The organism is Nostoc sp. CALU 546, assembly GCF_048836525.1.
Window position 1 is genome coordinate 1 of sequence record NZ_JAWJTF010000036.1, and the last position, 57,671, is coordinate 57,671.

Sequence of the window (57,671 nt, forward strand, 5' to 3'; positions counted from 1 at the left end):
AAAGCGGATTCCTATATATATGATCACTTCATCCAAGGGTTTGCTTGCTACGATTGAATTTGTATAACTCTAATGGTAAAAGCGGATTGTGACTGTAAAACCAGACTGGTTGCGGGTGAAAGCACCTGGGCGTGAGCGCATCGGTAACGTTAAAGAAATTTTGCGGGATTTAGCCCTCAATACAGTTTGTGAGGAAGCGTCCTGTCCGAATATTGGTGAATGCTTTAACGCTGGGACTGCCACGTTTTTGATTATGGGCCCGGCTTGTACACGCGCTTGTCCCTACTGCGATATTGATTTTGAGAAAAAACCTAAACCACTAGACCCCACAGAACCTTCACGACTAGCGGAAGCTGTTCGCCGCATGAACCTTAATCATGTAGTAATCACTTCTGTAAACCGAGATGATTTGCTTGATGGTGGTGCGTCTCAGTTCATGGCGTGTATTGATGCAGTTCGCTCTGTTTCACCCAACACGACAATTGAGGTGCTAATTCCTGATTTGTGCGGTAATTGGAATGCTCTAGAGTTGATTCTACAAGCTGCGCCAGAAGTATTAAACCACAATACGGAAACTGTTCCACGCTTATATCGCCGGGTGCGTCCCCAAGGAAACTACGATCGCACATTAGAATTATTGCAACGCACTCGCAAACTTTCTCCCAGCACATACACTAAATCCGGGATCATGGTTGGACTCGGTGAAACTGATGCCGAAATTCGCCAAGTCATGCAAGACTTGCGAACTGTAGATTGCGACATTTTGACAATTGGGCAATATCTCCAACCCAGTCAAAAACACTTGCAAGTAAATGAATTTGTCAACCCAGAACAATTTGCTGCTTGGAAGGCATTCGGCGAAGAAATCGGATTTTTACAAGTTGTTTCTTCACCATTGACAAGAAGCTCATATCATGCCGAAGAAGTCAGGAAATTAATGGAACGTTACCCCCGCAGCCAATTTTAGATTTTAGATTTTAGATTGGTGAGCTAAGAGGATAGGGAGACTTTTGATTTAATGACTAATCCAAAAACTGTAGCAATTCTTGGTGCGGGTGCTTGGGGTGCATCTCTGGCAAATCTCGCCGCCACAAATGGTCATCAGGTGCGCGTGTGGTCGCGTCAAGGTTCCCAAACTCTGGAAGCAGTTTTAAAAGATGTCCAAATAATCCTGTCCGCTATCTCGATGATTGGTGTGAGGGATGTTGCTTCACAAGTCCAGTCTTTCCCCCTTTCTCCAGAGGCAATTTTTGTGACGGCGACGAAAGGCTTAGACCCCGAAACTACCTGCACGCCGTCACAAATTTGGCAAACAATATTCCCTAACCATGCAGTAGTTGTTTTGTCTGGGCCTAATTTATCGAAAGAAATTCAAATGGAGCTACCAGCAGCCACAGTGGTAGCCAGTAATATTCCCACGGCTGCGGAAGTAGTGCAATTAGTCTTTTCTTCTCATCGTTTCCGGGTATATACCAATCCCGACCCTTTGGGGGTGGAATTAGGGGGAACACTGAAAAATGTGATTGCGATCGCAGCTGGTGTGTGCGATGGTTTACAACTGGGAACAAATGCCAAAGCTGCTTTAGTCACCCGTGGACTTACAGAAATGGTTCGCATCGGCAACAATTGGGGTGCAAAGACAGAAACTTTTTATGGTTTATCAGGTCTAGGGGATCTGTTAGCAACGTGCAATAGTCCTTTAAGTCGCAATTACCAAGTCGGCTATCAGTTAGCTGGTGGTAAGTCACTTACAGAAACTCTCGCAAATTTACAAGGAACTGCTGAAGGAGTAAACACTTGCCGAGTTTTAATGCAACGAGCCAAGCAACAAAACATCGCAGTCCCAATTACCGAGCAAGTTTATCGGTTACTTCAAGGCGAAATCACACCCGGACAAGCACTTGATGAACTGATGTTGCGAGATATCAAGCCAGAGTACAACTACTAGTTAATAGTCTGTCAAGTTGAAATTAGCACTTTAAGACTGACATACAAGACGACGCAAGTACACGGAGAGGGTGTTTGACAGTTTACTTACATCTTTTATCTCCGTGTCAAGAGAATTTTTACCGTTAATACTAATAACTTCTCTGATATCTATTAGTTCTACTTATACCTGAATAATCCTTAGAAAAAATTAGTAAATCGTCAGGATATTACTTTAGTCACCATGTAAATGTGACTATGCCAATTATAAAGATGACATTCACTGAAGGATGTTTATACTGTGTTACAAAAGTTACTATTTAAACCCTTAGTGGTTAAAATATTAACTAAGTAGTTGAAATATTGAAAGCCTAGCTATGGATTTAAATAGCTATTGATTCAATCAAAAGTTTAACAGCCGATTAAGTTCAGTAATACTGTATCCAATAAAACCATTACAGTTAATTTCTAAAAAAAATTGTAATGGAACCTTCAACCATGTTAGTTCATCGTAAATCACGGGAACAATAGCAACAGTTGAATAGCTGACCGTAATCTAAGCTGACCGTAATCTATTGTTACCTGGAGCCATTGAGACGATCTTTATGCCAGCAACATCTTTTTATGCAGATGCCCCCTACAACACCAAAAAGTCCCGCCAGGCTTTGGACTCGGATCTCACGGTTGATGACAGTGAGTTATCGGTAGATGATTTACAGGAGCTAGAGATGGCTTCTGTTGACAACGCTAACTTTGCTGCTAACACTAACCGCCGGAGTACAGACCTAGTACGTCTGTATCTTCAAGAAATTGGTCGGGTTCGCTTGTTAGGGCGGGATGAAGAAGTTTCAGAAGCTCAAAAAGTCCAACGCTACTTGCGGATGCGGATAGTGCTTGCTAATGCCGCCAAGCAAGGAGATGAAGTGATTACGCCCTATCTCCGGTTAATTGAAGTTCAAGAACGTCTGACCTCTGAACTCGGACATCGCCCGTCTTTAGAAAGGTGGGCTGCTACTGCTGAAATAGTTTTAGCCGATCTCAGACCAACTTTGGCAGATGGCAAACGTCGCTGGGCTGAAATCGCCAAGTTGACAGTAGAAGAGTTGGAGCAAATTCAGTCCCAAGGACTCCAAGCAAAAGAACACATGATTAAGGCTAATCTTCGCCTAGTTGTGTCTGTTGCCAAGAAGTATCAAAATCGCGGTTTGGAATTGTTGGATTTAGTCCAAGAAGGCACACTTGGTTTGGAGCGGGCTGTAGAAAAATTTGACCCAACTAAAGGTTATCGCTTCAGTACTTATGCTTACTGGTGGATTCGTCAGGGAATTACACGGGCGATCGCTACTTCTAGTCGCACGATCCGCCTACCGGTTCACATTACCGAAAAGTTAAACAAAATCAAAAAGGCTCAACGCAAAATTGCTCAAGAAAAAGGTCGGACTCCGACTCTAGAGGATTTAGCAACTGAGTTAGAAATGACACCGACCCAAGTCCGAGAAGTTTTGTTGCGGGTTCCTCGCTCCGTTTCTTTGGAAACCAAAGTAGGGAAAGATAAAGACACTGAGTTAGGTGAATTACTCGAAACTGACAGTGTAACCCCTGAAGAGATGTTAATGCGAGAATCTTTACAAAGAGATTTGCATCATCTTCTGTCAGATTTGACTAGCCGGGAGCGCGATGTCATCTTGATGCGGTTTGGTTTGGCAGATGGTCATCCTTACTCTTTAGCAGAAATTGGCCGCGCTCTCGATTTATCCCGCGAACGAGTCCGACAAATTGAATCCAAGGCTTTGCAAAAGCTACGCCAACCCAAGCGCCGCAACCTGATCCGCGACTATTTGGAGTCTCTCAGTTAGTCAATGATCAAGAGTCATTTGTCATTAGTGAGCCAGTGCGGTCTTGGGGGTTTCCCCCATGAGCAACTGGCGTTAGCGTAGCGTTAGCGACGTAGGAGCGTCACCCGCAGGGTCATTTGTCATTAGAAAACTGCACTTGACAAATGACTATGGATAAAAGAGCGATTTGATCTCCAGCTTAAAAGCCTCTTAGAGACTTGTAGCAAATAATTTGCATTTAATTGCAGAAACTTACCCCCAGACCTTTGCTCAGATATTTTGAAGGTGGGGATCAAATCAGCAATTTAAAATTCACTCATTCAAAATTCAAAGTCAAGGGATGCAATCGTTACAAGTATCCTAACTATTAACTGTATGTAAATTAAATGCATTACAGCTTATTAGTTGAATTTTGATCAAGATTTGATGAATTGTTTTTAAATATTTAATATAAATTCTCAATAGGCAATGATTGTTGCAAATTGCTCCCAAGATTTGTTATATTCTCAATTAACGAGCTTTGTTGAGAAATATTAGTATGACTGTCTACACAACTACTTCACTCAAGGCGGAACTGAACGAACGAGGCTGGCGATTAACTCCCCAGCGCGAAACAATTTTACACATTTTTCAAGAACTTCCGCAAGGTGAACATCTGAGTGCGGAGGATCTTTATCATCGGCTAGAAACTGATGGTGAAGGGATCAGTCTGTCAACTATCTATCGGACTTTGAAGTTGATGGCAAGAATGGGAATTTTGCGGGAACTCGAACTGGGCGAGGGACATAAGCATTATGAAATCAACCAGCCCTATCCCCATCACCACCATCACTTAATTTGTGTTAGATGCAACTCGACTATTGAGTTTAAAAATGACTCAATCTTAAAAATTGGGTCGAAAACTGCTCAAAAAGAAGGTTTTCACCTACTTGACTGTCAAATGACCATCCATGCAGTGTGTCCCAAGTGCCAACGGGCGCTGATGCCGCTTTAGCACTTGGGTGGATAAAAAACGAAACTACTCAAATTAACCAAATAAATGGAATTTTGAGCAGTTTTTAATTTGCTGTTACTGGAGGTAGGCAACCAGTTGGTAAGTAATACTAACAACACCAAAGCGGATGTTAAAAGCGTCCGCTCTTAAGATCCTTGAGACTGATGCCGTAAAACTCCTGGGCTTGTTTAATCGCTTTTTTAGTGTCATCTGCCATCACACCGTTCAGCTTACCTTTATAAAAACCCCGCTCCCGTAGACGCGTTTGGATTTCTAGGGTATTAAACTCGCTTTTGCTAGCAGTATTAACTGAGCTATATAACTTAGCTCGTGTTGTTGGGCCAGCAACGCCACTTGCTGCCAAGTAATTAGCAGCTTGGAATCTCCTTACAGCATCGGCAGTGTAGGGGCCATAGTAGCCATTTGGCTCTCCCTCTAAATATCCTGCCTGGATCAATTGTTCTTGAACAATTCTAACTGGCTCACCGCGATCGCCTACACGAAGTTTATCTCGATTGACTACCTTTTTGGGAGCCTCTTCTCCACTACCAATGCCAACTCCGGGCAATTTACCTAATGTTGCTGGGCCAACAACACCGTCAACGCTCAATTTATAAGCATCTTGGAACCGCTTGACAGCTTCTTCAGTAATTGGGCCAAATATTCCTGTGGCGTTCCCGTAATAAAAGCCCGCGACTCTTAAGCGTTCTTGTAAAACCCTGACATTTTCACCTTCATCCCCTTTAGAAAGGTAGTTGGAATTACGGCGCTGGCTAGTTGCTGAACTAGTAGTGCTAGGCTTTTTGGCTTGTGTACTTACAACAGTAGCTTTTTTCGCTTGTGTAGTCGTAGTACTGGGCTTTTTAGCTTGCCAACTTTCTAATTTTCGCAGGGTGCTTGCTCCAACAATGCCGTCCACTGGTAAACCAGCAGCCTTTTGGAATCGCCGCACAGCTTCTTGTGTGGATACGTCATATACTTGGGTAACAGAAGCTTGGTAAAAACCTGCTGTTTTCAACTTTTGTTGTAGATTTCTGACAGAAGGACCTTGATCGCCTTTTTCCAAAGCTATGACACTGCTCACAGCGCCAAGAATAGATAAGGACAGAGCAAGGGGCAACATATACTTCCAAGCCCTACCAGAAAGCCGTTTCCAGTCTGGCGCAGCTGCTTTGTTAAACAAAGAACTGAGGGATACCAATTCACTGGGTGTGCTGTCTTCGTAGGCGAAAGCTAGGTGCAAATACGCAAGATTTTCCATATTTGTTTCCTACACCATTGATTTTTCTTCGATAACTGCTTCAGCTTGATGTACTAGGTTCCTCAAAGCTTCTAATGTTCCTATATTTACATCCTCCCACAAATTGCGCTTGTGTGCTTCTAATAATCTTTCAGCAATATCACGCAGTGCATAAGGGTTCTTTTGCTGAATAAATTCTACAACAACTGGATCGAGTAAGTAAGCTTCTACTATGCCTTGATACATATAATCTTCGACACATTTGGCTGTTGCATCATAGGCGAATAAAAAATCTACCGTCGCCGCCATTTCAAAGGCACCTTTGTATCCGTGGCGCATAACTCCTGCAATCCACTTGGGATTGACTACGCGAGAACGATACACCCGTGCAATTTCTTCTTTCAATTGACGAACGCGTGGTTGGGCGGGTATGGAATTATCACCAAAATAAGTTTGGGGGTTTTTTCCCTGTAGAGAACGCACCGCTGCGGTTAAGCCACCCTGAAATTGGTAATAATCATCAGAATCGAGTAGGTCGTGTTCACGGTTATCTTGATTGTGCAGCACAACTTGCATTTGTGCCAAGCGTTGCTTGAAGGCTTCGGGATTGGGGATTGGGGATTGGGGATTGGGGATTGGGGATTGGGGATTGGGGATTGGGGATTGGGGATTAGGAAGAATTTCTCCCCCTCTGCTCCCCTGCTCCCCTGCTCCCCTGCTCCCCTGCTCCCCTGCCAAGTTTTCCGAAGAATAAGCGTAAGAACTCCAGTTAATGTAGGCGCGGGCTAAATCTTCGTCATCTGTCCAGTTTTGCGATTCGATTAAACCTTGAAGTCCGGCGCCGTAAGCACCTGGGCGAGAACCAAAAATGCGATAGCGCGATCGCACCACGGCTTCTTCTAAAGTTAATCCTTGGCTTGTCCACAAATCAGTTTCTTGGCGAACTGCATCTGCTAAAGGATTTTGTTCTGGCGGTTCATCTAAGTTTGCTACTGCTGTCACTGCTTGATCGAATAAGTCAATTAAGTTGGGAAAAGCATCGCGGAAGAATCCCGAAATTCGCAAGGTGACATCTACACGGGGCCTTCCCAAAATCGCTAGGGGCAAAATTTCAAAATCTACTACTCGCCGCGCTGCACCATCCCATACAGGTTGGACTCCGAGTAAAGCCAAGGCTTCGGCTATATCATCACCGCCTGTTCTCATGGTGGCAGTTCCCCACAATGATAAACCTAGTGTTTTGGGATACTCACCATGTTCTTGAGTGTAATATTCTACGAGGGTTTCAGCGGCTTTTCTGCCGATATCCCAAGCTGTTTCTGTGGGAATGGCGCGAATATCGACAGAATAAAAGTTTCTCCCGGTTGGTAAAACTTCGGGGCGGCCGCGTGTGGGTGCGCCAGATGGAGCGCTGGGGACATATCCGCCATCTAGTCCGTGTAATAAGTGGGTGATTTCTTCGGGGGTTTTTTGTAAGGCTGGGAGGAGGCGATCGCGTATCCAGGTGGAGACGCGATTCATTGCGTCTCCACCTCCAGTACAGACGCGATGAATCGCGTCTCTACAAGAGTCCTGATTCCTGAATTCTGAATTCTGAGTTCTGAGTTCTGAGTTCTCAATGATGAGTTGTTCTACTAGAAGGGCGGCGTGTTCTTCTAGGACTTCGACGATATCACCGAGGGTACGGCATTGTGTGCCATTGACTATTGAGTATTCACCACTAGTCATTGACAAATCGGCTGTGAGAGGGTCGAAATCTAGTCCCCAATCTTGAGCGATCGCACGGGTAATACCTGGAGAATGGCGATTGGGGATGCGAGCGATCGCTACTATTAAGTCTCGCAGTTGTCTTCCTTGGGGACATTGCCCAAAAATGTGTAATCCGTCGCGGATTTGGGCTTCTTTTAATTCACACAGATAGCCACCGATGGAATTCAAAACCAGAGATTCAGACTTAAAAATTTCTGTTTCATTTTGGATTCCCAAATCTAGATGGAGATTTTCTTTGATTACCAGTTCGTGGATGCGATCGCGAATCACTGGCAAACGCGAAGGATCTAAACTGTCTGCTTCGTAATACTCATCAATTAAATTTTCTAACTGTTGTAAAGAACCGTAGAGTTCCGCGCGAGTCATCGGTGGCGTGAGGTGATCTATAATCACCGCTTGAGCGCGACGTTTGGCTTGGGAACCTTCACCAGGATCGTTGACAATAAAGGGGTACAGGTGGGGAAGTGCGCCGAAGGCTACTTCTGGATAACAATTACTCGATAAAGCCACACTTTTACCCGGTAGCCATTCTAGATTTCCGTGTTTTCCCACATGAACTACAGCATCAGCACCAAAAGTTTCTCTAACCCAATAGTAGAAAGCTAAATAAGCATGGGTTGGTTCTAAATCCGGTGCATGATAATTCAAACTGGGGTCATTATCATAACCTCTTGCTGGCTGAATTCCCACGAAGATGTTGCCGAGTTGAATTCCGGGAACGGGGATTGGGCATTGGGCATTGGGCATTGGGGATTTGTTATTCCCATGCCCCATGCCCCATGCCCCATTCCCCATTCCCCACCTTTCACTAATACCTTGCTGAACTGCTGGCGGTAATGAAGCGAAATATTTTTGATATTCTTCCCAAGAAACACTTTGGTTTACCGGAAGCGATTCTCTACCTTCTGGATCGTTGGTTACACCATCTGTCAGCCGTTGAATCAACTCGTCTCCTTCAGCAGGTGGATTTTCTACTTCATACCCAGCTTGATGTAAAGCTTGCAGGATTTCTACACAACTAGCTGGGGTATCGAGTCCCACACCATTGGCGAGGCGGCCATTGCGGTTGGGGTAGTTTGCCAGAATTAGGGCAATTCGCCGTTCTTGGGGTGGTTTGGAACCCAGACGCGCCCAATTTGCTGCTAATTTAGCAACGAACTCGATGCGATCGCTCACTGGTTCATAAATTACCACATCTGTCTCTAAATGAGGATTGCGAGTTTGCAATGCTTTAAAAGACACAGCACGAGTAATAATCCGCCCATCTACTTCTGGTAGCGCCACATTCATCCCAATATCACGGGGAGAAAGCCCTTGAAATTGTGACTCCCACTGCTCAATTGATCCGCCACTGAGGATTACCTGCAACACAGGCACATCTAATTTTCCCCATAGTTCAGTTTGGGGCGTTTCGCTTTCCAATCGTGCTAGAGAAAAACTGGTGGTATTTAGTAGTACAGCGATTGATTCGGCTTCTTTAGGTTGAAAAAATTCACTCAACTCAACTTGCACATCTGGTTCACGCAATGAAGAAACAAATACTGGCACTGGTTGTAAATTTTTCTGTACCAAAGCTTCGCATAAAGCATCAATTACTTTAGTATTCCCCGCTAAATAATGAGCGCGGTAGAAGAGGATGCCGATTTTGGGCATGGGGCATGGGGCATGGGGCATGGGGTATTGGAACCCCTGAGCTTCTGAGGTAGATGAACGGAGTTCCGAGGTGGATTCATCCGGTTCAAAGGTGGATGAACGGAGTTCCGAGGTGGATGAACGAAGTTCTAACTCTCCCTTACTCCTCTGCCCCTCTGCCCCCCTGCTCCCCTGCTCCCCACTCCCCACTCCCCACTCCCCACTCATACAATCCCACACGCGGAATCGGCTGAGGTGGTGCAGGATTATATGCAGTTAACAAGCAACTATCGGAGATAAATTGCAGAGCATTAACGAAATTTTCCACGCCGCCTTCGCTAAAATACTGCCATACCTGGTTAACAACACCCAAGGGCACGGTAGACTGGGAAATTAAATCGGGATCAAAAGCGTCATCCCCTGGCATTACAATGAGGGTTCTACCATTACGTTGCACAATTTCTTGCACTACTTCTAAGCCATAACCCCAGTAAGAACGTCCTCCTAATAGGCGCAAAATAATTACTTGGGCAAGTTCCAAAACTTGCTCACCGTAACTATCAATGCTTAACTGTTGCTGCAACTGCAACAGGTTGGCGACTCTTAATGCCGGAAAGCTTGGGGGTAACTTTGTCACCGCAGCTGCCAAGGTTTGAATGTCGGTATCAGCAGCCGTAATCAACACGAAAGGCGCGGGAGTTTGTTCTAAAAAAATTAAACTCTCTGACTGATTCCATCCACCCGATGTGCTACTTATACGATGCATAATCCTGTGTTACCGTTTTAAACTGTTGGTTAGTAGATAATCAAAACAAACTTTTTTCCCTGCATTCTGCCCCCTCTTACCAAAATGATTGAAAATGCTTAGTTCTCCTGATTTGAGCTTTTCTCGAACCTTACCTATTGTTGTATTTAATCAGCTTGGGGAGTTGTTAGAACAGATGGCTCAAACGGTGGGAAGTGCCGCCCTGATACTGACAGAAGCTATGTTGGTGCGAATTTGCATACCTGTAGAGTGGCAAAGGCAAAGGTTTACGCTAGTGGTTTCTGAGCAGTTTAGTGCGCTCTTGATAGGAAACTGTGAGGAGGAGCAGGGGAGCAGGGGAGCAGAGGAGCAAGAAATTTACTCGGCACTCAATGCTAAGTTGACGTTTAATTTAGAGGCGATCGCAACATTTGTCTATGAATTGAGAGACTTGTTTGAGTGCGATTCCTATACTCACCAAAATCTCGAACGTTATCGCCAAATTATTAAACCCAATGATGCCACGCTCCAAAGTCAATTTACGCTGTTGTTATTAGAATATCTCCTAACTCAGCCAAACCAAGAAATCATAGCATCTCCAAGCCCAGTTGGGCCAGCAGTTTATATCTGTCAGCAAGTGGAAGATGCTTTAAAAAAACAGATTTCCCAAGAGCGATTGTTAAATCAGGTAACAACACAGATCCGCAAGAGCCTAGATTTGCCAGTGATTATGGCAACGGCAATTACACAGGTGCGTGAGTTTCTGGAATTAGACAGATTAGTAATTTATAAATTTGAAGTTTCCAAAGTCAAGACTCAACAATACCAGTCTTCTACAGACGAGGTAAATGGAAAATGCTCAACTTCTATCTCAGTAAATAATCAACCCATACTAGAAGATTACCAACAGTATGGGGGTTATATTGTCTATGAAGCCCGTGCTACAGATGCTATTAGCTCGGTATTGAATTACACAGAAAAAAATTGCTTTATCCGAACCTCTCAATGTTGGGAGAAGTATCGCCAAGGTTTTACCTTAGCTGTGGATGATGTCGAAAAAACGTATGCTTTAGAAGAGTGTTTGTTGAATTTTTTAAGGGAATGCCAAGTTAGGGCTAAGTTTGCTGCACCGATTATCTTTGAAGACAAACTGTGGGGATTGCTGATTGCTCATCAGTGCAATGAGCCATACCAGTGGAATGATAGCGAAAAAAACTTGCTAATTGCGATCGCAGAACAATTAGCGATCGCTATTCACCAAGCTGAGTTAATGCAAACCCTCACCCAAGAAAAACAAAATCTCGAACAACGAGTTATTGAACGCACAATGGCTCTGCGTGATGCTCTCCTCGCCGCTGAAGCTGCTAGCCGGATCAGAAGTGAGTTTCTCGCTACTATCAGTCATGAATTGCTCACGCCTTTAACTTATGTGATTGGAATGTCTTCGACGTTATTACGCTGGCCTTTGGGTGAATTGAGTCAACGACAACGCGGTTATCTGCAAACCATCCACGATAGTGGAGAACATTTATTAGAAATGATTAACGACATCCTCGATTTATCACAAATCGAGGCTGGTAAAACAGCTTTAAATATTTCAGAATTTTCTTTGGTGAATGTTGCCGAAAGTGCTATGGAGTCACTGCGAAAAAAAGCAACAAGCGAACAAATTAATCTTATACTTGATTTGCAAATCGATCCCAGGCGCGATCGCTTTACCGCCGATGCCAAACGAGTAGAACAAATTATCTGGAATCTGTTAACTAATGCCATTAAATTTACCCCTGAAAATGGCAGCGTCACCTTACGTCTTTGGGTAGAAGATGATACTGCTATTTTTCAAGTCGAAGACACCGGAATCGGTATTCCTGATGAACAATTACCATTACTGTTTGAAAAATTTCAGCAACTAGATACACCCTATCGCCGCCGCTACGAAGGCACTGGACTTGGACTAGCTTTAACTAAACAACTGATAGAACTCCATCGCGGTCGAATTGAAGTAGAATCAACTGTTAGTATTGGCTCAATTTTTACTGTATGGATACCAACTCAGGCAATGAGAGTGGTGAGTTAGGAGGCAGAAGGTCTTACCTCAGTTGGATATTCAGGACGGGTCTGAATAAAAGCCACCAAATTAAAAATTTGGTGGGATCTTAAATCCCAATACAATTTAGATAAGACCAATTTTGTATGAAGCTGCATAGAATTAGATCCCCCCTAGCCCCCCTTTTTAAGGGGGGAACTGGAAAAACATCTATCAAAGTCCCCCTTTTTAAGGGGGATTTAGGGGGATCGAGATATGTGCAACTTCACATTAAATTTGTATAAGACCAAAACACTTGTAGAGACGGCGATTTATCGCGTCTCAAAAACCCACAATTTTGTACTATTAGTCCTTAACCCAAGCGTATTGATCTCAAACCCTTCTTCCCTAATGTCACGGTGGAAGCATTATTCCTCCTGCCCTCTGCCTTTCTTGATAAAAAAACGAGGAAGTGATACTTCCTCGTATTAGCAAAATCGCTACAGTTTAACTAATTTTGAATGTTGCAGTTTCGGCTAAACGACACTAGCAGAAAAAACGAAATCATTTGCTGTGAGGCTAGTTGAAGTAATTCCCAGCAATGAAGCTAACTCTGTATTTCCAGTTTTCACTAAGGTGTCACTACCCTGTTGCAATAGCGTTAGGGCACTAAACTGAGTAACGCCAATCCCACCCAGACCGATTTTATCAATGCCGATCGCAAAATCAGTCACGATGTTCTTGCTAGTTGGCAGACTGGCGTTAGCAATCCAGAACTGATCAGCACCAGCACCACCACTCAGGCGATTGCCGCCTCCTTGACCAGCAAATAAAATATCATCACCATCGCCACCAGATAGAGAGTCATCGACATTGGAGAAGAGTTTGTCATCTCCAGAACCACCATAGAGACGGTTATTACTGCCGTTACTGGTGAGGGTGTCTTTACCTGAGCCACCGAAGGATAATTGACGAGAACCTTCAATTACTGTCAGGGTATCAGCACCGGCTGCCCCAAATAGATTATTACTACCACTGGCTTCAATTACGACAACAAGATCATCGCCATTACCACCATTGGCACTGGTATTTTGAGCCGGGCCATTTTGACCAATAAATATCTGATCGTCACCGTTTCCCGTGGACACTGAAGAGTCATTACCCACAAGCACCGTGTCATCGCCGTTCCCGGTTTGGATTGTGTTACCTTGAGTAGCCTCGACAAAATCTGCTCCATCACCTGTAAATAAGGTTTGATTTGGTGCGGCTGTAATATCATCGCTGGTTGTGGAGCCAAACTTAATTTCTTCAGCTTTTGGTTGACCTACACCAGGAGCAAGGTTAAGGGGATTCTCCAGCTTTAAGAGAATAATTTCATTATTGTCTATGACTGGATTCTGAAGATCACCTCCAGGACGACCTGTTGAGAAAGGATAGTTGTTGTCATTAGCTACCAAAATAGTGTTTTTGTCAACAACTAAAACATTTTCAATGGTTACAAACGGGAAGTCAAAAGTGGTTTTACCATCTCCATTGAGGTCGTTGGGGTCTTGGATATTCAACAAGTCTGCAACTTCTTCTTTGACTACATAGCCATTAGAGTCTGTTTTAGACAGGTCTATTTTGAAAATCTTTTTGAATTGAGCAGAAGTTCCTTGACCACCATCCCGCTCAACGACTAAGTATTCATTGTCATTGATGACTGCTAGATCACCGATCGCATACGCGGGATTTTCCAGCTTGTAGTAAAGTTTATTATCGGTGTACTTGCGGCTGGCAATATCAAATTCGTTAATCCGCAAAGCACCGGGAGCATCACCTTGAACCGTACCCTCTAGCAGCATATAGAGCTTGGTTTTGCTGGCGTTGATTGCTCCACCTTCAAAACCTTTAGAGCCACCCAAGTTAGCAAAAGCGTCTCCTGAGAGAACATCGGGGTTTTGTGGCGATCGCACTAAGTTATTCTGAGGATCACTCAAGAAATCTCGAACTTTATCCCCTGTATCTGGGAAGTCTGTGAAGAGTGCATCTACCCCTAATTGAAAGAATTGCTGAAATTCTAGTTCTGGATTCCCTTGGTAATCTGCTGCTAAATACAGGTCTTCATCGCGGAAGGTGTAAGGATGAACCTGTAAACCTGCATTGTGAGCATCTTGAACTAAAGTAGTGGGAGGTAACAGTGTTCTGTCAGCTTCATTTACTGTGCCGTCGTTGTTGATATCATCTGCCAAACCATCATTATTAGCATCAGTACCTTTAACACTGACAATTAACCGCTTCCAAGGGCCAATACCATCAGCATAGGTAGCGATTTCAGCCAAACCTTCTGGAGTCCGTAAATCGCCATAAGTCCGAAGGTCGTTACTGACTTCAAAATCATAAGGCTGAGTCTCAATGATCTCACCGTTTAGCCTAATTCCAGCGGCATCGAAAAGTTGAACCAGGGGAATATCTACCCCTGCCTCTGGCATAATGCGATCGTGGAGATCCTTGAGATTACCCACTTCAAAGGATTGGATGAAGATGCGACTGGGATCGGTAAAATTCTCAGCCTTAAGTGTATCGATCAGGATTTTACTGATGTTTCTGTTAATTTTCTCCGTAGTGCCGACATAAGTAGCTTCTTCGGCAGAATAGGTGGGATGCTTAGTTTCAGGATAAATGCCAATCTTTTTACCCGTCTCGGCTTCTACTTCCTTAACCAAGTCGATAATTTCGGCGAGGGTGGGAATTTCAAATTGACCATTGAAGGATTGGTCGCGGAAAGGTACACGCTGTATCGCTTTTAAGGTCTTGATTTCTTCTAAAGTAAAGTCTTCAGCGAACCAACCTGTGATTTCAGTTCCATCTAGACTGACTGTTTTCTTGCGATCGGCAAACTGTGGATATTTGGTAATATCGTAAACGTCTGTGGTTGTATTGCTTAAATTAAGAGTGCCATCAGCATTCAAAATTGCCAAAGCAGGTTCATGACGAGCAATCAACACGCCATCTTTTGTTACTACTAAGTCAGGCTCAATAAAATCAGCACCGTCCGCAATTGCTTGTTTGTAAGCTTCTAGAGTATGTTCTGGAAGTTTTCCACTAGCACCTCTGTGACCAAGAATTTTAGGTGCTTCTCCATCTAGAGTTTTGAAGAAGTCAGGTGTAGCAATGGGAGCTTCTAACAGCTTACCAGCGGCATCAAAATGTAGTAGGTAGGGGCCAAACTCTTCTCCAATCCAAATTGTCCCGTCTTTATCAAAGACGAATGACTCTACATCCAAGTCTGCACCAGTTAGTAATCTATCGGTAGTTCCTTCATTAACTATTTGGAAAGGAATCTTGTTATTGGGATCAGATAGTTGAATGTAGTCTAAAACTTTAACAGTGCCATCTCCATTTTCTGTTCCCTTAAAACTTGGGTCTAGACGATGGATGCGTAACAGAAAGTCTTCACTATTATCTTTGCTGCCATAACCATTATCTGACAGAAAGTATAAAGAGTCATTATTAGCAAACTGTACACCACTGAAGCCTTGTATTGGCTGTCCTGGGAAAGGCCCCGTTCTGCCATTGGCTGAAATTCCCTCACCAGAAACAGGCCCATCACCATAGGTATCAGCAGGTAAAGAGGCAAAGCCTACTAATTCAATTGCCATAATTAGAATGTTGGTTGGGTATTTGGATTTAACTGGTTCGCAAACTAATCAAGTTCTCTCATTGCATCACTTGTGAGAAAAACAAATCATGTTCTCACGCTAAAAACCGGAATTACGGGTAAATTTCAGAATTACAATACTACAGTTTGGGCAAGTCCGTTAAGTCCGATTTTGTCATTAACACCGAGAATGCATTTATAAAAAGTGTATTCTCTCAGAGTTATTGAAAGCTTGAGAAATGAGAATGAGATGTCAACTGCTAATCAGTGTTAGTGAGTAATGAGTTTAGATACAGAATTGAAATCTGTTGATAGTAGTAGGGAGAACTTAGCTAGCAGTAAAGATATTTTCATGAGAAGATTAAGAAAACAATAAGCTAGCTGGAAGAAATGATTAAAATCCACTCAATCAAAAAATGGTAATAGTCTTAGAGGTTGTTTGAAAAGTATTTCTCTGTGACTTTAGGCACTTTTAGATCCCCCCTAACCCTCCTTAAAAAGGGGGGAACCGGAGTTAAAGTCCTCCTTTATAAGGGGGATTTAGGGGGATCTAGAACGTTTTGCTACCAAGAAGAGGACTTTTCAAATATCCTCTTAGGTTAGTACCAAAGTTTCAGTCTGCTGAGGTTGGTTTGATAAATGAAATCCACCAATTGACGTTTAATCTTGATAGTTTGGCTATTTAATTATTTCTTGATATATTTGAAAATATAAAACTTAATTTTTCAGTCTGAGTTGGCTAGCGATCGCATATTTTTATAAATTGTAAGGGCTTATAAATCAATACGCTTGGCTTAAGGTTTATTGGTGTAGGTAATTGGTATTTGAAGACGCGATAAATCACCGTCTCTACATGAGGGTTTTGTTGCTCATTCTGAACTGTATTGGCTTATAAATTCATGAAAATTTTTGCAATACATGAAATATTTAGATCCCCGACTTCTTTAAGAAGTCGGGGATCTCGTTGTTTAGAAATGATTTAGGATTGGGATAACGCTAGGCAACAAATTAAGCCACGACGCTAGGAGAGAAAACAAAGTCATTTGCAGTCACGCTAGTTGAGATAATTCCCAACAATGAAGCCAACTCAGTATTTCCTATTTTCACCAAAGTGTCATTACCCTGTTGCGACAGCGTTAGTCCACAAAATTGAGTTACGCCAACACCGCCAAGCCCAATTTTGTCAATCCCGACTGTGAAATCAGTCACGATGTTATTACTAATTGGCAGACTACCATTAGCAATCCAGAATTGGTCAGCACCAGCACCACCACTCAGGCGATTACTACCTCCTTGACCGGCAAATAGCACATCATCACCATCGCCACCAAATAGCGAATCATTGATATTTGAGAAAAGTTTGTCATCTCCAGAACCACCGGAGAGACGGTTATTGCTACCGCCACTGCTAAGGTTATCATTACCGGAACCACCGAATAATGATTGGCGAGAACCTTCAATTACTGTGAGAGTATCATCACCTGCCCCACCAAACAGATTATTACTACCACTAGCTTCTACGACGACAATCAAATCATCACCGTTGCCACCATCAGCATTGGTATTTTTAGCCGGGCCATTTTGGCCAATAAATATCTGATCATTACCCTCTCCCCCAAATACTGAAGAGTCACTCCCTGCAAGTACGGTGTCATAACCGTTCCCCGCCTCGATTGTGTTACCTTCAGTACCTTCTACAAAGTCTGCGCCATCACCTGCACTAAAGAATTGTCCTGGCTCAAGATTGACAGTATCACTGTTGCTAGAACCAAAACCGTTCGGGAAAGGAGGCTCTACAACTGTTAGGTTATTGGGTAATTCGAGAATGCCGAGTTTTTCAGCAGGCGTATTACCCGTAACGTTAAAGTCGTTGTCGTTAAGCAAAGCCAGAGTGTTGGGTGCTACCAGCGCCAAACCTTCTAATTTTTCTACTCCGGTGTAACCCAACTGAGCGGCATTAGCAATTAGACTTTTGGTGACAGGGGTAATATTGGCAGTAGCTAACTCGGCAGAGGTAAGTTGTTCAATGGTTTTATCAGCCGGTAAGGTAAAGTTAGCAGGGTTGTTGATGTTAGTCGCCCCGGCTAAATCAATTTGGTAAATTAGTTTATTGCCAGCAGACGTACCATTGTCATCTCGCTCAATTACCGCAAATTTGCCGTTACCCAAGGAAACTGCATCGCCAATCTTATCAGTTGCCGGTAGACCTTCTAAGCGATATAAATACTCTCCTGTTACCTGCTTGGTGACAATATCAAACTCTAGAATTCGCAGGTTGAGAGAACTTCTGGAAGTCGCATCATTGGCGACATCTGGATTATCAATTGGACTTTGGATAAAGGCGTATAATTTATCACCTTCCAGAGCGACAGCTTCAAATCCCCGGTTATTGCGGCGTTGGGCATAAACTTCTGGCAATACCTCAGTGCCAAATGTTCTGCCTGGTTGATCTGGGTCGGATGCTGTGGCGGTTCCTTGGGGAATAAAGCGGTCAATCAGTTTACCATCAACATCAAAGTGATAAATTGCCGGACGGTATTCATCTACCAGCCAGTAATCTCCATTTTCCGCAATTACAATTCCCTCTAAGTCAGCACCCAAAGGATCGTTAGCGAGAACATTGCTGTCTAAGTCAACGGCAATTTCATCTGTGTAGGCTAAACCGTTTCCTACAGCTTGCAAGTTAGGCAATCCAGTTAATGGCGTTGTCCCATCTTGACGGAATAGCCCCGTTCTCTTGGTAATATTGATTTCACCTGTGGTGCGGTTGAGTTCAAAGCTGACTATTTCTGGTTGGAAGTCGGGTAATAAAAATGGTCTGTTTACACCATCAGGTTCTCCATTGGGGCCCCTGTCTGTGTGAGTGACAAACTTCAGATTCCCATTTGCTGCAAACCCTTGGAAATACAATCCAGAGAAACCACCTAATAAAATATCTTGATTTTCAGAGGTTGTTCCTAACTTAGGTAGGTTTTCAAATTCATAGATAGTCAGTTTGGCTTGGGCAACAGGATTGCGTGGATCGTAACTAGTGGTGTCAATAGTTAGAGAATTAGGGAAGGCATTGGCAATATTTTCCCAAGGTACAAACTTGAAGTTAGAACTGATATTTTCTTCTTCACCTTCATCGCTGACTATTGTGGCAGGTTCATTAGAGCCATCTTGAGTCACAAATAAACCAAATGGAAAGTTAGGCCCCAGTGGCACGTTAATTACATCTGCGCCGTCTGACTCTTGTACGCTGTCAATTGGCCCATTGTTTCCAACGGCAAAGTTACCCACGTATTCGTTGTTACCTTCACGGGTGTAGGCCACAAAGGTATTGTCACCTTGGCTGGATGCTAATAAGTAGCCTGTGCCATTTTTGCCGTAATAAATGGTCAGTCCTTCTACGTCATCAGTAAGGTTAGTACCGCCCAAATCTCTGACTTGATCAATTAGCTTGCCAGTTGTCCCACCGTCTGGTTCTGCTTGGAACTTCCAGATACCGACATTTTCTTGGCCGATGTAGAGGAAACCAGTTTCCTGGTCTACTACCATACCCTCTGTTTGCGGATCGCGATCGCCAATTGTTGGTACAGTAAATTCTCGGACTCGTTCAATACCAATTTTGCCATTACCTTTATCAATCAGTTTAAACTGAGCGACATCTCCAGTTTCGCGGCGATTGGCAAAGACATAATAATCATTGGTGATTGGACTACGGTACAATGCTAGCCCGTAAGCACTCCGAGAAGATGAGGAATAAGGTTCTTCAAAAGGTAGCCCTTGGAAGAGAGTACCAAGACTGCTGTCGGTAATATCTTCCAGGTAATTGCCGTCAGCACCAGGGTTGGGGTTAATTTTGAAGATTGCTAGTTTATCATTGTTGCGATCGCTAGCTACGGCAATATCAATAGATTGATCGCCTAATTTAAAACCGTATTGTAGGTCAATGTTGTTGTAGCGAATACCACCGGGATTAATTGTCTCTAACAAATTACCAGACAAGTCATAAACCCGCAGTCCGCCATTTTTCACTGAGGTTAATACTAGGCTATCAGCAGAGTTTGTAGCATTAATATAGATGGCTGGATCATCAGCATCGGCACGTTGATCGACTGGGAGTGTTTCATCATCCAACAAATCGGGACGAGTTTCTACCGTGGGTGCAGCAGTTGGAACTAAGTCTGCATCCAGCGTGAGGATTTGGGTAAATTGGCTCTGGTTGAAGTTGTTATCACTTACCAACACAATCGACTGACGACCATCTGCTAGTTTGGGGCCAAAGGTGATGCCTTCGATGTTATCTGTACCGTTAGGCAAATCCAGATCATTTAAATTCAACAACAGACGTTTTTGAGCGGGTTGGATAGCTTCTAGTTGCTCAGTACTCAGATTATTGAGAGAATCGTAGAAGCTAATATCTGTTGATCCTTGCAGTGAAACTTCGTAGATTTTGATAGTGTTGCCTACACCTTGTGCAAAAGAACGCTCTAACGCCAGCAAGGTTCCTCGGTTATCGATCGCAAGTAAATCTACTAAACCATTGTCAGCAAAGCCTGTGCTAGGGTTGGGTACATCCGCGATCGCATCAGTAATGTAGAGGTATTCTTTTTCTGGTTGTCCACTAAGCAGATTGTATTGCAGAATTCGGGAACGGCTGCCGCTGGTGAGTGAAGCCCTTAATCCATCTTGAGAAAGTGCGTTTTCGGTAGCGGTGAATAGGGTTTTTTGGTCGGGTGTGATGGTGAGGCTTTCAAATCCCAAATTATTGTAAACACCCGATGTCTGCGTGTCACCTGCATCTACAAGACCGTTGCTGTTGGTATCCTGAACTACTGGCAGGAATTTGCTGGGGACAAATAGCGATCGCACTTCTTGGCCTGTTGTAAGCGAAAATTCTTTAATAAAGGGATTGCTAACTCGACCTGCACCAGGATTAACTTCACCTTCAGAAGAGATGAAAACAGTCTCATTGTTAGTTAAAGCAATGCCTTCTGGGTCAATACTAAATGTTGCAAATAAGTTGTTATCACTATCTTTCAGAGGTGTGACATTGGTAAAAGTCACCTCACTATCAGCAGTGAAAGTATAGAAGCGGGCGGGGCCAAATTGCGAGCGATCGTCTGAAATAGCGTAGTAGCGGTTATTCGCTGCATCGTAAGTGACGCCAGATAGTCCCCCCAGTGGAGTCTCTACCCCATTCACAGTTCCCGCCACACCAGCAGGAATAAAGCCAGTAACAAAGGTGGTTTCTTCTACAAATTCTGCACGAGGAATGGTTTTACCTGGTTCATTTGGCCCAGTTTGCACATCTGCAAACACCAAGCGATGGTCAGAACTGGGGAAGGGAAAAGTACCTATCAAGGGAAAAGTTGAATCAGTATTCAGAGGCCAAAATACTCCTGAGTCGGCAATTCTCAGGTCAGCGGAGGGCAACACATAGTCAGTCCGCAGATTTCCGGGAGCATTATCAGCAAAGTCTGCGGTATCAAATCTAGGATTACCCTTTTGGCTAGCGTTAGCACCACCCTGCAAATCTGCTTGTTGAGAGCCACCCAGACTGCTAGGGATGACATTAGTATTGATATTGGGATTTTGCAACAGTTGGCGAATAGCGTTGTCAAAACTATCACCATCTAACGGGTCTGCATTTTGATCACCCGCAATCACAAAGCTTGACCCAGCAGCAATACCGCCCATTTTGCCCTGATCATCATAAATGTAATTACCTTTACCAGGGGTGATATAGTCTGCCCAAAAGCGAATCTCGTCGTGGTTGCGCTTACCGTTGCGGTCTTCTGGCCCATCAAAGGTTGGGGGTGTGGGGTGGCTGGCGAGGATGTGAATTGTCTCGCCATTCACCTGAATGGGTACATCCCAATGACTCTTGGAGGAAAGACGCACAACTTCGAGTTCCTCGGCAGAATACCAATCATTTGCCTGTGGTGTTGCGGGGTCATCGGGAAGCAAGGCATTGGGCATATCCTTCCAAAGGAAGTTTTGAAAGGTGCGGATATTGGCGGTATCGATGGGATATTTGGACAGCAGCAACATCCCATATTGACCAGGGAAATTCCCGAATCCGAAAGCATCATCGCCATTTCCTACTGTACCGTCGTTGTTCAAGTCAAAGCCAGAAGCAATACCCGTATTGGAAGGAGCGATGTAGAAGTAGGGGTAGTCAACGGGAGTTGTACCGTTTTGGCTGATGGCTAGATAATTTTGCTGGAATAGTTGAACTGCTTCCGGGGAGTAGTCAAACTCGTTAATTAGTAGCACATCTGGGTTATTGCGCTGGATGATTTCTGCAACCGCCTTTGCCTGAGCATTATCGGGGGTAGATAAATCACTTAATAACTGACCTTCAGCGTTCCGATTCAAAGAAGCATTGAACTGGGAAAAGCGAATTGTGCTTGTAGTTACCATAGTTTAATTCTCAGGTAGATTCCAGACATGAGACTGCTTTTAAAATTGGGAGTGCGGAATGGGCGTTTCTTGCATTCCAACTCTTACTCACTGGGACTCTGCGCCGAATGGCACTAAGAAAAGATACAGCCCTTGTTCTGACTGGTTCCCAGCCTCCAGGCTGGGAATCCATTCTGGGAGGCTCCGCCTCCAGTAGATTGAATTGAGGCAGAGCCTCTTTTAAATACATTCCCAGCCTCCAGGCTGGGAACGAGACGACACAACCTTTTGGGCTTTTGTGCCATTCGACTCTGCGCCTCTGCATGAGCCAAGCGATCGCAGGAATCTGCGTTAAACAAAGACGAAACGAGTATCTGTTGCCAAATTGGTATTCCGGTTTAACCCGTTTTCCACAACAGCAATCAATTCCGCTCCATTGTTGGTGAAAATGCCCACGTCCGATCTAACTGACCCTAGTGAGTAATTGTTAGCAACTCCCTTAAGCTGAATCTGATCGTTTGCTTGGAAGTTGAGAATATAGGCGTAGTCACTGTTGCCGGAATTGGCATAGAAAACTGAAGTCACATCACCCAAGACGTAAGTATCTGCACCTTGCTCGCCGTTGAGGAGGTCGATTTCGTTTGTGCCGCCCCCCCAACCAATCAGGCGGTCATCACCATTACCCCCAGAAAGTGCGTCACTGCCAAGTCCACCTAAAATTGTGTCATTGCCATCGCCGCCAAGGAGTACATCTATGCTTCCCTTGCCATCCAGGTAATCATTACCTGCTCCACCATTGATTAACTCACTGCCATTAGTGCCGATAACGCGATCGCTTCCAGCTAGAGCATTGACTATGTATTTGTTCAAACCCGTAAGTTCGCTAACAAAGATGATATCGTTGCCAAATGTCGCCTTGTTATTGGCCACAGTCAGGTCAAAGGTATCGCTAACATTAGCGCCTTTGCCATCAGCAGCGGTAACTGTGACTGCAAAAATCCCAGTTTGGGAGATATTGCCAGATATTACACCTGTGTTTGCAACGATACTCGATCCAGCGGGTAAGCCTGTAGCACTGTAGCTGAGGGTATCGCCTTGATCGATGTCAGCAAATTTGTTACTGACATTGAAAGAGAAGGGTTTGTTTGTAGAGATGATTTGGTCGTCAATCGGTTGTACTACCGTGGGAGCATTGTTTTTAGGGAGATTAAACCGAGCCACGCTAGGGTCATGATCGCTATCCTGATCAGCAAACTCTGAGTTTATGTGAACGACATCATACCCATCTAGCTTGTTGAGCAAGTTGTTACTAACTAAAACGTGGTCAAGGGTTTGGGCATTACCTTGAAAGTTGTAGGTGTAACGCTCATTTTGCGGCAGAGTTTCAATTAAGGAAGTCAGTCCAGCGCTTTCTATGGTGTTGACGGGGTTGGAAAACTCAAAGTCATTTAAGTCACCCGCCACTACGACATTGGCATTGGGGTCGATCGCTAAAATACTGCTGACAAAGTTTTTCACCAGGGTAGCTTGTTGCTGACGCTGGGTTTCGCTAGTGAGAGTTGGTGGTTGATTCGGCCCAAATAATGGTTGGTCGCCACCTTTAGAGTTAAAGTGATTGCCAATTACATAAACAGTTTCACCGTTGAAAGTAAATTCACCTACTAACGGCTTACGACTGCTGGTAAAAGCGGAGTTGGTGGGGTCGATTAAACCAGGACTATTAGAAACTGTGGGAACACCAGAGACATTGGTAACTGTGGTACTGGCAGTAGAACTACCACCGGGGCGATCTACAAAGTTGACACGACTGGGATTAAATAAGAAGCCAACCCGGATATTTCCCCCAGGTTCACCGCCGTTCGTATCGTCTACTGGGTTAATTTGCCGATATTGATATGTGGGGCCACCAGCAGCAATGATTGTATCAATTAATTTTTGGAAAGTGGCGCTGGCATCAACGACGCTATCATTTGTCGGCCCGTTATTGTCCTGAATTTCTTCCAAACTAATGATATCTGGGGATTTCAGATTATTAACAATGCGGTTAGCCAGGTTGTTAAACTTGGTTGGATCATCACCTGGGTCAAGGTTTTCGACGTTGTAGGTAGCAACTGTCAGTTGGTCGGTAGTGGGAGTTAAATTAGTGACTTCCCTGGTCAGTGAGTTTGAAGTCACTGTCACTGAGGTAGGTAGAACTTCATAGTTGCTAAAGTTATAATCCACCACACCTGTAATCGTTTCCAAAGTAGCACCGACGTTAACTTTGGGTGAGCTACCAGAGGTAAATAGGGTGTCATCAATTTGGATACGCTCTGGATTAAAATCGTTAGGGCTAATTACGATACCGCCACGGGCTGTACGTCCGGTGGCATTAGCACCATCGTCTGCTAGTACCCAAATTTCCCCAAAAGAATTTGTCGGACTAACTGCCACAGGATTATTTATCTGGACTAGCATTCCTTCTAAGCTTTCGTAGAAATCAATGCCATCCTGGGCAGGGTCAAAGGTGGTTGTTCCAGTTTCGATATTACCAGTAGTGTCGTTATCAATTACCGTTGTTGGAATAGTTCTGCCACCATTACCCAAAATCGTGGCAGTTGGCAAAGCATTTCCACTGGAAAGGTTGACTATCGTCGGGCTAGTAATTTCTGTGGTCGTCAGGTTATTGGCATTATTACCTGGACGAAACTCTGTAACTGTTCCACTGACTAATATGGAATCACCGACGGATACAGTTGGTGCTGATGATGTGAAAACAAAAATGGCTTCGGAAGTGCGATCATCGCTGTCTGGAGTGGGGTCTTGCAAGTAAAAACCGTTACTTGTTTTAACCGTAACAATTCCCGCTACATTACTGACAGTCTGATTTCTAAAGGATGAAATATGCCCCGTTCCCTGAATGTCGCTAATCCGAACGGATGGAGTTACTTCAAACACCGCAACCGTTTTGCTGACTTCGTTTGTGGTAACTAACAAAGGCTTGCCTGTGGGACTATCAGCTGCCGAGACAAAGGTTAGCCCTTCGATCGCAATATCTTCGGGAGTGTTGATATATTGAACGAAGCTTGGCGCTTGCGGATTTGTCACTTCATAAACGATGACATCGCCAGTCCGTTCTAAACCAACAAAAGCATAAGTGCGGTTGTTGATGACTCCGATCACTACGCCTTCGGGTTCGGGCCCCTTGTTATCACTACGGCTGTCAAAAGTATCAGCTGCACCATCTGAGTTAAACAGAGTTGGTACTTTAGTTGCGGTGATTTGTTCAAATTGGTCACCACTGTCGAATATCTGATTACCGCTTGCGTCCCAAATCGAAAAGGAACGCGCCCCCAATGCTTCGATCCGATCGAAATCTCCGTCTCCATCGATATCACCTGTGGCCCCGGTTAATTGCAACCGTCCCAGATTGGCATTATTTTTGAGAGTTGCCGCATTTGGGAAAACAGTTGGATCTAAAACATATCCGGCTGCACCCACCCGGATTTCCTCGCTAAAACCAGTGTAGTCGCGGGAATCTCCTTCGTTGGCGGTGATGTAGTAGGTTTGTCCGTTGGCACTGAAGCTAGCGATCGCATCTGGTTGATATAACCCAAACACCGGCCAATTCTGAATATTGATTTTACCATCGCGATCGCTAGCATCTAATCCGTTACCTGGGAGATTGTGATTTTTCGCACCCAGAGGCAAAATGCTGGTGATGGTGGCGCTAGCAATATCCAGAATAGCGATCGCATTGTTTTCTTGCAATGTAATCCGTGCGGTTTTACCGTCTGGAGCTACTGCAATATACTCTGGTTCTAAATCTTGTGCTACCGTCGAGCCGGGTCCAGTAATCCGTACACCTGCGGCTTTGAGTGTGGCGATTTGGCTATTGAAGCTGGTAAATGAGGCTTGAGCAACGGTTGCATTAGCCACGCCACCAGAAATATTAATAATACTGACTGAACCTTCAGGATCTACCGAATTTGGTTGCCCGTAGCTGTTGGGTTCTCCTTCATTTGCTACTAATACCTTCGTACCATCGGGGGTAAAGGTGAGCATATCGGGTAATGCACCCACCGCCACCGAGTTCAAGAAGTTGCCATTGGCGGCATTGTAGAAACTCACTTGTCCTGTCTGTTGGGCGTTTGTGGTGGTGTTTTGGATGGCGTAAGCGACTGCGACAATGCCATTTTTCACCGCCACGCTGTTGGGAATGGCTTGCGTACCTGCGGGGGGAGTAAATCCTGTTGTCAAAGTACCAGCCGAGGTTACTGCACCTGTGTTGCTGACATTATAAATTTCAATTATGCTGCCAGCAACCACAAACAGGCGATCGCTTCCAGGATCAAAGGCGGATATTTCGGCTCCATTTGTACTGGTGAAACCGCCAATTTTCTCCAAAAAGCTGGAGTTATTGTTGGTAATCGTAATATTTTGGGAAGTGGTGCTGCCCAGGATAATACCTGCGGAGGGTGTACCAATGGTCAATGTTGCGGTTTCTATTCCTTCTGCGATCGCATCATCGGCAACGATAAAGGTAACAGAACCAGTGGTTTCTCCGCTAGGAATGGTGATGATATTGTTGGTGAGATAAAAATCTCCACTGGTGATGCCTGTTCCCGAAACCCCTAAATTAACGCTCTGATTCCCAGATACGGCACTGGATGCAGTCGCAGTAACGGTGATAGCTGTTGTGTTTGCTTCCAAGCCAGTAGTGCTGCTGAGGGATAAGTTGACAATTGGAAACACAGCATCGTTATCAGCGATCGTGATATTTTGAGAAGTAGTGCCCAGTGTAATACCTGCGGAAGGATTACTGATGGTTAATGTAGCGGTTTCTGTGCCTTCAATTACAGCATCATCTACAACGGTGAAGGTGACGGAACCTGCGGTTTGTCCGTCAAGAATTGTGATGATATTGTTGCTGAGGTTGTAATCTCCGGCGGTGATGTCAGTTCCGCTTACGCCTAAGTTAACTGTTTGATTACCGGAAACAGCACTAGAAGCAGTAGCCGTAACTGTAATTTGGGTTGTACCTGCTTCAGTTCCGGAGTTAGCGTTTACAGATAAATTGACTGTGGGATTTCCACTAGCGATCGCAAAGTTTGTGGTATCTGGGACTGTTGCAGCATAACTACCATCTCCACCATCGAACCAATTGGCGATGTTGTTAACAAGCGGTTTGTAGTTGGCAAAACTGGCTTGTCCACTGCGTGAACCATTATATACCCCATAGTCAGAGTCATTCGAGAGTGCGATCGCATTAACTCCATTACTTAGCCCAGCAGGAGTTAGATTTGTCGTCCCCTCACTTGACACACCAGCCAGAAATGTGGTGGGAGCAGTGGCGCTAGTGCCGAGATAAGCATAAAGAGTCTCATCAGATGCAGCAAGACCATAGTTAGCACTACCAGAAACGCTAACCCTACTGAATGTACCAATTGACGCTGCTAGATTAGCAGCATTGTCAACTGCGCTGAAACGAATTACAGTACCAGCAGTAATTGCACTAGCTCCGGAGTTCCACTGAAAATAAGACTCCCCAGTGTTAAAAGCTGTCAGGCTAGTAGCTTCGTTATCAGTGAAGTAAATGATTGTATCCGGGTCTATGTCTACAAACGTGACAATAGACCAACCATCTTCATCGGCATTGAAAGAGATAAAAGCAATATCGCCTTGTGTCAAAGCCATTAATAACGTCTCCTTCAATTTATTTTGTATTGTTTGAGAACCACCTGAAAAGCTGATATTCAGGAATAATTTGCAAACATAATCAAGTCATATTGACAATCGCAATATCACTATCAAAAAAAACTATTTTGTGGTCAAAAAAGCTACGGATTTTACTAGCATTAATCCATATTCAGCAACCTCAAGTTATCTCGGCAACATTAAGAAACCGCTAGCAAAAGGTTAAAAGAACAAATATTTGCTAGTCAGTTGCTCTGAGAAATAAACCTGGATTTAGTTGAAGAAGTCGGAGGGGCAGCAATTTTACGCCCATAAAAAAGCGATAAAGTTCATGTAGAGACGGCGATTTATCGCGTCTTGAAAACCCACAATTTTGTACTATTCGCCCTTAACCCAAGCGTATTGCATAAAAAAGGCGGACAAGATGCCCGCCCCAGAATAAGTAGTTGGATATTTTTTATTTGAAAGTCATTTTGTATTAAAAGCCACTCTTGCTTACCGGAACTTACCAGGAGCTAGACGAGCACCGTTAGGTTGAGACTGACGACGAATTGCTACTCCACTCCGCAAATTATTTCCAGTACCACCATCTTGGCGATCGAGGAAAGGTTTCAAATTAATCCCACTTCTAGATGAACTAACCCGATTATTGCCACTACCCAAAAGTGTGCGTCCTAAATTATATATTTCGTTGCTTCCACTATTGCGATTGCCATAAGTGTTAACAGCTATGGTTTGCTGTCCACTATCAGCAGTAGTCAAGTTTTGAAAAATGCTATTGCGGATAACAACAGGATCTTTACCACGGGGGACTGTCAGCACAATTCTACAGTTTGGGTTCGTTTCAGTTGTGACGCAGACAGTATTTTCGTTATTTTCTACCGATGTCTGGAGTTCTTGTAAGCCATCTGGGCGATAAAGTTCTAAGCGACTAGCGATCGCTGCACAACGCTTTTGTGCGTCCCAACCACCACCCAAAGCCGCAGGTGCCGCCCAAGGAAAGAATTGTCCTGGTTGACTTTGTGGCTGATACATGACAGTATACTGTCCATTGTAAGTCTGACAGCTAAACCGAGTTGTACCGTCAACTGAGGGTGAAGGTGGTATGCCTGTAGATGTGTCAATTGGTACTGATGAGCCACCTGATGGTATTGTTGGTACAACAACGCCATCGCCAGTAGAATCATATTGCGCGATCGCTGCCGAATTTCCCAGACACAAAGATAAGCCAATACTGCCCAAAGAAATCAACCGAATCAGTTGTGATGACATAAATCATCCTCCAGTAGAAGTAAGTAGGGAATTGATAGTCTAAGTGACGAATAATTCTGGCTTTTGATTCAGCAAAAACGCTATTTTTTTTCCTCTCTTGCTTTTTTCTCTGCGAGTAGCTTTTTCACCCGTGCTTGAATTTCTCTATGACGACCGCATCCTTCATAAGCGTAACGGTTGTAGCTACTACGGGTATATGCTAAGGCAAATTATTTGGATCAATACCTTGAGATTGTAAATAGGCAATTAGCCGTTCTTTTTGCTGGCGTTCCTGTTCAATTTGTTCCACTGCCCAAAGTAACAAATTACCTGCCTCATCCCACCAGCGCAACCAGTAACCTGTTCTAGCTTCTTTTGTTCCTTCCCAAGTTCCCAGAAATAAACCCATTGAATCAATCCAATGACGACCATTTTCATCAGGTTGCTTTAACTCGTAGCGCCTGTTATCGAGTTGGTAAAATTCTAACAAACCACCATTTGGGTCAAAAATTACGTAAATTGGAACTTGAAGAATCTGCTCGTAAAAAAACCATTTTCCTGGTGGATAGGTTCGTTTAAAAGAGTATTCTCCACCCTCTGTGTCAGATAGAAATTCCATCACAATTGCCGGAATATCTCCATCTAAATTGGGTGTATAACTTTTGCGTTCTCCTAAAATCTGATTTACCGATGGCACATAAATCCAGTCGGGTGCTTTAGCAACAAATTGCCCGTTTATCGTTGCACAAAGTCCAAAATTTGAGGCTATCAACATCTGCGGTTGGATGAAACCACTTATCTCAAGGCTTTCGCGCAAAGCACCAGCCAATAGTGGCTGACCTGTATTTTCCACTGGTTCATCCTCTAGGTGAAAATCTGCGGGCAATGCTTCCCAAGATATTACCAGTTCTGTTGAAGATTTAGGTTCACCGAGTTGGGTTGCCATAAACACCCCCTTTTATTGATTTGTCTTTATTTTATGGCTGACCAGTGGCTTGTTGTCAGGCGATGCCTGCGGCGGGCTACGCCAACGCTGTTATTTGACAACGCAATATCCCATCGGGTTTTGGGGAAAAGGGTAAGGGGTAAGGGGAAAGAAAAAACCTTTAACCTTTACCCAAAACCCAATTCCGAGTTCAAAATGCTTTACCCAAGCAGAATTGATATCCCACTCACTTTTTGCGATGTATAAAACACAAAAAACCCCGGCTAAATTAGCCGGGGTAAAGTCGAGAAGTGAGAATGACGATGAGATACAGCGATACCGAAATCAAAAATCTTAGCTAACGGTAAAACCAACCAAAACTAAAGTGGTGACGATTAAAGTTGCAAAAAGACCCTGTAAAACGTATTTACGTTGTTCCCAAATCGCTGGGTACTCAGCGTAGTACATCTTTGGTTCTGCTGCGTAGTTGTTGAGAATGCCGTCTTCGTTAGTGGTGGTGTACATAGTTTTTTCTTTTCTTTGTTTTGTTATCTTATGTAAATAAATATAACAAGTTTGTTACAAATCGTCAATAGGACTTGACAAAAAAGATTAATGGTAGATATAAAGCTGACTTATCAGCGATCGCAGATTTTGGCAAAGCGGTTCGAGTCTGCCAAAGCCGGATGCCTCTCAATACGGTTCGGTTAAGGGAAGAGACGCGATAAATCGCCGTCTTGACAATAATCAGTCCTTTGTAGAGACGGCGATTTATCGCGTCTTTGTGATCTATAAATTTCATCACAAAACCTTATCCGAACCGTATTGGGATGCCTCTTAAGTCGTCGCTGCGGTCTACGCGGCTAGCTCTGGCGAATGGAACTCGCAGCTATACAAACAAAACCCACTTCCGTGGGTTTCAAATTCTTTGAGTTTGCGTAGCGGCGATTTCTAATCGCCTGGTTTATTTGTAAAAGTGAGATGCTCCTGCTTCCTTTTTAGCCTTCCAAAGTTTCTTGTCGCTCTAAGTGGCAAAGTACGAGGCGGATCTTGAATGCCTCCTTTAATTTTGAGATTCCCTAGATATCTAACCCAACTACCATTAGGTCAGGAGGATGTTCTACATTAAACTGGTAATATACCTCTCGTCGCTCTTGGGGTGGAAGAGTTAACTGCCATTCTAAAATCCCCATTTCACCAACTTGAATCTGTGGGTTGCTGCGACTGAGACGCACTTTAATTTGCTCGTTGCGGCTAACTGGCAATTGTTCAGTTAGTTTCAAATTTACTTCTTTATCGAGTAAGTTAGTAATTATCAGCCGATAACTATAAGTAATCCGGCGCTGGTTGCTAATCAATCTTTTGTCTACCAGACGCTCAACTAAGTCGCGCTCAATTTTTAAACCTTCGTCAATTCCTAAGTTCAGTTTGAATTCTTGCCCTGGTGCAATATTCTCTAACTGAGTTGTCCCGATAAAAACGTTATCGCGGAAAATATTCGCTTTGCCTGGTAACAAAGTCGCACCGTTGGGATTATTTTTCACATTCGCTTGTAGATAAGCAAAGCTTACCAAGCGTGGCATTGCTACATAATCGAAGCTACAAGGATAATCGTCATTAAAAATCGTAGTTTTATGGGGTGCGCCATCACTGGGAATATTGCCACCACTATTCAATTTAAAGGTAACTACAGTCCCTTCTTTGGATACTTCTGCTGTAACGGTTTCTGCTGGGATAAGACTATCCTCTGCAACTTCATCTTGTTCTTGCCAATCCGCTCTGGCAGCAGAAGCAGGCGGTTCTGCTATGGTAGGTAGCAGTGGTGGCTGGGCAGTAAATCGGTGTCTTTGTAACAGTTGTGGACGTGGGGCATCAATATACCAGGGTTCAAGTTTAGGTGGGAGTGTACCTAATCCTGGTTTAGCGGTAGAAAGGGTGAGATTTGCACCAATCCAATCTTCGCCAGTGCTTTGAGTGATTTCTGCAAGGTAGCTCAGATGTACAATATCGCTGGTAGTGCTAAAGCGTAAGTCATAAAGGGGATTCCAACTAACGCGATTTACTATGTAGGATACCTCTAATTCAAATTTTCCTTCACCCGCTACTTCAACTGCTACAACTAAGTTAAAACTCTCTTTGGGATGGGGCGTTTGAATTTTTTGCAATGAGGTGTGGAGTGCTTGCAGTTGTTTGTCTAATTCCTGCTGTTGGGTTTTGCACTCTCCAGATGCGATCGCATATTCACTATACTGGCTTCCAAGAAAGTTCAAAAAATCCAAAGTTTCGCTAAGGCTGAGATTTTTCCGCGACAAACTCTGTGAAAAGGGTTCTTCTGTTTTCTCACGTAAGCCAGCGATAAAACTAGATTGCAATGCTAAAGCATCCACCTGAGCTTGGAGGTGGCGTTTTTCGGCTTCTAATTGCTGGATTTGCCTTGTCAAATGTGCTACCCGCTCCGCTACCGGTTCATTAGTGTAGATGCGATCGCTACTAACTCCCACCAAGCGCACCTCTACCGTACCAGTACCGCTAACCCTGACAGACTCAGTTTCTAGAGTCATTGGCACTGGGGTAATTACTAATTCCTGTTCAATTCCTGTTAAATCAACTACACCCCGCCGTGTAACTAATGCTCTGTCAGCATACACGGTAACAGCTACAATCTCGCTTTGTACTGTTTTGCGCCAAGATGGTATTTCCGGGTTAACCACTACTAGTTTTCCCCCATTCTTAATGATTCTGCTGGTTAATTGTCAATGTTTACTGGTCTAACAGTCAACCCTTTTAGGTAATTCGTAATTACGAATTACGAATTACGAATTATTTTACCCGTGAATAGGTTCAAACGCACTATTAGAAACAGGATCAACATTTTGCTCGACAAAATTCTTTGCCGCAGCTAGTAGATACTCATAATAGGCACGAGCGACTATAGATAGCTGCTTGCCAGATGGGTAAACCATGTACCAATGTCGCTGAATGGGGAAGTGTTGTACATCTAAAATGCTAAACTCTGAAGTGTCTGACAGTAAGGTATGACGGGATAAAACAGAAATTCCTAAACCACCTGCGATCGCTTGTTTAATTGCTTCATTACTTCCCAATTCTAGCTTGACTTTTACCGTTATCCCTTCTTCTTCAAATAGCTTTTGGACGGCGCGACGAGTTCCTGATCCAGGTTCCCGCATAATAAAAGGTTCGTTAGACAAGCGTTGTATAGGAATATTTTTTTCCTTGGATAACGGATGATGAGTCGGTGCAAAGACTATCAAAGGATTTTCTAAAAATGGTTCACAAGTCACATCGAGATTGTCTGGAATTTGACTCATAATATATAAGTCATCCAAATTTTGACTCATTCGTTCTAAAATTTGTTCGTGATTTGTTACTTGCAGCGAGATATCAATCCCTGGATAGAGTTCGCAAAAGGGCCCTAACAAACGTGGAATAAAGTATTTTGCTGTTGTAATTACTGCCAAGCGTAATTGTCCCTGTTTTAGCCCTTTTAAATCTGCCACTTTCATTTCATACTGGGCTATATTGTCAAAAATCTGCCGACAAGTGGCAAATAATTCCCGTCCTGCTTCTGTCAGATACAATCGCTTCCCCACTTGCTCAAATAATGGCAAACCTACCGATTTTGTGAGTTGCTTGATCTGCATAGAAACGGTAGGTTGGGTGAGAAACAATTCCTCAGCAGCACGAGTAAAGCTACTGTGCCGTGCCGCCGCCTCGAACACCTTTAACTGGTGCAGCGTCGCTTGGTTCAAGGGTGTATTCTCCTGTATATAGCGATTAAGAGATATAAAACTAGTATTGCTGAACACTGGCAAATGATATGGCAATGCTCACAGAAAGTTACGAGTTTTATTATAGATAAAACTCTATTATTTATATTAAAACAAAAGTATTCTACTTATGGATTGAAGAAGCTATTATCAGAACAGCAAAAGCGTAAGATGCCTTCCATCTAAACGATGAATGATGATTTTTTAAAAATTCATCTATCATCATTCATCATTCCATAATTCTTCCTGAACTTTTGTAGGTAGCTTGGTTAAATCTGGTAACCTTAGTACCTCGATTTCGGCAACTTGTTCTTTAATATTCACTGGTAAGTTTAACGGTTCGCGTTCTTCTATCCAACATCTTGCTAATGGCAAGGTTAGCTCCATTTCGTCGAGGGGTCGGGGAATTACCATGACTGCATTTAATTCCCCAATGCGTTCGGCCTCAAACATTCCCGCTTCTACTGCTACTGCCACATTTGCTACGGAACCACGAATAATAGCTGTACACAAACCCGCACCAATTTTTTCATAGGCTGCTAAATGAACATCAGCAGCTTTGAGCATGGCATCACAAGCTCCTACCATCGCTGGAAATCCTCGCGTTTCTACCAAACCAATTGCTTGATTACTCAGACGGCTGTAATTGCCCTCTTCCATCAATTTAGTAAAACGGGTTGTGATGGGAAGCACTATATCTAGGTTGGGATAAGGCCGGGGAATCACCAAACTAGAAACTAGCTGACCAAACTGTTCAGCCGTTTGCACACCAGATTCTACCGCCAGACGCACGTCAGCAATTCCACCGCGGACGATCGCAGTACAATGACCACTACCAGTTTTTTCATACCCAATGAGGTGAACTCCCGCTGACTTCAGCATCATATCCGCTGTTCCAACGATCGCTGGAAAGCTGCGGGTAGAAACTAAACCCAAAGCAGTATCCTGATAGGTTTCTTGACTACTTGCTCCCTGTATGGTACGAATGGGCCGTTGATTATATGTTTCCATGTCAATTCTCCAAAATACGGAAAAAGCCGACAACTTACAATTAACACTTACTCGGACTGATTGTCAGAGTTTGGGTCGTTCAATGATTGTCTATGAGGAAACAATGTAGTCAACAGTCTGCTTATGCTCCCTTGTCCATAAATTTGAGTCCCGAAACCATTAGGGGATTCTGTGGTTGGCTGACTGGGGTCTGAGTTATGTTCTGTAGAGGTTTGGACGGCTTCCTCCAAGGTGGAGTTAGCATCATGAGTCGGTTCTTCTACTGGAGGAGGCTGGTTTTGTGGAGTGGCGGAAGATTTAAAGTAAGAAATCGACTTGTTTTGTTTGAAATCCACAAAAGCCGAGGCTGAGAGGTTAGTTGAGGAAACTACCTTTTCTTTAACTCCCCCTAAGCCATTTTCTTCTTCCTGCTGCGGTGGTGCATTTGTAGAAGCTGGGTTATTTGTAGATGGTTCCAGTGGCTTTGTTTGAGCAATTTGCCGACTGGTGTCTCCTAGAATTGAACCCGCTGGTATTACTTGTCCAGGTTCAACCGAATAGTTAAAAACTGTTGTTGCTGAACCAATGCAAGCATTTTCTCCAATTTTGCCCTTGCCAACCATCAAAAACCCGGCTCCCAGGTTTGCGCCTGCTTCTACCTCTAGGGTTCCTTCATGGACTTGGAGAATCGCTCCCATGCCAATACAGACCCCTGGCCCAATGATGATCTTGCTGTTTACAGCCGCTTGGAGAATCACACCAGGTGCAAGTACCGCGCTTGGATGAATAGTCACCTCACCACTAATGTAAGAATCAAAGTTATTGCTGAGGCGCAGTGGCGGCACAGACATGGAAATTTTAACCTCGGAAGCCGGAATGGGGAATGGGGAATAGGGAACGGGGAATGGGGAGTAGTGAATGGTAAATGGTGAATATTAAAATTCCGTAATCCCTACTATTAGGGAGTGGTGAGTGGTGGATATTAAAATTCCCTATTTCCTATTCCCTATTCACTATTCCCTATTCCCTACTATGGTCGTTGAATGATCGTTTCCAGTACGCGACGCTTGGCTTTGGGGTCAACACCAATTAAGCGCACATATTCTCCGGGATATTCGCCGAGTTGTTTTTCTACGGCTGCGATCGCTTCTCTTTCTGAGGAGGCTTGAATTTGACCGGTACTAGTCCAGGAACCTGTACGGAAGCGGCGCTGATCTACATGCTCAATGCTAATTTTTGAGCCGCTAGCCAATAATTGCCGGAGTTGGCCTACTACTTCTGTACTCAAGCGGGTTGCTGTTGCTGTTGCTGTTGCTGTTGCGGAGGGTGTATTGCTAGTAAATGATTTTTGACCACCAGAGGAAGCTACTTGACCATTGGGACGTTGGATAATGGTTTCTAATACCCGCCGTTTGGCTTTCGGGTCAATACCAATTAAGCGTACATATTCCCCTTCGTATTCACCTAACTGTCTTTCTACGGCTGCGATCGCTTCTCTTTCTGAGGAGGCTTGAATTTGACCAGTACTAGTCCATGAACCAGTTCGGAAGCGGCGCTCATCTACGTGTTCAAGGCTAATTTTCGATCCGCCAGCCAATAAATGCCGGAGTTGGTCTACTACTTCAGAACTCAAGCGGTTACTGGTAGCTGTTCCCGTACCAGAGGGTGCTGCACTAGTAGTAAATGATTTCTGACTACCAGAGGAAGCTACTTGACCATTGGGACGTTGGATAATAGTCTCCAATACCCGCCGTTTAGCTTTGGTATCAATACCGATTAAACGTACATACTCGCCTTGATGGCTTGCTATGCATTCTTCTAAGGCGGAGATGACTTGATTTGTGGAAGTTGCTTCAATTGGCTTGCAACTAGTCCAAGAACCAGTGCGGAAACGACGTTCATCCACGTGTTCCATGCCGATTTTGTAACCACCTGCCAACAAGTGGCGGATTTGCTCTAGAGTTTCGCCACTGACTTTGCCACTGCTAGAACCGTTACCGTTACCATTACTGCTGCTGTAGCTGCCATTGCTATGACTGCTATTCGGCGCTTTAAAGCTGGTAGCTGGTTTTGCATCATCATCGGGACGTTGGATAATGGCTTCTAGCACACGCCGTCTATCTTTGTCAATGCCAAACAGTCGGACATACTCGCCGCTATGATCATTTACACAGCTTTCTAATGCTGCGATCGCTTCACCGAGCGATCTCGGTTCGATTGGCTGACAACTAGTCCAAGAACCTGTGCGGAAACGTCTTTGATCTACATGTTCCGTACCAATTTTATACCCTTGCCCCAATAGATACCGCAACTGATCTATTGTTTCTGCACCCAAGCTATTGCTCGCCACTTTACTACTCCTTTCCAACTCTAAAACAGTAATACCATTACCTGTATAAGATTTAGCGTTCTCATCCCGAATGGGTGCTATACATTTGCTATCCGCAGCACAGAGATAACCAGCTCGTAATGCCTGATTAATTCCAACCACATGATGAGCAAATTCCTTATCCTGATCTTGCACATCTGGCAAGCGATCGGCTTGCTGCTGGCTGGTAATTATCGCTCCCGAAGGTACATACTTACCAGAGGGAATCTCTACATCTTGAATTAAAGCGTGCATCATCACGATGCAACCTGCACCCACCCTGGCATTAAACACCGTAGAGCGAAAGCCAATGAAGGAATTATCACCTACATAAGCTGGCCCATGAATTAGAGCCATGTGGGTAATGCAAGCGTTTTTACCAATCCATACTGAGTATTTATTTTGGTCATCGCCAATTACTCGGCCTTGCTCCAACCCATGAATGACAACACCATCTTGAATATTGGTATTTTCACCCAGATAAAAAGGTGTGCCTTCATCCGCTCTAATCGTAGTCCCCGGAGCAACGATTACATTTGCACCTATTCGTACATCCCCAATTAGATTGGAGAATGAATGTACAAAGGAAGTTTCATGGATTTGGGGTTCAGCTAAATTCCTTGACCACGGGGTTGGGGGTGCCGCCGTGCTGCGGACTGCCATTGCGAGATTCCTCCTGTATTGTCATTTGTCAGTTGCCATTCGTCAGTTGTCATTTGTCGAGAGCTAATGACTAATGACTAATGACCAATGACTAATGACCAATGACTATTGATATTGATCTTTTTTGCTGTAAATCAGGCGATCTTCAACGTAAATGGTATCTATGATCGCCACCACTACTGCATCTAATGGACGTTGTTCATTTCCAGTAACTTGACGAGCAGCACTACCACGACTGACAAGTACCCACTCATCTACTCCTGCTCCCACACTATCTGCTGCTACTTCGTATTGTGGCAGGATGTTTCCATCTTCATCCACTAATTGTAACAACAGTAGTTTCACACCTCTGAGACTTGGATCTTTTTGGGTGCTAACTACTGTGCCGCGAACTTTGGCAACTTGCATTACAAATTACGGTCTTCTACCGAAAGGGCGAATTGCATTCACATTTTCCCGGAACTGCTCTACGTCTTCTGTATAACGAATTGGGAGGACGTATTCCAAGTTTTCGTGAGGACGAGCAATGATGTGAGTAGACAGCACTTGTCCACCATTAACTCGCTTTACAGATTCAACTCCTGCGCCTACAGAAGCTTGCACTTCCGAAACGTCACCACGGACAATGACTGTCACTCGACCACTACCAATTTTTTCATAACCTACTAAGGTGACGCGGGCAGCTTTCACCATTGCATCAGCGGCTTCCACTACTGCTGGAAAGCCTAGCGTTTCAACCATTCCCACTGCAATTGACATTAGTTTTAATCCCTATTTGAAAGTTTTTAGCCTTGGACAAAAGTGATGCTCTTTTCAGGCAAAGAGCGTTAATTACTTTGTTTAAACAGCTTTTAAGTACGGAATTGTTCTACCGCTTCTGTGTAACGTATCGGCAAGACGTATTCCAGGTTCTCATGAGGACGAGCAATGATGTGAGTGGATAACACTTCACCACCAAATACTCTTTTTGCCGCTTCAACCCCAGCTGCTACAGAAGCTTGAACTTCCGATACATCTCCCCTTACTATCACTGTGACACGAGCGCTACCAATTTTTTCATAGCCTACTAAAGTGACACGGGCGGCTTTCACCATCGCATCAGCAGCTTCCACTACTGCTGGAAAGCCCTTCGTTTCAATCATCCCAACTGCAATTGGCATCGCAGAACTCCTACAAAATGAATCTAATCAGTACTGTTGTTTGAAATTTTTGACGGGGAGAGCTTATCTTAGAGCTAAGAAAACACTTCCAAATTAAGCATAGGAAAGCTTGGCGTCCCTGGCAATATAAATCACTATAATAGTTTATGATAAGAAAGTTTTAAAAAACTTAACAAAAGTTTATCTGTGCTTCTGGGCAATTAAAGTTCACTGATTCCTAGAGCAGCCACTTATGCTTTATAATTTCTTTATCACATTTCCAAAACGGCATTCATAACCAAGGCTAATCCTATCTGGTAAAGGGGAAGCATAGGCTGCGTCTTTTGCTGCATCTATCTTTCCTCAAAAATTACTGTATGTACAAGGACTAGGTGAAAAATAGATAATTTTTTCAAATATATCGTATAAAGTACTTTGCTTAAAGTAGAAATACAAATCTAAAAGGGTCAGTGATGTTAAGGGAAGTAAATGCTTTTGCTTATGTAAAGTTATATTTTACTTATATTTAATAGGGTAACATTAAGTAAAATTACTCCTGGGAATTTAGTTTAAAAAATAGTAAAAAAACATCGGGCTTTTGGTAGATTTATTTTAATAAATAAATAATCGGTTGAAATTTTTTTTAAATCAAGGCTGAGTCGTCAAGGAAAATTTAAATGGATCAATTTCTATTTTCAACAAGTTGGTTTGTGCCTTTTTATAGCTTATTGGGTGCAATTTTGACCTTGCCGTGGGGAATAGGAATAATTCAGCGAACCGGGCCAAGACCTGCGGCATACTTCAATTTGTTGACGACCGTTTTAGCTTTTGTCCATAGCCTGTTTGTATTTAAAAGTATTTGGGATAGAGAACCAGTAAACTTACTAATCAATTGGTTCAAAGCTGCGGATTTAGACTTATCTTTTGCCTTAGAACTATCGCCAGTCAGTATTGGAGCAACAGTTTTAATTACAGGGTTAAGTCTACTGGCGCAAGTTTACGCTCTGGGTTACATGGAAAAGGACTGGTCGTTAGCGCGTTTTTTTGCACTGCTGGGATTTTTTGAAGCGGCGCTGAGTGGTCTAGCAATCAGTGATTCTCTGTTTCTCAGCTATGCGCTTTTGGAACTTCTGACGCTTTCGACTTATTTGCTGGTGGGGTTCTGGTATGCTCAACCACTAGTAGTGACGGCGGCGCGAGATGCGTTTTGGACTAAACGGGTGGGAGACTTGTTACTGCTAATGGCTGTAGTGACACTTTCCACCTTAGCCGGGAGTTTGAACTTTTCGGATTTATATGAGTGGGCGCAAACAGCTAATTTAAGTCCAATGACATCGACATTGCTAGGGTTGGCATTAATTGCTGGGCCTGCTGGTAAATGTGCCCAATTTCCATTGCACCTGTGGTTAGATGAGGCAATGGAAGGGCCTAACCCAGCCTCGGTAATGCGGAACTCGCTGGTAGTAGCTGGTGGTGCTTATTTACTGTATAGATTTCAACCATTGTTAGCACTATCGCCAGTTGCCTTAAATGCCTTGGTAGTTATGGGCACGGTGACGGCGATTGGGGCCACATTAGTATCCATAGCTCAAATTGACATTAAGCGATCGCTATCTCATTCCACCAGTGCATACATGGGGTTAGTGTTTTTGGCGGTGGGGTTACAGCAAGGGGGTGTAGCCTTGATGTTGCTATTAACTCATGCGATCGCAAAAGCATTATTATTCATGAGTTCTGGTTCAGTCATTTTGACTACCCAAAGCCAAGACTTAACAGAAATGGGCGGTCTGTGGTCACGAATGCCAGCCACCACCACAGCCTTTGTAGTCGGTTCAGCGGGGATGGTAACACTGCTACCATTGGGAAGTTTCTGGGCAATGTTAGCATGGGCTGACGGTTTCGTGAATATTAGCCCTTGGGTAATTGGGGTTTTAGTATTAGTCAATGGTTTGACAGCATTGAATTTGACCAGAGTCTTTAGATTAGTGTTCTGGGGTAAACCGCAACAAAAAACCCGTCGCACGCCAGAAGTTGGTTGGCAGATGGCGCTACCAATGGTGATTCTGACAGTGCTAACTCTGCTTTTACCTCTGATGTTACAGCAATGGTACTTACTACCCGATTGGGAAAGTATTAATTGGTATGTGGTGTTAGCGTTGTTTGCGTCTACCGTGGTGGGCGTAGGTGTAGGGTGTACAGTTTATCTGCACAAAGCTTGGTCAAGATCGAGAATATTGGCGTGGAGATTTCTGCAAGACTTGTTAGGTTATGATTTTTATATTGACCGAGTTTATCTTGTAACCGTGGTAAGTGTAGTAGCACTGCTATCTAAAATCTCTGCTTGGAGCGATCGCTACTTGGTTGATGGTTTCGTAAACTTGGTTGGGTTTGCGACCATTTTTAGCGGACAAACTTTAAAATACAGTATTTCTGGGCAATCTCAGGGCTATATGTTGACCATCCTAGCAGTTGTCAGCGTCCTGGGTTTTTTCATCAGCTGGTCATTGGGTTTACTAGATAAATTACCTTTTTAACGTGTCGCGGAAGTCCCCACCTTCAATGTACCCATCTCTGTGGGGATTGTCAGCGGGGGATGAGGATTACATCTGGAATTGATTTAAAACATCAGTAAAAACAAATTCTGGATGTATGACGAATGCCCATCGCCCTTGGCGTCTCCCCTTGGGAGAAGATTTTCTGGTAAAATACACACTGTCTTGACCATCAATGCCACAAGCGAAAACCAAGCTAATAGGTATATGTTGCAAGAGAAAGATTTGGGTCTTGGGAACCAGGACTTCTGCCCTTGGAGGGAATGTCAGACCAAAAAAAACTACGGAGTTTTTGAGGCTATTCCCAATGAATTGGGAAGCTCAGATTTCAGCCGTAGGCAAGTCTGAGTAGTTCACAGATATTGTCATTGGTCATTGGTCATTAGTCATTTGTGATTGGGTAAGAGTTTTTCCTAGTCCCCAATCCCCAGTCCCCAGTCCCCAATCCCCAATCCCCCATTCCCCATTCCATACCTACTTATGCTTAGTGTTTTAATTCTAGTGCCGTTAATCGGCGCAGCTTTAATTGGTTTCTCGCCCTCTGGCATCAATGGGAAATTAGCCCGTGGGGTGGCTTTGGTCTTTGCCACTATCGCTTTCTTGTGGACAATCGTACTAGCAATTCAGTTTCATCCAGGGGAAATAACTCAACAGTTTGCTGAATCTATCCCTTGGGTAGATGCTTTAGGTTTGAATTATAACCTTGGGATAGATGGTTTGTCTTTGCCATTGCTGGTTTTAAATGGATTGTTAACTTCCATTGCCATTTACAGCAGCGATGAATCCCTACAGCGTCCTAAATTTTATTACTCTTTGATACTATTATTAAGCGCTGGGGTGACTGGAGCCTTTTTGGCACAGGATTTACTGCTATTTTTCCTATTTTACGAATTAGAACTAATTCCGCTGTATTTGTTAATAGCCATTTGGGGTGGGGAAAAGCGGGGTTATGCTGCTACCAAATTTCTCATTTATACAGCCGTTTCGGGAATCCTGATTTTAGCAAGTTTCCTCGGCATGGTTTGGCTGAGTGGTTCCTCTAGCTTTGCATTAGCAACCTTAAACCCGACAACTTTACCTCTCGCGACACAGCTTTTACTGCTAGCGGGCATTTTGGTCGGTTTCGGGATTAAAATTCCCTTAGTTCCCTTCCATACTTGGTTGCCAGATGCTCACGTTGAAGCTTCTACACCGATTTCAGTGCTGTTGGCTGGGGTGCTGTTGAAGTTAGGAACTTATGGCTTACTGCGGTTTGGCATGAACTTGTTACCAGAAGCTTGGAATTATCTGGCTCCTTGGTTAGCGACTTGGGCAGTAGTGAGTGTACTGTATGGTGCATCCTGTGCGATCGCTCAAACCGATATGAAAAAAATGGTAGCATACAGTTCCATTGGACACATGGGTTATGTGCTTTTAGCGGCGGCGGCGGCTACACCTTTAAGTGTGTTGGGTGCTGTAATGCAAATGATTAGCCACGGCTTGATTTCCGCAATGCTGTTTTTGCTAGTAGGGGTTGTGTATAAAAAAGCCGGAAGCCGTGATTTAGACGTAATTCAAGGATTGCTGAACCCAGAACGGGGTATGCCGGTAATTGGTAGCTTGATGATTGTCGGAGTCATGGCCAGTGCTGGTATACCGGGAATGCTAGGCTTTATCTCGGAATTTATAGTTTATCGGGGAAGTTTTCCAGTTTTCCCAGTGCAAACATTGCTATGTATGCTTGGTACTGGTTTAACAGCGGTTTATTTCTTAATTCTTGTCAACCGCGCCTTTTTTGGCCGCTTGTCTGCACAGGTTACCAACTTACCGCGTGTGTATTGGAGCGATCGCATCCCACCTGCAATTTTAGCTATATTGATCGTGATTTTCGGCATTCAACCTGGTTGGTTAGTCCGCTGGACTGAACCAACGATTACAGCAATGGTGAATACCCAAAACGTAGTAGCAGTGTCCTTGGATAAAGAAATGGGGCTAGTACCGCAAGGCGGAATTAAAAATTAACAATGAATACAGCGTAAGCGTTTCATAGATTGGAAATGGTGAGGCAGTCCGGTCTTGGGGGTTCCCCCCATGAGGAACTGCCGAACCCGAAGGGGTGGTTTACTTCCGTCGTACTGTACTAAGGATTAGGGACAAGGGGACAATGAGAATAACCATGACTAATGACTAATGACTAATGACTAATGACTAAACTTTTTGGATAAATAGCAATGGTAATTACTAAAAAGAGAGCTACTCACAATCCCTTAGCTGAGTATATTGAACGTCTGCAAAAAGGAGAAGCATTACTCCCCGACAGTCCAGAAAATGTGCTGGAAGTTGTTGGTATCCTTAAAAGCTATGGCGTAGTTTTAGATGCCTACTCAAAAAATCTTAACTATATTGCCGAGCATCAGTTTTTAATATTTTTCCCATTTTTTAAATACTTTAATGGAGAGGTTTCTTTTCAGAAATTACTCCGTCACTGGTGGCATGACCGAATTAATTTTGAATATGCCGAATATTGCATGAAAGCCATGATGTGGCATGGTGGCGGTGGACTAGATACGTATTTAGATACAAATGAATTTAAAGAAAGAGCGCAAGCTGTTATCGCCGCAAAATTTAAAAATAATCCCTTCATTCCCGGTATCAACCAACTGTTTCCAGATTTCTTAACAGAACATTTGCGCGTTTCTGCTTACTACACAGGTTTAGGTCAATTTTGGCGAGTCATGGCTGATATTTTTCTCAGCTTATCAGACCTTTACGACCAAGGCAAAATCAAATCGATTTCCGAAGTTGTAGAACACATTAAAGCGGGGTTAGTGGCAAATGCATCAAACCCAATTACCTACGCTGTCAAAATTAGAGGTAAGGTCTATGAAATCATTCCCAAAAGTGTTGGCTTGACTTTCTTAGCAGATACAGCAATACCTTATGTAGAAGCAGTATTCTTCCGAGGAACTCCTTTCCACGGTACTGTTTCATACAACGCCCAAGGATATCAAATTCCCCCAGATCAAACCCGATTTCAATATGGCGCATTGTATGCCGATCCTTTGCCCATCGGCGGCGCAGGTATTCCTCCCACCTTGCTGATGCAGGATATGCGTCATTATCTTCCAGAGTATTTGCACGAAATTTATCGTCGCAGTCTCCGGGGTGAAGATGATTTGCGAGTCCAAATTTGCATAAGTTTCCAAAAATCGATGTTTTGTGTGACCACAGCAACGATTTTGGGACTAATGCCTTATCCTTTGGATACTAAAGATCCAGATCAAGCAAAAGGTAATCGAGTTTATTTAGAGAAGTGGATGAGTCGGTTAGAAACTTCGCGGTTGCTGGATGTGAATAAATAGATAAAAAAAGATTTTAATTACATTCCGATGAAAGTAAAGACTGCTCAATCTTTTGGGTTTGAGTATAGTTTCTTAGTATCTAACATCGTGATGCGTATTGCTTACACTTTGTTGGGATTGTGCTGTAACTAGTCTTGAGTTTAAGATTGATTGTTTCGCTAGCATTCAACAGATTATTATCCTGCTTTGATATGCTTTTCCATGACAAAGTTTATAAACTTTTGTCCTCTACGCTCAACCTCTTGCTTTTTTATAACAATAAATCCCTGCCTTTCAAAAAAAGGTTTAGCTGTAATACTGACTTCTGTAAATAACTTTTCAACCCCTAAAGACTTCGCTTTTAATTCAATCTGTTCTAAGATTTTCTTACCAACACCTTTCCTTTGAAAATCTTTGTGACAATAAAAACGGTCAATATGACCATTAGCCTCTAATTCTCCAAAACCAATAATTTTGCCATCTTCTTCTGCTATATAAGTAAACTTATTTGCTAAACTTTTAATCCAAACTTCAATATCCATGTTTGCTGGTGCCCAAGCATCTACTTGTTCTGCTGTGTAATCATGAATATTTACTTCATGAACAGTGTCGTAGAACAATTTCATCATTTCTTCGGTATCAGCTATTTCATATATTCTCAATCTCATAAGGGATGTGATTAAAAAAATTCGCAATTCGCACTCTTGCTAACGCCCCGCTTCTCTACGAGACGCTACGCGAACGCTATCGCGGACTCGCTACCGCTACGCTAACGCAATGATGTTTTGTAACGGGAATTTAACCCTGACACAAAACGTGCTGCCTGTCTTGCTGGGGACTCAAACCCCCAAAGTTCGTTAAAGGTATTTCAGAGGATACAGTACTTAGCGACCACTGATGTTCAAAATAAATATATTTTTATTTAGTACATTTGTACTAAATTGCTGCTAAAATGCCTTACAAGTCAGCTAGCCTTGCTTGAGGTAGTATGAAAAAAATCCAAGATACGGACAAAAAGCCCATTTTGCTGAAAGTTTCGCTGTTGCAGCCTACATCTGTAACTACTGCTATAGTGCCACTGCGACCCCAAAAGGAAAAAATCATCAGCGAAGGAGAGCGTTTGATTGCACAAGTTGAACGTATCAATCAGATGGCAGGAGAGTTAGAAGCAGCGATATTCGAGTTGAAAGCGATCGCTAATACACTGAATACTCAAAAAGGTTCCCCATTCTTGAAGAAGGAGCAATGCAAAAATATTTGCCAGTATTTCGCAGTTAGCGTCCCTTGGGTAAAACGAAAGCCTGACAAATCTTTTATTCTGACAACGCGAAGAGTTGATTTATTCCGAGCCGAAAGGGAAGCCACACTGCTAGCACAGCAACTTCGTCATCAAACCAAAAAAAGATTAGCATCGCAGCGACACAGAAAAAACAAGAGCGAAAATCATACAAAACGCTTGTTCAAAAGGTATTAGTCAACAAATCTTAAAATTATCGAAACAGAATTCAGGAGTCAGGAAAGGTATTCGTGCAATTCGTGGATAGCGCAGCATAAAGCCTTCTGGCATGGCTTGTCTGCGACACACTGCGCTTTTAGCCTCTCGTAGAGAGCGTCTTGATTCTGACTTCTGTTAGCGGATAGCTAAGGTTTAGCCCATTCTGACTTCTGAATTCTTCTTCAACAACATTCAACGGCATTTCACCCTTGAGGTTGTAACAGTTATGCTGATTGAAGTGGCAGAAGGAACTTCTTGCTCAAAATTGCATACCATGCTGCCATTGCTCATTGCAACCATATTTAGTGGCAATGAGGCAAAACTGCCCTAAGATTTGCACTTCCGTAAAACCAGAGTGTAACATCAGGGACAATCAATCAGCGCACAGAAGAGGTAAAAAGAAGGTGTTAAAGACACTTTTAGTGATTGCCGTTGGTTTTTTACCGTCCCTGATTTCCCTGTGGGTGATCCGCAAAACCCATTTGCGATCGCGCCTACGGCTCAGACAAGCAGCCATGAATTTTCCAACAGTGCAGGGACAACAAAACTTTAGACCGGTTGAGAGCGATCGCTATTATTTAGAAGGGGTAGGTTACCTGATTGGCGATATCAGCTGCAAATTTAATGCCCGTTCTGGTTACATGCGTTGTGCTGTCAATCCCGAAGGCCCCTGTAATGGTTGTCGTCACTACGAACCCAAAGGATTAGCTGATAGTGAAAAAAGGGCTTAGAGTCCTGACAAAGCAACTTTACAGCACATTCCCAAATAGAACTGGGGAATGATAATATTGTTCATATTTATAATAATTTGTATTTACAAACACTTTGAATATTGGTCTTTGCATGGTCAAATAAGAATGATTTAATATAATTCGTGCAAAAGTGGAAATCTGCGTCATTTTGTTTGCAGATTATGAACTTTAGTATTGACTTTTGCCGAATATCTAATAACTACATGACTATTTAACGATGAATAACGCGATCGCTCGAACAACAGCATTATTATCAACTTGTGCTTTCCTATTAGCAAGCTGTGGTGGCGGTGGTGAACCTGTGGCGGTGACAAATTCTCCAAATGCTACCACAAATAACACTGCAACAGATACCGCAGCGACAACGGGTACATTGTCGGGTGCTATTCCCATCGGTATTGCTGTTGCCCAAACTAGCAATGTGGCATTACTAGGTCAAGAGCAAGTTGCTGGAGCCAAACTTGCCGAAAAGTATTTTAATAGTAAAGGTGGTGTCAATGGGACACCAATTAAATTAGTGTTTCAAGATACTAGCGGTGATGAAGCAGGGACAATTAACGCTTTTCAAACTTTAATTAACAAAGATAAAGTTATTGGAATTGTGGGCCCAACTTTGTCACAGCAAGCTTTTAGTGCTGGCCCTATTGCCGAGCGTGCAAAAGTACCAGTTATTGGGCCATCAAATACTGCTAACAATATTCCCGAAATTGGTGATTACATTGCTCGTGTTTCTGCACCAGTTTCCATCGTCGCGCCTAATTCGGTGAAAGCTGCGCTTAAGCAAAATCCCCAAGTTAAAAAGGTTGCAGTTTTCTATGCTCAAAATGATGCATTTAGCAAGTCAGAAACGGAAATTTTTCAACAAACAGTTAAGGATCAAGGGCTGGAATTGGTAACAGTACAAAAGTTCCAAACCAGCGATACAGATTTTCAAAGTCAAGCTACCAATGCAATTAATCTCAAACCAGATTTGATCATTATTTCTGGTTTGGCTGCTGATGGTGGGAATTTAGTCCGACAATTGCGGGAACTAGGTTACAAAGGCTTAATTGTCGGTGGAAATGGTTTAAATACATCGAATATATTGTCAGTTTGCAAGGCACTTTGTGATGGAGTTTTGATTGCTCAAGCCTACAGTCCAGAACATCCAGGTGAAGTTAACGCGGCATTTCGTAAAGCCTATACTGACGAATACAAAAAAGAACCACCCCAATTTAGCGCCCAAGCTTTTGCAGCAGTGCAGGTTTATGTCGAAGCACTCCAAGCTTTAGATAAAAAGAGCAAAGTTAACAAATTACAGCTACCAGAATTGCGGACAGAGTTAAACAAACAGATACTTAGCGGAACATACAATACACCATTAGGTGAAATTGGTTTTACTCCCATAGGTGAAGTTGTGCAAAAAGATTTCTATGTAGCCCAAATAAAGATGGAAAAAGACGGAAGCCAAGGTAAATTTACATTTTTAAAATAGTTGCTACATGAATATCAATCTGTTTTTGCAGCAATTATTAAATGGTTTATCCATCGGCAGCGTCTATGCGATTTTTGCCTTGGGATATACCTTGGTTTATTCCATTTTGGGCATCATTAATTTAGCTCATGGCGCGATTTTTACATTGGGTGCATATTTTACTTATGCACTCATGGGTGGCAGTTTTGGATTTAATGGCTTGTTAGCTAATGCAGCCTTGCCGATACAATTACCATTTGCTATAGCCTTGATTTTAGGAAGTACCTTGGCGGGATTAGTAGGGGTAGTGATGGAACGGGTTGCTTTTCAACCTTTGCGCCGTCAAGGATCTGATCCTTTGCTAACTGTTGTTTCCAGCTTGGGGGTAGCAGTGGTAATTGTGAATTTAATCCAATATTTAGTAGGTGCAGAAAGTTACACATATCCAGCCAATACTTACGGTAATTTGCCACCTGCGATTAACTTTGGTAGTCCAGAAAACCCAATTCCGATTCGCAGTGTTCAGGTAGTAATTTTTACTGTCTCAGTGGTAATTGTGGCAATTCTTACCTATTTTATAAATCGGACTAAATATGGTAAGGCAATGCAAGCGATCGCAGAAGATCCAACTACAGCTAGTTTGTTAGGAATTAATAGCGATCGCTTTATCATCCTAACATTCTTCATCAGCAGTTTTTTAGCAGGATTAGCAGGAACTTTAGTCGCCTCTAGTGTTAGTATTGCAGGGCCATATTTCGGCATTGCTTTTGGGTTGCGGGGTTTAGCAGTAATTGTCTTAGGTGGTTTAGGTAGTATTCCTGGTGCGGTGGTGGGAGGTTTAGTAATTGGATTAGTGGAAGCGTTTGTCCCTGCTGAATTCTCTGGATATAAAGACGCAGTAGCCTTTGGAATTTTGTTTATCATGCTATTAGTTAGACCCCAAGGTTTACTAGGACGAAGATTTATCCAGAAAGTTTGAAGATACGTAGTGCTATGAAAACATACACCAAACAAAAATTAACTTTTGAGCAATTTTTAGAACAGTGTCCAGAGGAAGGTTTATATGAACTTGTAGATGGAGAAATTGTAGAAGTGCGTGCAACGAGAAATCATGATGATGTCGCTAATTTTTTATTATTTGGTTTCAATGACGAAATTAGGCGACAAAACTTAAATTATGTAGTTAATAACACAGCAGTCTTTAAAACTATAACCGTTAATGGCATAGAACAAGGGCGTAAGCCCGATGTAAGTGTCATAGATAAAGATCAATGGCGCTCAAATCGTTCTGCTTATGCTGCACTTGAAGAACCTATCCAATTAGCTGTAGAAGTGACATCAACTAATTGGGAAGATGACTATATTGATAAATTAGATGAATATCAACGCTTAGGTATTAAAGAATATTGGATTGTAGATTATTTGGCAATTGGACTAAGAGAGTATTTAGGAAATCCAAAAGTTCCGGCTGTGTTTGTTTTTCTATTAGATGATGAGGGTAAATACCAATGCACACACTTTAGAGGTTCAGAACTAATTGTGTCACGAACTTTTCCTGAACTAGCACTGACAGCAGAGCAAATATTAACAGCTTAAGAGTTGATAAAAGCGATAATTTGATTAAGCTTAATCAAAATATATTAAATAAAATGGCTGATTTCTTCGCTACTTACGCTTCTTTGATTGTCTCTATGGTATTGGGGGCGTTACTAGGGTTATCGCTTTACTTACCGCTAATGACAGGGCAATTGTCTTTAGCTAGTCCAGGATTTTATGCTTTAGGTGGGTATATTGCAGCAATTTTATCCACAAAAGTTTTGACATCTAGCAGTAGTTTATTTCCGATTCCGTTGTTGTTATTGGAGATGTTAATTGCTGCGATAATTTCTGGTTTACTGGGTGTATTAGTGGGAATTCCAGCATTGAGGTTGCGAGGAATTTATTTAGCGATCGCAACTATCGCTTTTGTGGAAGTTCTGCGCGTCATCTCCCTCAATTTAGATATTACAGGTGGTGCTGTTGGAATTTTTGGTATTCCTCAACCTTTCCAAACACAACTTGAATATTTATGGATTGCTTTGCCCTTATTATTAATTAGTATGGTGTTGCTTTATCGTTTAGAACGTATCCGCGTAGGCAGGGCTTTTATTGCTATCCGTGAAGATGAATTAGCTGCGGGTGCAATGGGAATTAATCCCACTTATTACAAAGTTTTGGCGTTTACGTTAGGAGCTATGCTTGCAGGGGTTGTAGGTGCAATTAGCGCTCACTTCCTTAATACCTGGAATGCTCGTCAAGGTACTTTTGATGCCAGTATTATATATTTAACTTTTGTTTTAATTGGTGGTTCGAGAAGTTTTTTAGGGCCTGTAGTCGGAGGTATGGTATTTACAGCCTTACCAGAAATTCTGCGAAGTCTCGCTGATACTGGTGGTTTGCCTACTTGGCTAGCACAATTTTTACGAGATGGGAGATTAATTATTTTTGGCTTACTAATAGTAATAGGTACAATCTTTTTCCCCCAAGGGCTAATTACTCCAGATATTTTTAAAAGACGTAAAAGCCAAAAGTGAACCATTCGTAAATAATATGCAAAAATGTCATACACTATTTCAGAAGCTAACAGCAGTATTGTCTTAGAAGCAAGAGCATTGACTCGCCGCTTTGGTGGTTTAGTAGCGGTAAATAATGTATCTTTTAGTGTAAATCAACATGAGATTTTTGGACTGATTGGCCCTAATGGTGCTGGCAAAACAACACTGTTTAATTTAATTACTGCCTTCATTCCACCTTCTAGCGGTAAATTAATTTATCAAGGTGCAGAAGTTTCTCAACTGCGTCCCGATCAAATTGCTGCTTTAGGTATCGCCCGTACATTCCAAAATATCCGCTTATTTGGGGAATTATCGGCGTTAGAAAATGTAATTATTGCTCGGCATTTGCACACTAAAAGTAATATGATTACAGGTGTTTTGGGATTACCACCAGCGCCTAGTGAAGAACTTAAAACTAAGCAGAAAGCTTTAGATTTATTAGATTTAGTGGGATTGAGCGATCGCGCTGACGAAAAAGCCAAAAACTTTGCTTACGGTGATCAGCGACGGCTGGAAATTGCCCGTGCTTTAGCATTAAAGCCGCAAATCTTACTTCTCGACGAACCTGCGGCGGGGATGAATCCCAACGAGAAGCAGCAATTGAGTGAATTTATCCGTAGTCTACGCGATCGCTTCAATTTGACGATTATCCTCATAGAACATCATGTACCCTTAGTTATGGGTTTGTGCGATCGCATTGCGGTATTGGATTTTGGTCAATTGATTGCATTGGGTGAACCATCTGTAGTCAGAAATAACTCAGCTGTAATTGAGGCTTATTTGGGAAATGATTGAATTTATCTAAACAAAATTACCACAAATTCGTTTAAAGAACTCACAGCGATCGCGCTATCCATTAAATTTTCTAATTGTTCCACACTTTCACCCTCAAGTCTTGCTTCTACCTCTTGAGAAATTTCACCAAAGCGCCGTCGCAATACTCGGATTAACTGCTGTCGCGCACCCTGTTGAACACCTTGCTGAATACCTCTTTGCTCAATTTCCTGATACCAAGGCGATTCTCGCAATACTGCCATATCCAACCTCATGATTTGTTGAACTAAAGGCGTGTCTAACACAAAGCTAGCAAAAAATGCCAGCAATGATTCTAATTGGTTTAACTGTACATCTGCTCGTAGCGCCTGTAATGCGCGTTGCACAACTGATACCTCTCCCCCTCCTCGCAGGATTGGCACAAAGAGTAATAACGATGGTAGATTATGGGAGTGCAACTAAAATGTCCCATTTCCACTCAGGCTAAAATAGGTAAATCCCCTCACAGAGATGATTTATGAACCAGCCGATATCCGAGAGAGTGCGCTGGACTACCGCCGACTTAGAATTGTTTCCAGATAACGGGAATCGCTATGAAATTATTGACGGAGACTTGTTTGTGACCAGAGCGCCTCACTGGAAGCATCAAAAAACTTGTGTCAGAATTAGCACTTCCTTAGATAATTGGTCACAAACTAATGGTCTGGGAGAAGTTGTGACTGCTCCAGGAATAATTTTTGGCGATAATGATAATGTGATTCCCGATGTCGTCTGGGCTAGCAATGAGAGATTGCCCCTACTTTTGGATGAGGCAGGGCATTTGACTGGTGCGCCAGAACTGGCTGTAGAGGTGTTATCCGCTGGTAGTGAAAATGAAAAGCGCGACAGAGAACTAAAACTTAAGCTCTACTCGTCACGAGGTGTCAGAGAATATTGGATTGTGGATTGGCGTAAGCAACAAGTGGAAGTATATCGACGCGAACAAGCGAGTTTAAAGTTAGTTGCTACGTTATTCAATGGTGATGAATTGACTTCACCCATATTGCCTAATTTTACTTGTGCGATCGCTCAATTATTCACTTAACACAAATTACGAATTACGTTAGCGAGTCCGCGTACTCTGTAAGAGTTGCAAGCTACGCTTTTAGCGTCTCGTAGAGAGCGTCATTACGAATTACGTTAGCGAAGCGGTAGCGAGTCCACGAGCGTCATTATGAATTACGAATTAGTTAACTGTGCTGTAAAAACTCAACTTTGGGCAATAACGGGTCAGTCACAACACCCACACCGCTAAAACCCCAACGTTTGAGCAAGTTTCCTAACTGTGTACGCGCAATAGATTCCACAGCAAAGCGATTTGCTACTTCTGCTGCATGGGTATTGAGATAGCTAAGGGCATCAAAGTTTTCCTGAAACAGCAATAAGTAACCTGATTTTTCGGCATCAGGACGAGCAATGAGATAATTACCGTCAGTTTTTGAACGCACTAAGTAATAGACTTCAGACAGCATGGAGATTCGGATTTTCAGTCAAGGCTATCACAATTGTAGAAAATGCTTTGGATTACTTTATCACTTAATTGTTGGGATTTATATTATGACCTTCACAAAGCTAGTTAACCTGAAGTTTTTTAGGCTTACAACTGTAACACGTTTTTTGCAAAAGGTTTAGTGAAGCGATGCCTGCGGCGGGCTACGCCTACGCTAACCTTGACAAACAAATGAAAAAACTAGAGGAATATCGCACAGCTTTACTTTCCGAATATCCCTCATTGCTCCAGCATCAACAATGTAAAATATTTATCAAATTATCCAAATTTACCACTGACGTAATCTCGTGTATCTTCCTGCTGAGGATTGTTGAAAATATTCTCTGTATAGTTGTATTCCACAAGATATCCCATTTTGCTGCCCGTTTCTGTCGCCTGAGCATTGAAAAAGGCTGTCATATCCGACACCCGCGCGGCTTGTTGCATATTGTGGGTGACGATAATAATGGTATATTGCGACTTCAGTTCTTGGAGTAATTCTTCAACGCGCAAAGTTGAAATTGGATCAAGCGCGGAACATGGTTCATCCATTAACAAAACTTCTGGCTGAATTGCGAGAGCGCGAGCAATGCATAAACGCTGTTGTTGGCCACCAGATATAGATAGACCACTTTGCTTTAGTTTATGCTTAACTTCATCCCATAAAGCAGCTTGCCGCAAACTCCGTTCTACCAATTCATCCATATCACCTTTATAACCATTAATCCTGGCTCCAAAGGCGATATTTTCATAAATTGACTTGGGAAAAGGATTAGGCTTCTGAAAAACCATACCAACCCGACGGCGTAATTCTACTGTGTCAATTCTTTTGTCATAAATATCGGTTTCACCGAAGGTAATTCTTCCTTCAATATGTGCGCCAGGAATCAAGTCATTCAAACGGTTAAAACACCTTAGTACAGTGCTTTTACCGCATCCAGAAGGGCCAATAAAAGCTGTAATTTTGTTTTTGCCGATGTTTAGGTTAACATCACGAACTGCTTTGAAATTACCATAGAAAACAGATAATTGCTCGGCTTGTAAAATGCTCTCGGAAGTAGCGATTCTTGAACTTGATACCATACAAAAGTTTCAGAGAAATCCTGAAAATCTACATTTATAATGAGGTTGATTTGTTTAGCGTGACTGCTGGAATTTATTGCGTAAAAATATTGCTGTTGAATTCATCAATAGCAGCACGATCATCAAAACAATAATGCCAGCAGCAGCATTTTGGTGAAACTCTACTTGAGGACGAGAAACCCAATCAAAAATTTGAATTGGCAGTGCTGTAAAAGAACTTTGCAAACCTTGGGGAGAAAGCTGGGGTAAGAAAGTAATAAAACCAACAGCCCCAATTACAATCAACGGAGCCGTCTCACCAATCGCTCGTGAGAGTGCGAGAATTGTACCGGTCAGGATTCCTGGTAAAGCAATAGGAAAAATTTGTTCTCGGATGATTTGCCACCTATTAGCACCAAGGGCAAAACCTGCCTGTCGCAGACTATCAGGAACAGCACGCAGCGCTTCACGAGTAGTAATAATGATAATTGGTAGAATCAACAAACTCAAGGTTAAAGCACCAGCTAACACCGTGCGTCCCCTGGTGATTGGTTCCATCACCCGCACAAAAACTTGCAAGCCCAACAAGCCATAAATAATTGATGGGACTGCGGCTAAATTTGCAATATTAATTTCAATTAACCGAGTAAACCAGTTGTCCTTGGCATACTCTTCTAAGAAAATACCTGCGCCTACTCCTAAGGGAAAGGAAATTAAGGCAGTTATTACCAACAGCCAAATACTGCCAACTAAGGGAGCCAATACTCCAGAAGAGGAGGCACGGCGAGATGAAAAACTGGTAAGAAAAGACCAATTCAAGCGGCCAACACCGTCAGTTAAAACATCTATGAGCAAAACAACTAACACTAGCAATGCAAAGGAGGTTGCAGTCCAAGTAGCGATCGCAAAAATTTTGTCAAGGTTGTAGCGCTTATTGATCGAGAGATCAAAATTCTTATTTTCCCCAGAGTCAGACAAATTTGTAAACTGAGTATTGCTCTTTGTCATTCGTATTTCTCCCGGAAGCGACGAACAAACCAGTAACTAAAAATATTCAGGGCTAAGGTAATGAGAAACAAAGTCATACCCACCGCAAAAATAGTTTTATAGGCCAGTGAGCCTGCTGGTGTGTCTCCTTTACTTACTTGGACAATGTATGCTGTCATTGTCTGAATTGGAATTAGCGGATTTAAACCCAACTGAGGATTTTGACCAGCCGCGATGGTAACAATCATTGTTTCACCAATAGCGCGGGAAATAGCCAAGATAAAAGAAGCTACTATCCCCGATAAAGCCGCTGGTAACACTACTGAAATAATGGTTTCCCGCTTAGTTGATCCCAATGCATAAGCACCTTCTCGCAAACTACGGGGAACGGAATAAAGAGCGTCTTCACTCAAAGAAGCTACCAAAGGAATAATCGAAATTCCCAACACTATACCTGCGCTCAAAGCATTGAATCCCTGCATCCCTGGGATAAATGATTGGAGGAAGGGTGTAACTGTGAATAGTGCAAAATAACCAAACACAACGGTTGGTACCCCTGCCAATATTTCTAGGGCAGGCTTTAGCCATTTGCGAAGTTTTGCTGGAGCATATTCACTTAAGCAGATAGCAGCTAACAATCCTAGTGGTAATGCTACTGCGATCGCAATTACAGATATCAACAATGTGGCGCTAATTAGCACCATGATTCCAAACTGCTTATTAGTAAACAGCGGCGTCCATTGTGTGTCTGTTAAAAACTGCCAAATCGAAACTTCTTGAAAAAATTCAACAGTTTCAAAAATCAGCGTTAAGACAATGCCAATTGTGGTTACAACCGAGACAAAAGCAAACAAGGCAAACAGCGCTCTGACGCCAGTTTCCACCCGTTTACTCAAAGCCCGATTGGGCTGCCATAAGTTGGAATTGCTTGGTTGATTAGATAACGGGTTGGAAGTCATTTGCGGACAACCTCATAAATTAAAACTCCTTTTGTATTTATGGACACACTACCATTCTATGAGAACTGCCCTAGTACTAGAAATAAAGCTTACTTTCAAGACTATAAACCTTGAATGAAGTAAGTATAAGCAGACTTTTTTTACAATCTACCACTTCCAGCTACTAGGGCTTAGTGCAAATTGTGCAGATAAACTCCTCAAAAAAGCAATTAGTGGATAACTCTTACTTTTCTTGCTTGAGAAGGTCTTTCAGAGTAACGCCCACTTGAGAACCCTTACCCTCAAAAACGGAGCCTACTTTCCCACTATTGAAGCGTCCCTGAACTTCAGTGAGTAAATCGCTAGGTAAAGGCACATAGCCCACTTCTGTAACTAGCTTTTGGTTTGCCGGAGCATAATTGAAATCAACAAAAGCCTTGACTTCAGGACGAGTCGCCGCAGTTTTCTTAACGTAGATAAACTCTGGACGAGCAAGCGGCTGGTAAGTACCATCGCCGATGGTTTGTGGACTAGGCTGAACACAGCCCTTACCAGCATCAATGCCAACCAGCTTTAACTTCTCTTTGTTATTTTCGTAATATGCATAGCCGAAGAAAGCCAAACCGCCTTGGTCAGCACTTACACCCTGTACCAGAGTATTGTCATCTTCACTAGCAGTAAAATCCCCTCGGCTTTCCCCTTCTTTACCAACGACTGCTTGAGTGAAATAGTCGTAAGTACCAGAGTCAGTACCAGGGCCGTACAAACCTATTTTCTGTGCAGGGAATTGAGGGTTAATTTGGTTCCATTGGGTGATTTTGCCTTGTGCCCCAGGTTCCCACATTTTCTTTAGTTCATCAACTTTGAGGCAACTTGCAAAGTTGTTTTGGGGGTTAACTACTACGGAAAGACCATCGTAAGCAATGGGCAATTCAATGTACTCAATGTTGCCTTTCTTACAGAGTTCCACTTCTTCGGGCTTAATGGGGCGGGAAGCATTAGAAATATCAGTTTCACCCGCACAGAATTTCTTGAAGCCGCCACCCGTACCAGAGGAAGCCACAGTAACTTGCACTCCAGGATTAGCCTTTTGAAACTCTTCTGCCATCGCCTCAGAAATAGGATAGACGGTACTAGAACCATCAATCTGGACTTTTCCAGATAAATTTGATCCGGCTGCTGTATTGGTGGCTGGGGTAGCGCCGCCATCAGCTGGAC

The 57,671-nt window shown here is 43.1% G+C and carries 38 protein-coding genes and 3 pseudogenes (1 of these 41 running past the window's edge); 16 read left to right on the forward strand and 25 right to left on the reverse strand.

Features of this window, described 5'->3' with window-relative positions:
* Positions 1–88: 88 nt before the first annotated feature.
* The 4 genes from lipA to RRG12_RS18875 all read left to right on the forward strand — a co-directional run bounded on the left by lipA (position 89) and on the right by RRG12_RS18875 (position 4,755).
* On the forward strand, positions 89–967 hold the full coding sequence (gene lipA, locus RRG12_RS18860) for a lipoyl synthase (RefSeq protein WP_069074619.1): 879 nt from the start codon (positions 89–91) through the stop codon (positions 965–967).
* 51 nt (positions 968–1,018) lie between these two features.
* Entirely contained in the window at positions 1,019–1,948 is a 930-nt protein-coding gene (locus RRG12_RS18865) for an NAD(P)H-dependent glycerol-3-phosphate dehydrogenase (protein ID WP_420760332.1), read from the forward strand.
* A 583-nt stretch (positions 1,949–2,531) separates the two neighbouring features.
* Complete coding sequence (sigC, locus tag RRG12_RS18870; protein ID WP_069074621.1) at positions 2,532–3,782, forward strand: RNA polymerase sigma factor SigC; 1,251 nt, start codon at positions 2,532–2,534, stop codon at positions 3,780–3,782.
* Positions 3,783–4,299: 517 nt separating this feature from the next.
* Entirely contained in the window at positions 4,300–4,755 is a 456-nt protein-coding gene (locus RRG12_RS18875; protein ID WP_012407750.1) for a Fur family transcriptional regulator, read from the forward strand.
* 130 nt (positions 4,756–4,885) lie between these two features.
* On the opposite strand, the gene RRG12_RS18880 is transcribed toward RRG12_RS18875, so the two are convergent.
* On the reverse strand, positions 4,886–6,016 hold the full coding sequence (locus RRG12_RS18880) for a peptidoglycan-binding protein (RefSeq protein ID WP_069074622.1): 1,131 nt from the start codon (positions 6,014–6,016) through the stop codon (positions 4,886–4,888).
* Between the two features lie 9 nt (positions 6,017–6,025).
* Positions 6,026–10,163: pseudogene (gene cobN, locus RRG12_RS18885) on the reverse strand (cobaltochelatase subunit CobN).
* 94 nt (positions 10,164–10,257) lie between these two features.
* Between cobN and RRG12_RS18890 the strand changes: the two are divergent.
* Positions 10,258–12,219 carry a GAF domain-containing sensor histidine kinase gene (locus tag RRG12_RS18890; protein ID WP_420760333.1) on the forward strand — a complete coding sequence of 654 codons (1,962 nt, stop codon included), beginning with the start codon at positions 10,258–10,260 and terminating at the stop codon, positions 12,217–12,219.
* Between the two features lie 485 nt (positions 12,220–12,704).
* Here the strand turns inward: RRG12_RS18890 and RRG12_RS18895 are convergent, their stop codons facing one another.
* The 16 genes and pseudogenes from RRG12_RS18895 to RRG12_RS18970 all read right to left on the reverse strand — a co-directional run bounded on the left by RRG12_RS18895 (position 12,705) and on the right by RRG12_RS18970 (position 39,019).
* Positions 12,705–15,812, reverse strand: a complete 3,108-nt coding sequence (locus tag RRG12_RS18895) for an esterase-like activity of phytase family protein (RefSeq protein WP_420760356.1) — start codon at positions 15,810–15,812, stop codon at positions 12,705–12,707.
* Positions 15,813–16,816: 1,004 nt separating this feature from the next.
* Positions 16,817–22,219, reverse strand: coding sequence for a phytase (locus RRG12_RS18900; protein WP_420760334.1), 5,403 nt, complete (start codon positions 22,217–22,219; stop codon positions 16,817–16,819).
* Between the two features lie 330 nt (positions 22,220–22,549).
* Complete coding sequence (locus RRG12_RS18905; RefSeq protein ID WP_420760335.1) at positions 22,550–27,874, reverse strand: choice-of-anchor I family protein; 5,325 nt, start codon at positions 27,872–27,874, stop codon at positions 22,550–22,552.
* A 495-nt stretch (positions 27,875–28,369) separates the two neighbouring features.
* Positions 28,370–29,146 carry a COP23 domain-containing protein gene (locus tag RRG12_RS18910; RefSeq protein ID WP_420760336.1) on the reverse strand — a complete coding sequence of 259 codons (777 nt, stop codon included), beginning with the start codon at positions 29,144–29,146 and terminating at the stop codon, positions 28,370–28,372.
* 199 nt (positions 29,147–29,345) lie between these two features.
* On the reverse strand, positions 29,346–30,071 hold the full coding sequence (locus tag RRG12_RS18915) for a Uma2 family endonuclease (RefSeq protein WP_420760337.1): 726 nt from the start codon (positions 30,069–30,071) through the stop codon (positions 29,346–29,348).
* 333 nt (positions 30,072–30,404) lie between these two features.
* Positions 30,405–30,575 (reverse strand): photosystem II assembly protein Psb34, encoded by a 171-nt coding sequence (gene psb34, locus RRG12_RS18920; RefSeq protein ID WP_141699742.1) that lies wholly within the window; start codon positions 30,573–30,575, stop codon positions 30,405–30,407.
* Between the two features lie 64 nt (positions 30,576–30,639).
* Entirely contained in the window at positions 30,640–30,852 is a 213-nt protein-coding gene (locus RRG12_RS18925) for a hypothetical protein (protein ID WP_420760338.1), read from the reverse strand.
* Positions 30,853–31,129: 277 nt separating this feature from the next.
* A complete protein-coding gene (locus RRG12_RS18930; RefSeq protein ID WP_420760339.1) occupies positions 31,130–32,761 on the reverse strand; it encodes a mucoidy inhibitor MuiA family protein in 1,632 nt (543 codons plus the stop codon).
* A gap of 114 nt (positions 32,762–32,875) precedes the next feature.
* On the reverse strand, positions 32,876–33,820 hold the full coding sequence (locus RRG12_RS18935; protein WP_420760340.1) for a LysR substrate-binding domain-containing protein: 945 nt from the start codon (positions 33,818–33,820) through the stop codon (positions 32,876–32,878).
* A 240-nt stretch (positions 33,821–34,060) separates the two neighbouring features.
* The gene (locus tag RRG12_RS18940; protein ID WP_069071085.1) at positions 34,061–34,849 is read right to left on the reverse strand and encodes a BMC domain-containing protein; all 789 of its coding nucleotides are present in this window, start codon (positions 34,847–34,849) and stop codon (positions 34,061–34,063) included.
* A 47-nt stretch (positions 34,850–34,896) separates the two neighbouring features.
* Positions 34,897–35,679 (reverse strand): transferase, encoded by a 783-nt coding sequence (locus RRG12_RS18945; protein ID WP_420760341.1) that lies wholly within the window; start codon positions 35,677–35,679, stop codon positions 34,897–34,899.
* A 179-nt stretch (positions 35,680–35,858) separates the two neighbouring features.
* Positions 35,859–36,116, reverse strand: coding sequence for a ribulose bisphosphate carboxylase small subunit (locus RRG12_RS18950; protein WP_370684464.1), 258 nt, complete (start codon positions 36,114–36,116; stop codon positions 35,859–35,861).
* Between the two features lie 90 nt (positions 36,117–36,206).
* Positions 36,207–37,859: pseudogene (locus tag RRG12_RS18955) on the reverse strand (ribulose bisphosphate carboxylase small subunit); the annotation flags it as partial.
* Between the two features lie 105 nt (positions 37,860–37,964).
* A complete protein-coding gene (locus RRG12_RS18960) occupies positions 37,965–38,267 on the reverse strand; it encodes a EutN/CcmL family microcompartment protein (RefSeq protein ID WP_069071088.1) in 303 nt (100 codons plus the stop codon).
* A 6-nt stretch (positions 38,268–38,273) separates the two neighbouring features.
* On the reverse strand, positions 38,274–38,618 hold the full coding sequence (locus tag RRG12_RS18965) for a carbon dioxide-concentrating mechanism protein CcmK (protein WP_039748664.1): 345 nt from the start codon (positions 38,616–38,618) through the stop codon (positions 38,274–38,276).
* Between the two features lie 92 nt (positions 38,619–38,710).
* A complete protein-coding gene (locus RRG12_RS18970; RefSeq protein ID WP_012410633.1) occupies positions 38,711–39,019 on the reverse strand; it encodes a carbon dioxide-concentrating mechanism protein CcmK in 309 nt (102 codons plus the stop codon).
* A gap of 656 nt (positions 39,020–39,675) precedes the next feature.
* Between RRG12_RS18970 and RRG12_RS18975 the strand changes: the two genes are divergently transcribed.
* From RRG12_RS18975 to RRG12_RS18985, 3 genes are all read left to right on the forward strand, one after another.
* Positions 39,676–41,532, forward strand: coding sequence for an NAD(P)H-quinone oxidoreductase subunit F (locus RRG12_RS18975; protein WP_069071089.1), 1,857 nt, complete (start codon positions 39,676–39,678; stop codon positions 41,530–41,532).
* A gap of 498 nt (positions 41,533–42,030) precedes the next feature.
* A complete protein-coding gene (locus RRG12_RS18980; RefSeq protein WP_420760342.1) occupies positions 42,031–43,551 on the forward strand; it encodes an NADH-quinone oxidoreductase subunit M in 1,521 nt (506 codons plus the stop codon).
* Between the two features lie 209 nt (positions 43,552–43,760).
* A complete protein-coding gene (locus RRG12_RS18985; protein ID WP_420760343.1) occupies positions 43,761–44,891 on the forward strand; it encodes a CO2 hydration protein in 1,131 nt (376 codons plus the stop codon).
* 176 nt (positions 44,892–45,067) lie between these two features.
* Here RRG12_RS18985 and RRG12_RS18990 read toward each other — a convergent pair whose 3' ends face one another.
* Positions 45,068–45,538 carry a GNAT family N-acetyltransferase gene (locus RRG12_RS18990; protein WP_069071092.1) on the reverse strand — a complete coding sequence of 157 codons (471 nt, stop codon included), beginning with the start codon at positions 45,536–45,538 and terminating at the stop codon, positions 45,068–45,070.
* A 320-nt stretch (positions 45,539–45,858) separates the two neighbouring features.
* Here RRG12_RS18990 and RRG12_RS18995 point away from each other — a divergent pair, with 320 nt between their 5' ends.
* From RRG12_RS18995 to RRG12_RS19025, 7 genes are all read left to right on the forward strand, one after another.
* Entirely contained in the window at positions 45,859–46,344 is a 486-nt protein-coding gene (locus RRG12_RS18995) for a hypothetical protein (RefSeq protein ID WP_420760344.1), read from the forward strand.
* 425 nt (positions 46,345–46,769) lie between these two features.
* Positions 46,770–47,096, forward strand: a complete 327-nt coding sequence (locus tag RRG12_RS19000) for a DUF6464 family protein (protein WP_069071094.1) — start codon at positions 46,770–46,772, stop codon at positions 47,094–47,096.
* A gap of 238 nt (positions 47,097–47,334) precedes the next feature.
* Positions 47,335–48,591, forward strand: a complete 1,257-nt coding sequence (locus tag RRG12_RS19005) for an ABC transporter substrate-binding protein (RefSeq protein WP_420760345.1) — start codon at positions 47,335–47,337, stop codon at positions 48,589–48,591.
* Between the two features lie 7 nt (positions 48,592–48,598).
* Positions 48,599–49,549, forward strand: a complete 951-nt coding sequence (locus RRG12_RS19010) for a branched-chain amino acid ABC transporter permease (RefSeq protein ID WP_420760346.1) — start codon at positions 48,599–48,601, stop codon at positions 49,547–49,549.
* A gap of 14 nt (positions 49,550–49,563) precedes the next feature.
* On the forward strand, positions 49,564–50,166 hold the full coding sequence (locus RRG12_RS19015; protein WP_420760347.1) for a Uma2 family endonuclease: 603 nt from the start codon (positions 49,564–49,566) through the stop codon (positions 50,164–50,166).
* A gap of 53 nt (positions 50,167–50,219) precedes the next feature.
* Complete coding sequence (locus RRG12_RS19020; RefSeq protein ID WP_069071098.1) at positions 50,220–51,143, forward strand: branched-chain amino acid ABC transporter permease; 924 nt, start codon at positions 50,220–50,222, stop codon at positions 51,141–51,143.
* Between the two features lie 24 nt (positions 51,144–51,167).
* On the forward strand, positions 51,168–51,959 hold the full coding sequence (locus tag RRG12_RS19025; RefSeq protein ID WP_420760348.1) for an ABC transporter ATP-binding protein: 792 nt from the start codon (positions 51,168–51,170) through the stop codon (positions 51,957–51,959).
* 2 nt (positions 51,960–51,961) lie between these two features.
* Here RRG12_RS19025 and RRG12_RS19030 read toward each other — a convergent pair.
* Positions 51,962–52,381, reverse strand: a pseudogene (locus tag RRG12_RS19030) (DUF4351 domain-containing protein); the annotation flags it as partial.
* 74 nt (positions 52,382–52,455) lie between these two features.
* On the opposite strand from RRG12_RS19030, the gene RRG12_RS19035 reads away from it, so the two are divergent.
* Positions 52,456–53,022, forward strand: coding sequence for a Uma2 family endonuclease (locus RRG12_RS19035; RefSeq protein ID WP_069071100.1), 567 nt, complete (start codon positions 52,456–52,458; stop codon positions 53,020–53,022).
* 145 nt (positions 53,023–53,167) lie between these two features.
* Here RRG12_RS19035 and RRG12_RS19040 read toward each other — a convergent pair whose 3' ends face one another.
* The 5 genes from RRG12_RS19040 to RRG12_RS19060 form a co-directional block, all read right to left on the reverse strand.
* Entirely contained in the window at positions 53,168–53,449 is a 282-nt protein-coding gene (locus RRG12_RS19040) for a hypothetical protein (protein WP_069071101.1), read from the reverse strand.
* 296 nt (positions 53,450–53,745) lie between these two features.
* Entirely contained in the window at positions 53,746–54,549 is an 804-nt protein-coding gene (gene pstB, locus RRG12_RS19045; RefSeq protein ID WP_069071102.1) for a phosphate ABC transporter ATP-binding protein PstB, read from the reverse strand.
* A gap of 54 nt (positions 54,550–54,603) precedes the next feature.
* Complete coding sequence (gene pstA, locus RRG12_RS19050; RefSeq protein WP_084227146.1) at positions 54,604–55,536, reverse strand: phosphate ABC transporter permease PstA; 933 nt, start codon at positions 55,534–55,536, stop codon at positions 54,604–54,606.
* Complete coding sequence (pstC, locus tag RRG12_RS19055) at positions 55,533–56,474, reverse strand: phosphate ABC transporter permease subunit PstC (protein ID WP_069071103.1); 942 nt, start codon at positions 56,472–56,474, stop codon at positions 55,533–55,535. The genes pstA and pstC overlap by 4 nt, the downstream gene beginning before the upstream one ends.
* Before the next feature lie 223 nt (positions 56,475–56,697).
* Positions 56,698–57,671, reverse strand: partial view of a PstS family phosphate ABC transporter substrate-binding protein gene (locus RRG12_RS19060; RefSeq protein WP_069071104.1) — the 3' portion only. The gene runs 97 nt beyond the window's last position; 974 of the gene's 1,071 nt are visible here — the last part of the coding sequence; its start codon lies beyond the right edge, outside the window — the gene reads right to left on this strand; its stop codon occupies positions 56,698–56,700.

What these genes read in the sequence shown, in the direction of transcription:
- RRG12_RS18865 (WP_420760332.1), top strand. Translation starts at nt 1,019, where the DNA reads ATGACTAATCCAAAAACTGTAGCAATTCTTGGTGCGGGTGCTTGGGGT.
- sigC (WP_069074621.1), top strand. Translation starts at nt 2,532, where the DNA reads ATGCCAGCAACATCTTTTTATGCAGATGCCCCCTACAACACCAAAAAG.
- RRG12_RS18875 (WP_012407750.1), top strand. Translation starts at nt 4,300, where the DNA reads ATGACTGTCTACACAACTACTTCACTCAAGGCGGAACTGAACGAACGA.
- RRG12_RS18880 (WP_069074622.1), bottom strand. Translation starts at nt 6,016, where the DNA reads ATGGAAAATCTTGCGTATTTGCACCTAGCTTTCGCCTACGAAGACAGC.
- RRG12_RS18890 (WP_420760333.1), top strand. Translation starts at nt 10,258, where the DNA reads ATGCTTAGTTCTCCTGATTTGAGCTTTTCTCGAACCTTACCTATTGTT.
- RRG12_RS18900 (WP_420760334.1), bottom strand. Translation starts at nt 22,219, where the DNA reads ATGGTAACTACAAGCACAATTCGCTTTTCCCAGTTCAATGCTTCTTTG.
- RRG12_RS18905 (WP_420760335.1), bottom strand. Translation starts at nt 27,874, where the DNA reads ATGGCTTTGACACAAGGCGATATTGCTTTTATCTCTTTCAATGCCGAT.
- RRG12_RS18910 (WP_420760336.1), bottom strand. Translation starts at nt 29,146, where the DNA reads ATGTCATCACAACTGATTCGGTTGATTTCTTTGGGCAGTATTGGCTTA.
- RRG12_RS18915 (WP_420760337.1), bottom strand. Translation starts at nt 30,071, where the DNA reads ATGGCAACCCAACTCGGTGAACCTAAATCTTCAACAGAACTGGTAATA.
- psb34 (WP_141699742.1), bottom strand. Translation starts at nt 30,575, where the DNA reads ATGTACACCACCACTAACGAAGACGGCATTCTCAACAACTACGCAGCA.
- RRG12_RS18925 (WP_420760338.1), bottom strand. Translation starts at nt 30,852, where the DNA reads ATGAAATTTATAGATCACAAAGACGCGATAAATCGCCGTCTCTACAAA.
- RRG12_RS18940 (WP_069071085.1), bottom strand. Translation starts at nt 34,849, where the DNA reads ATGGAAACATATAATCAACGGCCCATTCGTACCATACAGGGAGCAAGT.
- RRG12_RS18945 (WP_420760341.1), bottom strand. Translation starts at nt 35,679, where the DNA reads ATGTCTGTGCCGCCACTGCGCCTCAGCAATAACTTTGATTCTTACATT.
- RRG12_RS18960 (WP_069071088.1), bottom strand. Translation starts at nt 38,267, where the DNA reads ATGCAAGTTGCCAAAGTTCGCGGCACAGTAGTTAGCACCCAAAAAGAT.
- RRG12_RS18965 (WP_039748664.1), bottom strand. Translation starts at nt 38,618, where the DNA reads ATGTCAATTGCAGTGGGAATGGTTGAAACGCTAGGCTTTCCAGCAGTA.
- RRG12_RS18970 (WP_012410633.1), bottom strand. Translation starts at nt 39,019, where the DNA reads ATGCCAATTGCAGTTGGGATGATTGAAACGAAGGGCTTTCCAGCAGTA.
- RRG12_RS18975 (WP_069071089.1), top strand. Translation starts at nt 39,676, where the DNA reads ATGGATCAATTTCTATTTTCAACAAGTTGGTTTGTGCCTTTTTATAGC.
- RRG12_RS18980 (WP_420760342.1), top strand. Translation starts at nt 42,031, where the DNA reads ATGCTTAGTGTTTTAATTCTAGTGCCGTTAATCGGCGCAGCTTTAATT.
- RRG12_RS18985 (WP_420760343.1), top strand. Translation starts at nt 43,761, where the DNA reads ATGGTAATTACTAAAAAGAGAGCTACTCACAATCCCTTAGCTGAGTAT.
- RRG12_RS18990 (WP_069071092.1), bottom strand. Translation starts at nt 45,538, where the DNA reads ATGAGATTGAGAATATATGAAATAGCTGATACCGAAGAAATGATGAAA.
- RRG12_RS18995 (WP_420760344.1), top strand. Translation starts at nt 45,859, where the DNA reads ATGAAAAAAATCCAAGATACGGACAAAAAGCCCATTTTGCTGAAAGTT.
- RRG12_RS19005 (WP_420760345.1), top strand. Translation starts at nt 47,335, where the DNA reads ATGAATAACGCGATCGCTCGAACAACAGCATTATTATCAACTTGTGCT.
- RRG12_RS19010 (WP_420760346.1), top strand. Translation starts at nt 48,599, where the DNA reads ATGAATATCAATCTGTTTTTGCAGCAATTATTAAATGGTTTATCCATC.
- RRG12_RS19015 (WP_420760347.1), top strand. Translation starts at nt 49,564, where the DNA reads ATGAAAACATACACCAAACAAAAATTAACTTTTGAGCAATTTTTAGAA.
- RRG12_RS19020 (WP_069071098.1), top strand. Translation starts at nt 50,220, where the DNA reads ATGGCTGATTTCTTCGCTACTTACGCTTCTTTGATTGTCTCTATGGTA.
- RRG12_RS19025 (WP_420760348.1), top strand. Translation starts at nt 51,168, where the DNA reads ATGTCATACACTATTTCAGAAGCTAACAGCAGTATTGTCTTAGAAGCA.
- RRG12_RS19035 (WP_069071100.1), top strand. Translation starts at nt 52,456, where the DNA reads ATGAACCAGCCGATATCCGAGAGAGTGCGCTGGACTACCGCCGACTTA.
- RRG12_RS19040 (WP_069071101.1), bottom strand. Translation starts at nt 53,449, where the DNA reads ATGCTGTCTGAAGTCTATTACTTAGTGCGTTCAAAAACTGACGGTAAT.
- pstB (WP_069071102.1), bottom strand. Translation starts at nt 54,549, where the DNA reads ATGGTATCAAGTTCAAGAATCGCTACTTCCGAGAGCATTTTACAAGCC.
- pstA (WP_084227146.1), bottom strand. Translation starts at nt 55,536, where the DNA reads ATGACAAAGAGCAATACTCAGTTTACAAATTTGTCTGACTCTGGGGAA.
- pstC (WP_069071103.1), bottom strand. Translation starts at nt 56,474, where the DNA reads ATGACTTCCAACCCGTTATCTAATCAACCAAGCAATTCCAACTTATGG.